The organism is Paenibacillus sambharensis (assembly GCF_003233845.1).
Taxonomy (GTDB): Bacteria; Bacillota; Bacilli; order Paenibacillales; family Paenibacillaceae; genus Paenibacillus_I; species Paenibacillus_I sambharensis.
The window spans coordinates 115,343-171,421 of the sequence record NZ_QKRB01000051.1 but is presented as its reverse complement, the minus strand read 5'-3'; the positions used below and the strand labels follow the sequence as shown (position 1 = coordinate 171,421).

Here is a 56,079-nt window from a genome sequence, read left to right as displayed (position 1 = left end):
AGCAGCCGAGCGGCGCCGGGCAGCAGCGCGGTCGCCCGCTACACCATGCAGATAAACGCCAAGCGCTGCCGCAGACGCTGCATCCTTGCCAGCAGCCAGATAAGTGCCAATCATACCGGAGAGCACATCACCCATACCGCCTGTGGCCATGCCCGGATTGCCGGTTGAATTAATGTAGATCCGGCCGTCTGGACAAGCGATGACGGTTCGCGCTCCCTTGAGGACTACGGTGATGCCGTGCTGGCGCGCATAATCCCCGGCCGACTTGATCCGGTCTTGCTGAACCTGAGAAGTGCCTGTTCCGGCAAGCCGTCCCATTTCGCCCGGATGAGGCGTGATAACGATTGGACCGGAACGCTCGGGCCAAGTCACGCTGTCACCGGCAGCAAACCAGTTCAGCGCATCGGCATCAAGCAGAACGGGCAGCTCCTCTGGCAGCTCCCGCCACAGACGTTCCAGCCACGAAGCCCCATCACCGCCAGGGGCAGCTCCAAGTCCCGGTCCTATAACCAAGGCGTTCCGGTCTGCTGCAAGGCTGGCGAGCGCCTCGGGTTCCACATGACTCCAATCCCCGCTGTCACTGTCATCAAGCGGCATGAGCATCAGCTCGGGGCGAACTCCTGTCAGGGGACCGGCTAAGCTGCCGGGCACAGCCCATGTGACTAGTCCAGCACCGGCCCTGAGCGCGGCAGTAGCGCTCAGCAGACCGGCGCCGCTCATGGCCCTGCTGCCTGCCGCAATGAGAACATGGCCATAAGTGCCTTTATGGGTATCCTCTTGCCTGGACAGATGGGGATCAACGCCCAGGCACTGGCGCAGCATATCTTCATTTAAGTAACGAACGTTGATATCCCCCTGCTGAGCCAGGACGGCGGGGATTCCAATGGGGACGGCTTGGCTCTCGCCAGCATATCCGGCTCCAGGGAACTGCACCAGGCCCCGCTTGAGGAAGGCGAACGAAACGGTTGCTGCAGCGCGAATACAGGGATCGTAGACTTGTCCGGTATCCGCATCAAGTCCGCTTGGTATGTCGGCTGCAACGATTGGCAGCCCGCTTGCATTCGCTGCACGGATTAGCGCAGCATAGGGCTCCCGGGGAGCGCCGCCTGTCCCTGTGCCAAGCAGGGCATCCACGATGCAGCAGGCCCCTGACCAATCCGGCTCACTGCCTTCAGAGAAAATCCGCTCGGCGATGCCGAGGCGGCAAATAATAGTACGCTGCAGGGCGGCATCACCAACCATGCGATCCGGTGATTCGGCATACCAGACCTCAATCTGCCACCCGAGCTCATTCAGATGCCGGGCAGCTACCAGACCATCGCCCCCGTTGTTTCCTTTTCCGGCCAGGATGACTATGCGTTTAGAGGTATCTATGCCATGACGGGCTGCATAGGAGGCCACCGTGTCTGCCAGGGCCTTCCCCGCATTTTCCATCAGGACAACAGAGGGTATTCCCAAAGTTCCAATCGCCTCGGCGTCAAGTCTGCGCATCTCAGCTGCGGTAACAATATACATTCCGATCAGCTCCTTTGATTTGGTGAATGAACTGGCAAGAGCAAAAGCAGCAATATTTATGCCACACCCGTGCATGGAACGGCAACAAGTAAACGTATACAATGGAAGAAATGCCGTGTTAGGGTCAACTTCCTCAGAAACGCTTCTACATATTTTGTAACACGATGGGAAAATTGACTCGGTATGCACTTATTTTACCGAAACTGCGGTACAGCTGAAACGCCGCCGCGGACAAAAAAAGGAGAGATTTGCTGTGACGATTGTGAAATTTCCCGACCATTTCATCTGGGGTGCTGCTACTGCCGCTTTTCAGGTAGAGGGCGCTTATAAGGAAGACGGCAGGGGGATGTCCATCTGGGACACGTTCTCCAGAACCCCTGGCAAGGTTTTCGAAGGAGATAACGGGGATGTCGCATGCGACATGTATCATCTGTATCCGGAAGATATCAAACGGATGGCCGATATGGGCATCCGTTCCTACCGCTTCTCAGTGGCATGGCCGCGCATTATTCCCGACGGCTCCGGAGCGGTTAATGAGAAGGGGCTGGCCTTCTATCATAACCTGGTGGATGAGCTGCATAAGCACGGCATTGAGCCGATGCTCACCTTGTACCACTGGGATCTGCCGCAGGCGCTGCAGGACCGCGGGGGCTGGCTGAATCGGGAGACGATTGACCATTTTGTCCGCTATGCGGAAACGGTGTTCAACTCGCTTCGCGGCAAGGTCCGGTTCTGGGCAACCTTTAATGAGCCATGGTGTATCTCGTTCCTGTCGCACTACATCGGCGCACATGCGCCGGGTATGACGGAGCTGCAGGCTGGTGTCGATGTGGCTCATCATGTCCTTGTTGCGCATGGCAGAACAGTTCAATTGTTCCGGAAGCTCGGCATTGAAGGACAGATTGGAATCGCACCGAATACGGAATGGCAGGAGCCATACAGCGATAAGGAAGAAGATATTGAAGCGGCATACAGGCGTTCCGGTTATCTGAATGAATGGTTCCTTCGCCCGGTTATGACCGGCAAGTACCCGGAGAAGCTGGTGGAGTGGTTCCGCGGCAAGGGAGCGGAGCTTAAGATCGAGGAAGGAGATATGGAGCTGATCGGCTCCAAGATTGATTTTCTCGGCATTAACTACTATACGGGCGGCGTAGGCCGTTATAATCCGGACAGCGGTGACTTGTTCGATTATGAAGAGGTTCCGATGGGCTGGGACAAAACGGATATCGGCTGGAATATCTACCCGCAGGGCCTCTACAATGTCCTGACTTATATCAAGAGAGAATTTGGCGATATCGCGATTTACATCACGGAGAACGGTGCCTGCTATAACGATGGACCGTCTGCGGATGGTAAAGTTCATGACACCGGCAGGGTGGAGTATCTGCGGAAGCATGTGCTGCAGGTTCACCGTGCGATCGAATCGGGTGTTAATGTCAAGGGCTACTACTGCTGGTCATTGATGGACAACTTCGAGTGGGCTTATGGCTATTCAATGCGCTTCGGGCTTATCTATGTCGACTATGAGACCCAGGAACGGATTCCTAAGGATAGCTACCGGTGGTATCGCAAGCTCGCCCAGCTGAACTGGCTGGAAGTTTAGCCGATGACGCTGCGAATTGGTATTGCAGGGACAGGCTGGTTTGCGAAGATGCATGCGGACCTGCTTGAGACGAAGGAGGACGTGCAGGTTGCCGGCTTCAGTGGAACCACGTTGGCAAAAGCGGAGGCGGCTGCGCGGCCCTACCGCCATGCGACAGGCTACAGCAGCCTGACAGCGATGCTGGACGGCTGCAAACCGGATGCCGTCTACATCTGTGTTCCCCCGTTCGCCCATGGCGAGCTTGAGAGCGAGCTTGTCGCCCGGCGCATTCCATTCCTGGTGGAGAAGCCGCTTGGCACAGGGGCCGAGGAACCGCGCAGGATTGAAGCAGCTGTAAGAGAAGCCGGCCTGCTGACCTCTGTCGGTTATCATTTTCGGTATATGGACGCCGCTTCCAGGGCCCGTGATCTTCTTAAGGAACGGACGCCGGGCATGGCGCTGGGATATTGGAATGGCGGGATGCCGGGGGTGGGATGGTGGCGCAGGCAGGAAGGTTCCGGCGGGCAGTTTGTCGAGCAGACCACGCATATTGTCGATCTTCTCCGCTATCTGCTTGGTGAGGTTACGGAGGTGTATGCGGCTTATGCTCAGGCTGCCATGCACCAGCTTCACGAAGGTGTAACCGTGCCTGATGTCGGTACCGTGACAATGAAGCTGGCCTCCGGGCTGGTTGCGACCGTCTCCAACACCTGCATGCTGCCGATTGATCATATGACCGGCCTGCATATTTATACCAGCAGCGGTGTAATGGAGCTCAGTCATCATTCGCTCAGGGATCTGGAGGCAGGCCGGACGACGGAATACCGCAATCTCTCCAACCCTTACGAGCGGGAAACTGAAGCCTTCCTGCACGCGGTAAGGACAGGAGACAGGTCGATGATCCTCTCTGATTATTCCGATGCGCTGCTCACGCAGGAAGTGACGGCTGCAGCTAATGAATCAGCTCGTACAGGCCAGCCCGTGGCTCTTCATTTATAATAAATAGGAGGCTACCCGAAGCGGCATTTGGTTTGCGCAACAGCCGCCTGGCATGACAAAAGGCTGTTCCCGACGTCTTTAAGACGGAAGGAACAGCCTTTTGCTCGTTTGCTCTAGTCAGCAGATGCTTCACAGCTCTCGTTATAATGAGCTTCTGCGGCCAAAGATAAGCGAGATAACAAACAGGATCAAGAAGATAAAGAAGAGTACTTTAGCAACAGAAGCTGCTGCGTCCACAATCCCGCCAAAACCAAAGATCGCTGCCACTATGGCAATGACAAAGAATATCGCTGCCCATTTTAGCATGGTCAACACCTTCCTCATATTAGGTTTGGGGCTGTCGTTCCTGCCCCGCTTGCTGCTTGATTAACCGCCATGCGGCAGGCTGAAACAACGGTCTGGGACATGACTAGGAAAGAACCGCGCCATTCAGCAAGTATGATTCACGGTTGAGTGGGAGGGGTAACTACGAATACAAGCAGCTTGACTCATATCCGGTCTCAGCCGTCAGGAGGACAGCCGGAAACACACACAAGGGAGGCATTTTGAACATGGAGAGTATAGGATGGATGGAAATCGCGATGCTGATCATTGCCGTATCGGTTGCCGTATTGGTTGTATTCCTGGTTAAGGCGCTTCGGAAAGCAACAGATTCGCTGGACACTGCTAATGCGACGCTTACAGAAGCAAGGGATGCCATTAATATGTGGAAGGACGATGTTCAGCATCTTGTCGTCAGCGTCAAGGATCTGACCAACCAAGTCAACCGTCAGGTAGAAGCGGTCGATCCGCTGATGGCATCTGTACGTGATATGGGTGAAGCACTTCATGAAGTGACAACCACGGCGAAGGAAGCTTCCGTGACGTGGATGGATAAGGTTAAGGAGCGGGCTGTCCATGCCGGAAGTATGACGAAGAGCTCTTGGATGGACTGGGTAGAGATGGGCGTCAAGGGATTCCATGTAATCCGCAGCGCGTCGAAGGTGCTCCGTACTGCCCCGCAAACGGCTGACGCCTTGAAGCAGCAGGATGTTAAGCGTGATATTGATAATGTTAAGAGGGAGATTCAGAAGACTGAAAGGTTGCAAGGCCGCAGCAAAGCGGTTACGATATAAGGTAGGTTACCAAATAAGGTAAAGGAAGTACATCGGTCTGGTGACAGCTTAAGCGCTGTTGTCAGACCGATTAAGGATTAAACCCAAGGCTGAAGGCTTAGGAAATCAAGGAGATGGACCATGCGGATTTTGATCGTCGACGACAACCCGATGAATGTGACAGTCGTACAGGAAATGCTTAAGAGGGCAGGTTATCGGGATGTACATTCCGCTCCTTCCGGCATGGAATTGTTTCGTCTGCTCGGTTTGAGCGAAGAGGGCCATGAAGCTGACTGGCTGCCTTCGGGAGATCCGGGATATGATCTGATACTGCTGGATATGATGATGCCGCGTGTGGATGGGATCGCTGCCTGCCGGGCGATCAAGCAGGTTGAACGGCTGAGAGATATTCCCATCATCATGGTTACGGCAATCGGGGATTCCAAGAAGCTGGCGGAGGCGCTGGATGCGGGTGCGATAGATTATGTGACCAAGCCGATTAACAAGATTGAGCTGCTGGCTCGTATTCGTGTTGCGCTGCGCTTGAAGGAAGAGAAGGATTGGCATAATGAGAGGGACCGGAGACTGCGAGAAGAGCTTCAGCTTGCACGTGAAGTGCAGACGGCTGCCCTTCCCCTGCCGATTATTTCAGATGATATTGAGATTGGTGCATTATATTGTCCCTCGGAGGAACTGGCCGGGGATTTATATGCATGGTACCGCATCGATGAACATCGGTATGGTGTGGCTGTAATCGATGCGATGGGTCATGGAATATCTTCATCGCTAGTATGTATGTTTATCGCTTCCATCCTTAAGGATGCGATGGTACATATTGTGGACCCCAAGCATGTCATTGAGGAGCTGAACCGCAGAGCGCTTCAGCTGCAGTTTGCCGACCAGCTGATCCATTATTATTACACTGGCATCTATCTGCTCGTGGATCTGAAGGAAGGCAAGGTTGAGTATGTGAATGCTGGACACCCGCCGGGATTGCTGATCAGGCACGATGGGGCTACAGAGCGTCTGGAAGGCGGTTCCCCCGCAATCGGGTTGTTTGATGATATGGAAGTGACCAAGCATTCGGTGACCATAAGGGAAGGTGACAGGCTGCTTCTTGTGACAGACGGGCTGATCGATGCGGTGGATGCCCCAGCCTTCGAACAGCTGAATGGCTTGTTCGTGCAGCTGCAGGAGCTGGGCGGGCAGCTTCCCCCTCAGGAGTGGCGCAAACCGCTGATGGAGGATGGTGCGGCGCTTGAGAGGCCGGACGATCGTTGTCTGGTCTGGGTCGATATCAAGTCCAAGCCTAATGGGCCTGGGAATTAGGTTAAACAGAATGGACGGCAAAGGCAAGCCCCTAAGCTTAACAGCTCAGGGGCTTGCCTTGTTGTTATGTCGTCTTGCGGGAACGGGACAGCGGAAGCTTGCCAGAATCGCTATCTAAACGTTTATCCAAGTCTAGTGAGGCTGAATCCGTTATTCCCTGGGAATAAGCGTTATGTGAGTATTTAATGGAAGGCAGGCGGTGCTTGCGGCTGGGCAATCCATCCTCATGTATAGCGGCCGAAGAATGAGCCGTCCCGCTGCGGGCTGCTGCATTGGGATAGTCAGCGCTTGTGGCATATTTCAGTTCCAGCTCCCGTTGACGAAGCTCGTGTGTCTCAAAAGCGGTGTCCCGCCGGCTTCTCCCTGTCTTCCCGGCTGCTGCTGCCTGCAGCTTCTTACGGCGGCCGAGCAGGATGTCGCCTGTCCAGCCCTTGCGCCACAGCCAGAGATAGATCAGCAGCATACAGGCAAGAACAGCACCGCATAGGATGACGAAGCTCCATTGGCCGCTGGTCCATGGCAGCTTGTCAACGTTCATCCCCCAGAGGGCGCCCACGATGGTAGCGGGCATGAACAGAACGGTAAAGATGGTTAAGGTCTTCATAATGTCATTGCCCCGGAAGGAGGAGATGGCATCATCCATGGATATTAGGGTGTCGATTTCGCCAGCATAATGGCTGATAACACCGCCCAGCCGCTCAAGCCGGTAGTGAAGCCGGAGATAGCCCGGCGTTTCGGGCAGGGCGTTCAGAAAGGCTTCCTTAAGCGCACCCTGCAGCTCCTTCACAGCGATATAGTGGTGACTCCAGTGCAGCAGCTCATAGCGCCTTGCGAATATAGTTTCCATAAGATCCGAGCGGTTGTAGGAGCGCATGGATTCTTCCAGATGTCCGAGCCGCTTCTCGAATTCATCCAGACCACTGTGGAAGGAGTCCAGCGTGGATGCGAGCATGACTGAGAAGGCTTCGGGAGCACTTTGGCTGCGTTCAAGCTTGTCCTCCCACGGCTGCTGCTGCAAGCGGATTGAGAATCGCAAATCGGTCTGCAGCGTGATGATCCTGGCTGCGCTCAGCCAGAAGTGAAGGGGCATCACATCCTCATCATTATCGGACAGCTGGATCATCAGCGTACCGTGCAGGACGGGGTGGCCCTCTTCGTTTTCTGTGACGGTTATATGATTATCTGTCCGCACAATGGCTGCATCCAGCCAGTCGGAGCAGAAGGGAAACTTGCGCTTGATATCAAGCAGGGCGCTGGAATCCGGCAGTTGATTTCCGGCTTCCCCGCCTTGTGCGGTGATGGTACGGGAAGCGGAGCGATCATCCGGGCGCCCGCCTCTGCTCCCTGCAGCAGCGTCCGTCCGGGAGTGCGTAAGCATATGCCATTCCCAGCCTTCCCGGTAACGAAGCATACGATGAATCATGGATGACCTCCTACAGACCGGTAGCATGTATTGCTCCCATCATACTCTGAAAGACCGCTTTAACACAACTCAGGGAGTAGAGAGGAGCTTGAACCGGACTTCTGTAAACCAAATAGACACGCCCCATACCGGTGACCGGCGGGCGTGTCTATCAGTAAGGGACATAAACCTTATGATACCGTGTGGAACGATTGCATCGATCACATGTCATATGCATCGCTTGCTTCTTGGGTCAGAAGCTGCTTCAGCTTTTCAATAGCCCGCTTCTGAATGCGTGAAATGCTCATTTGCGATACGCCCAGCTGATCGGCAATAGCCCGCTGAGGCAAGCCTTCCTCAAACACAAGCTCCAGCACCTGCTGCTCCTCGGGCTTTAGCTTGCTCATAGCAGCCTGCAGGTCCAGCTTCTTGTCCACCGTGTCATAATCATCAGCAGGAGAGCCGATTAATTCGCCAAGTGTGGTTGTGCTCTCCTCTTCGGAGATTGGCGTATCCAGGGATACATAGTGGTATAGATCTCGTCCAGCCAGGATTTCCAGTGTTTCTTCATAGGGAAGGTCAAGGTGGACTGATATTTCTTCAACATTCGGAGAACGCTCCAGCTTGATTGTAAGCTCATCAATGGCCTGCTGAACGACGATGCCTTTTTCTTTAATGCGGCGGGGTACCTGAACATACCACGATTTGTCCCGCAAGTAATTTTTCATATGGCCGATAATACTCTTCATGGCATAGGGTTCAAACTGAACGCCGACAGATGCGTCATATTGGGCAAAGAGCCTAAGAAGCGCCATCTGTCCGACTTGATACAGATCCTCATATAGATCCGGACGGTTTCTTGATATTTTGCCCGCTGCCATGCGTACCATCGGTTCATAATGCTCGATGAGTTGTGTCGCCGTTTCGTTAGTCGGATTGTTCTGATATTCCAGAATAAGCGATGACGTTTCTAGCGGCGGTTGATTAGCAGGCTGTGTACTCATACCGTATCTTCACTCCTGACCAGGCGCTTGGTCAAGACAACCTCGGTACCTGCGTCACTATGCACCTCCACTTGATCCATTAACGCCTGCATGAGATACAAGCCCAGGCCTCCAGCCGTGAGCTGGTCAATGGACTTGCCGTGCATTGGGGATTTCTGTCTTGCTACCGCAAGGGCATCAAAGCTTTCGCCTTCATCCTTGACTACAATGGACAGCGCATCTTGTTTCTTGATAAAACGCACTTCCATCCGCGGCTGCTCCTCCGGAGCCTGGGAGGTAGTGCCGGTTGGATGATTGCCGTATGCATGCAGAACTGCATTATTGCACGCTTCGGAAACTGCAACCTTCATATCTTCAATTTCTTCATAGGAGAATCCCATCTTGGCTGCGATGCCGTACAATGTGACCCTTACAAGGTCCACATATTCGGCGGAGGCGGGCAACTGGAGTTTTATCAATTCATCGGTTGCTTTCATCTCGTTCATCCTCGATCCTTTCTCGCCTTTATTGTTCCTGATTTTGTTTGGTAATAAAAGGGGTAATGCCCGTCATGTCAAACAGCTTGCGGATGGTAGGCGGGATCGCTTCGACGGTAAACGGTGCCTGGTTGGCATGCCGCGCCTTCAGAACGGAAACCAGGATGCCAATACCCGTGCTGTCTATATATTTAAGGTCGCGCAAGTTCAAGGACAGCTCACGGTCCTTTAATTCTACGAGCGGAGCCATGGCTGCACGCATTTGTGTGGCCACCTCGAGATCAAGCTCTCCACTCACATACACAATGCACCGGCCTTCTTGCGTTTCGGTGCGCAATTGAAATTTTTCGGGCTGCTTCATCTTTTCCTCTCCTGACCTAAAATCTTCAATGTCTTGTCCTTGCTGATATAAATATTCTACCTCACCATATCTCTAATTAACCAGTGCCATCTTGATTGAAACATAGGGGCAAGAGAAGCAGCAAAAGGGCTGCCGGCTGCAGCTGCATATTGTTTGACCCTAAGTGGGGGCGGGTATTAGTGCCTAACGGCGCCTGTTATGGATAAGCAGGGCAGTTAAGGGAGGCGGATCATATGGTACAGAACCGAAATACTAGTATCGAAGAAAGGCATACGGAGAAAAGGTCTGATTCCAGCATGGTTGCATCAACCTTCATCAAGTATGCCGCATACATTATTATCTTCTTTGGATTTCTATATTTCCTTGTACGCTATGTGTTCCCGATGCTTTCGTAATCAGCGTACAGCCTGATTGACCTGGATCGAATCGGGGCATACCAATTTGTAAAGGGAGGCGATTTGGGATGACTAAGACTATCGGTATTTTTGCGAAGCAGGAGCAGGTTATTGGGGCATTGGAGGACCTTGAGCGGGCCGGTTTCAAGCCTGAGGAAATCAAGGTGCTGGCCAAAGATCATGAAGGATCGAGACTGGTTGAATCGGAAACAGATGTCCACGTCGACGAATTGAATGATTTAACGGATGCACGCGGCGGCAGGGGCGATTCTATAGGGGGCATAATCCCGGCAGGGGCTGCTCCGGCTGCAGCTGCTGGCGGTGGCGGCGGCTATACCGGCGGAACCGGTTATGCCAGCTATAACGGGGTGGCATACCCGGCAGGAGTTCTCGCATTCGGATCATTCGCAGGTGATGATGGCGGAATGAAGAGTGCGCTAAAGGATCTTGGGCTGAATGGCAAAGAAGCGGAAGTATGCCGGGATGCAATACGTGATGGAGGCTTCGCGGTTGTAGCTGAGACGGACAACAGCTATGGCGGAGATGCGGAAGCCTTACTCCGCAACCATGGCGCACAAGAAATATTGTAACAAGAGCTGCGGCTGGTTGATAGCAGCCGGTTAAGTTCGAGGAAGGGCTGTCCCATAAGTCATACGACTTAGGGACGGCCTTCTTACATTTTGAAGAAAACGTTCCTTAGCAAAGTAGGCTCAACCGAAAGGGCCGGCACCGCGCGCTGGGAGCTTCGCACGGTGCAGAATTTAACGAACCTCACCATCGCTATTCGCCTTCAAAAAGCCGGTGCTCTTTTGTAACGAAACGAAGCATCGTTAATGCACGAATAATCCAGTTAACTTGCAGAGAACCGCCTAATTAAGGCTTCACAGGATCGTTACAGCCCAAGCAAGCTTCGAATATGAAGGTTTAACGTGTTGAAAGGGGCACGCAAATAAGGGACTTTCCCGCTTATCCGTGTATCCACGGAGGCTCTGGAAAGTCCCTCTTGTCATATCGAATCATCTCTAATCAGTCCTGTATGGGATCGGGTACAAGTCCTGCTTCACGGAGCTCCTGGTTGGTCTCAACCTGCTCCATATCCTTGCCCAGCCGCTTCGCGTCCTGTTCATCCTGGACCATCGTGCCGTTCTCCGCCTCTTCAACAGGCTTGTGAGGACGGCCGGCTTGTCCGGAGGAAGGCTCGCTTCGCTCGCCTTGAGGGCGAATTTCGTACAGCTCCATACCGGTTCTCTCCCTCTTATTACAGACTGGTTGTTACCTGAGATGAAGAAGAAGTGGTTGAAGAGGTTTGCTTGGAAACCTGATCGGTGGCGTCCTCAGCCTTGTCCACAGCTTTGTGGGCCCGGTCTTCCGCCATGTCCGTCATGTCCTTCTCACGCGAGCTCATTGTATCTACCGTTTCCCTTACCTTGTCGGCAGCCATCGATACCGAGTCATGCGCCTTGCTGGCCATGTCGCTGGAGGATTCCTTCGTGGCCTTAGCCATTTCCTGGAACTTGCCAGCCAGCATTTGGGCCTGCTCTGTTACCACTTTGCATGCATCCTTGGCTGCAGAAGCCCATTCAGTTGCTTGTGTCTTAACGGTATCACAAGTGTCACCGGCTTTCATCTTGAGTTCACTGCGCAGCTCGCGACCCGGCTTTGGTGCCAGCAGCAATGCTGCAGCCGCTCCTACGATACCGCCGATCAGTGCGCCCTTCCACATACCGCTTGATTGCTGCATTTCGTTTGTCGCCATGTCCGGTCAACTCCTTCTGTATAAGTTAGTCTTAGTTGATAAAACAGGCAGCTGTTTACTCCTGCTTTATCCCTGCGGTGACGCCGCCCGGTCTTCCTGTGTTTGGCAGCGGCTGTCATCCGTGTATGTCTCTTCTTAACCTTCTGCCGCTCGCTTGAAACCGGGAAAATCCCCCAGCTATCGGGCGTTGGCACGCTGAATGGGTAACGTTAAGCAGGATTCGAAGCGAGCAGCAGAGTGATCTCCTTGGACATGTTAGAAGGCGGTTACAGCTGGCGCATTTCCTCTCTGTACGACGTAGGCGGCTGGCCGTAAATCCGGCGAAACTGCTTGGAAAAATAAAGCGGATCCTGGAAGCCGACTGAGGCTGCAATCTGCTCGACTGTCAGCTCCTGGCGCTCGCGAAGCAGCCTTCTGGCTTTATCGATACGGAGTCGCAGCAGGAAGGTGACCGGCGACATGCCGGTATGCCGTTTGAACGCTCTGGACAAGTAGGCGCGGTTAAAGCCGATCGTCTCCGCCATCCGCTCGATGGATACCGGCTCGGCATATTGGGTGGATAAGTAGCGGATGACCTGCTGAACGAGCGCGCTGCCTTCCTCGCCGGCATAGCCCGGCTGGTCATCCGGCAGCCGGAGTGCATCGCCAAGCTCAGCCAGTATGAGCTGAAGCAGCCCGCCAGCCTGAAGATGGGCATAAGGCCCGCGTGAGCGGAAGGCGTGGCGGATGCGTCTAATATAGGAAGCGATGCGCCGGTTATCCTGTGAATCAACAACCAGCCGCCCGTTGGTCAAACCGACGGAGCTGACAAGCTCAGAACATCTTGAGCCGGCAAAAGCAACCCAGCGGTAGCGCCAGGGATCGGCTTCATCTGCAGCGTACTGGACAAGCTGTTCGGGTTCAATGAGGAAGGAATGGCCGGCATGAAGGGGATATTCGGTTCCTTGAACTGTAAATGTCCCTCTGCCGGACAGAATATGGTGAAGGAGGTAGAAGTCATACACCTTAGGGCCGATGCTGTGGCCGGGCTTGGTCTGGCTTTCCCCGGTGAAGAGAACGTTGAAGTCCCCATACTCAATGGAAACGGGGTTCGAAACGACCATATAACTATCCTGCGGGATCATGGTATGCCACCTTTCCTCATCCGTGATAATTAACTAAATCTTATCATAATCTGATGCGGGCTTCGATAACTAACATTTGAAGAAGTCACATAACTCCATGTATGCTTCATATAGTGCCATTTCCTTCGCGGGATCAGTGGTCTATACTTGGAACTAAGAAAACAAAACAACTTTACAATCCTAAGGGCAAAGGAATGTGATGACGACTATGGCGGATTTGCAGCAATTGAAGCAGCGTTTCCTGGAGATTTACGGCGGCAGCGGTGAAGGCATTCATGTCTTTCATGCACCCGGACGGGTCAATCTGATTGGCGAGCATACCGACTATAATGGAGGCTATGTATTCCCTGCGGCGCTTACTTTCGGCACGACTCTTCTGATCCGTGAGCGTGAGGACAGCAAGCTGGGGCTCGCAACTACGAATTTTGAATCGCACAAGGTGCTTGATATGAACCCGATTGTCTATGATGAAGCAGACGATTGGATGAACTACCCGAAGGGGATCGTTCATGAGCTGCAGCAGGAGGGCAGGACCTTCGCGCATGGATTCGACCTGCTGTATCACGGTGAGATTCCGAACGGGGCTGGTTTATCTTCATCTGCCTCAATAGAGGTGGTAACGGCTTATGCGCTGCTCACCCTTGGCGGATACGAGACGGATACGGTTAAGATCGCCCTTCTGTCCCAGAAGTCGGAGAATGAATTCAACGGCGTGAAATGCGGGATTATGGACCAGTTCGCTGTCGCGAACGGCAAGAAGGACCATGCCATCCTGCTGATGTGCGACACGCTGGATTACGAGCATGTTCCGTTCAAGGGCGGGGAGTACAAGCTGGTGATCGGCAATACGAACAAACGCAGGGGACTGGTAGACTCCAAATATAACGAGCGCCGCAGCCAGTGCGAGCAGGCGGTTAAGGACCTGCAGAAGAAATTCCCGAACATGACCCTGCTGGGCCAGATCAGCCTCAGCGAATATAACGAGAACGAGCATCTCATCGAGGATGAGACCGTGCGCAAGCGGGCGCGCCACGTAGTAGAAGAGATTGACCGCGTGCTCCGTTCAATAGAAGTGCTTAAGAGCAATGACCTGCCTGCATTCGGCGCCTTAATGAACGGCTCGCATGATTCGCTCCGCGACCTGTATGAAGTAACGGGCCATGAGCTGGATTCGATGGTTGCTGCAGCACGTGAGGTTGAAGGTGTGCTTGGCTCCCGGATGACAGGCGCCGGCTTCGGCGGCTGTACCGTATCGCTGGTTCATCAAGACAGTGTAGAGAAGTTCAAGAACGAGGTTGGACGCAAGTATACGGAAGCAACCGGTCTTACCGCAGACTTCTATGTCTGCAGCATTGGCAATGGCGTAGAGAAGCTGGCTTAGAATAAGAACATGCGGGAGCTTCCCGTATTTAAGGGAGAGATTATACAATGGCGGTTTTGGTAACGGGCGGAGCCGGTTATATCGGTTCCCACGCGGTGGCAGCGCTCCTGGAGCGCGGAGAAGAGATTGTAGTTGTCGACAACCTGCAGCAGGGTCACAAGGCAGCCGTTCTTGGCGGAAAGCTCTATGAAGGAGACCTGCGGGATGCGGCATTCCTGGATACAGTGTTTAAGGAAAATGAGATTGATGCTGTAATTCACTTTGCAGCCAATTCGCTGGTCGGCGAGAGCATGAAGGACCCTGGCAAGTACTATCACAACAATGTATACGGCACCCTGTGTCTGCTGGAGAAGATGAATGAGTACGGCGTGAAGCGGATTGTCTTCTCGTCGACGGCGGCTACTTACGGCGAGCCGGAGAACGTGCCAATCAGCGAGCAGGACCGGACGGTTCCAACCAATACGTACGGCGAAACGAAGCTGGCTATGGAGAAAATGATCCGCTGGTTCGATTCCGCACACGGCATCAAATATGTGTCGCTGCGCTACTTCAACGCCGCAGGGGCACATGCCAGCGGCAAGATCGGCGAGGACCATCATCCTGAAACCCACCTGATCCCGCTCGTACTGCAAACAGCGCTTGGACAGAGAGCGCATATCTCAATCTTCGGCGATGACTACCCGACGCAGGACGGCACCTGCATACGCGACTACATTCACGTCAGCGACTTGGCGGATGCGCATATTCTCGCGGTGCTTAAGCTGCGCAGCGGCGGCGAGAGCGCGGTGTATAACCTGGGCAACGGGCAAGGCTTCTCTGTAAAGGAAGTAATCGACATCGCGCGTCAGGTGACCGGCAAGGACATTCCGGCCGTTATGGAGCCGCGCCGGGCAGGCGATCCGGCTGTGCTGGTCGCTTCCTCTCAGCGTGCCAGACAGGAGCTTGGGTGGAAGCCTTCCCGCGACAAGCTGGAGGATATTATCCGCAGCGCATGGGAATGGCACAGTAATCATCCGCAAGGCTACAACGACAAGTAAGCGGGCGACTCTGCCGAAGGGGCAGGAATTCATGGCTGTCCCTTCGCATCACCGCTTTCCAAGAGGGGAGCAAGACGAGATGACACAATTAACGAACAAGCAGGCCGTAACCTCAGCAGAAGCGCAGCAGCTGATTGAGCAGCTGGTCCGTTTCGCGCTTCACAATGGCATGATTGAGCCGCTTGACGAGCCGTTCTCGCGTAATGCGCTGCTTGACCTGTTTGGGTTTAAAGAGCCATATGAGGGTCAAAGTGCGGGCGATCTGCCCGAGAGCCCCGTCCAGCTGCTGGAGGGACTTCTGGATTACGGCTATGCAATCGGCCTTATTCCTGATAATACGCTGACTTACCGCGATCTCCTTGATGCCAAGATTATGGGCATGCTGATGGCTCGTCCCGCTGAGACGGCTTCCGCCTTTTACCGCCTGGCTGATACCCAGGGCATTGACAAGGCGACAGACCGCTTCTATAAGCTGAATATCGACTCGAATTACATCCGGATGGACCGGATTTCGAAGAACCAGTACTGGAGACAGCAGACGGAGTACGGCGACCTGGAAATTACGGTTAACCTGTCCAAACCGGAGAAGGACCCGAAGGAAATCGCCCTGCTGAAGACACTTCCGCCCAGCCGGTATCCGAAGTGCCTGCTGTGCGTCGATAATGTTGGCTACGCGGGCCGGGCGGATCACCCGGCGAGACAGAACCTGCGGGTCATCCCGCTGACGCTGCAGAATGAGCAGTGGTTCTTTCAGTACTCCCCTTACGTTTACTATAATGAACATAGTATCGTATTTAAGGGCGAGCATGTCCCGATGCAGATCAGCGGGACAACCTTTGCGAGACTGCTGGACTTCGTGGATGCTTTCCCGCACTACTTCATAGGCTCGAACGCGGACCTGCCGATCGTTGGCGGTTCCATCCTGAATCATGATCACTTCCAGGCGGGCAGACACGTATTTCCAATGGAGGTGGCTCCGGCGTTCGCCGTCTACAAGGATGAGCAGGAACCTGAGCTTTCGTTCAGCCTTGTGAACTGGCCGCTGTCGGTTATCCGGGTTCAAGGCCCGGATAAGAAGAGTGTGCTGGCAGCCGGGGAGCGCATTCTGGCCGCTTGGCGCAGCTATAGCGATCAAGAGGCGGAAATTGCAGCCGTGACCGAGCAGCCGGATGGCAGCGTAGTGCCTCATAACACGATCACCCCGATTGCCCGCAAGAAGCATGACGGGCAGTATGAACTGGATCTTGTACTGCGGAATAATCGGACAAGTGAGGAGCATCCGGATGGAATCTTCCATCCGCACAGCCATCTCCACCATATTAAGAAGGAGAACATCGGCCTGATCGAGGTTATGGGGCTTGCCGTTCTGCCTGGCAGACTTAAGTCAGAGATGGAGCAAATCACTGCTTACCTTACAGGTGAGCGGGCTTACCAGCCTTCCGAGCTTGCGGACCCGGCCCATCCACTGTACCAGCATGCAGCTTGGATTAATGCCATGACCACTAAATATGGGACTAAGGTCGCGGCCGATGATGCGGTGCAGCTGATCAAGTCTGAAGTGGGAGAGAAGTTTGCCGAGGTACTGGCTGATGCGGGAGTATTTAAGCAAACCAATGCCGGAAGGGCAGCTTTTGGACGGTTTGTAGGCAGCCTGGGGTATGTGTTAAAATAACAGTAATTTCGATTTTGTTCGACAATTACACGAGAGAAGGCTGAACCATTAGCCTTCTTTTTTATTTTTCCGAATTATTTGGAAGGATTTTTAAATTAATAATCGAACAATACTATATACAAATGTTTAGAAAGGATGATCACATTGGCAACGCCAATTATGGCATTGGATGATTTTTTGAAGCTGTCTGCCGACGAGCAGGTCGAGCAGCTGAAACGGTACAAGGTGGATTACAATCTGAAGGACATTCGCGAGGCATGGGGATTTAAGCACTCCGCCCAGTATTACATGCTTCTTAAGAAGCTGCGGATATATGATCGTGTCGTAAACAAATCGGACAAGTTCTACCCCGATCAGCTGCTTGGCGACCGGGGCGCTGACCAGCGCAGTGTGGTGGCTCTGCCTGTATCCGAGCCGGCCAAACCGCGTGAGGACCATTTTGCCTACGAGCTCAATATTACCCTGCAGGGCGATGAGGTGGCAGGCAAGCTCGAGCGTATCGCCCAGTTCCTCAAGGGCGAGCAGAAGCGGGTATCCGTTAAGCTGCTGCTCGAGGTGCAGGAGCAGCGTGAAGAAGAATCCGGCGAGAAGGAAGCGGCAGCCGGATCAGCATCCGAAGAAGAGCAGGCTCAGTAGTCCGCTAGGCCCCTATCCAAATGATGCTTCTGTGCGAAGTAAGCATCAGCTTAGGGGTCTTGCCCTTGGGCTGACGCCCTGCAGGCTCGTCAGTCTAAGTAAGCGGCATTGAATCACAGGAAACAAAAACGTCCGGCCGGGAACAGGGGTTCCCGGCCGGACGTTGTCATTTTCTGCTGAGGGTGGGCAGAAAATGAGACAATTCCTCTTGGTTGTCCTCTTGCTTGCTCTGCTCCTGCTTAAGACGGGCTGCTCGAGCGGAGCTTGCCAAGCTCGGATACAAGCGCTTCAACCTCGCTGATGCTGAATTTGTCTTTGCTGGCTACAACCTCGTACAGATCCTTGATGTCTTCGTAGTGGTCCAGGCTGAAGTTGGAGGCCTGCATGGCCGCCCCCGAAGCCATCCTCAGCTTGTTCTTGATAACTTCGATCATATATTTTACATTTTCTTGCGATGGCTGGCTCAAATCCGGCATTGCTGATCACCCTTCCCTTATTCCGATACCTGCCCTGCTTTCGAGCGTATTGTACCATGAATGCACTCGCGTGACAAAAAATTGAACAGGGATGGTGTTATCCGATACAATAGAGCTACGAAGCTTTAAACAAGGTGATGTCTGCTGCCAAGTGTTGGCTGTAAGGCGGTGTGGGGAGAGGATTGCAGCCGTGAAGCATAAACCGCAGAACCCGGAAGGCTGTGCCCAGTCTGTCCGGTCAGTAGTTAATACAGACGGATTGGCTGGGTTCTTCCGTGCCGTTGCTGCAGAGCATCCGGATCCGCTGGCAATATGCATGGTTTGTATCGGTACGGACCGCTCAACGGGAGATGCTTACGGCCCGCTGGTAGGTACTTACTTGACAGAGTATGGATGGCCATCGGTTATCGGTACCCTGAAGGAACCCTGCGATGCTGTCAGGCTGCAGTCGGCGGGGCATTCCCTGCCGGAGGGCAAGCTGGTAATTGCTATAGACGCTTGTCTCGGCAAACCGGATTCAGTCGGCTCTTATGTGGTTGGTGCCGGCCCGCTGCGGCCTGCGGAGGCGGTCGGCAGACCATTCGTCGAGATTGGAGACTACAGTGTAGCCGGAGTGGTGAACCGGATGGGGATCAAGCCTTACTGGATCCTGCAGGGCACCTCCCTGCACCTTGTCATGGAGATGGCCAGACAGACGGCGGCTGTTATCCGGCAAGCCTGGACGCCTGAATATACTGGAAAGGGATGAACGGAATGAACGAACCGATTACAATTGCCAACCGTGAGGCCAGCTGGTCCGGCGGTAAGACAGCATACTGGATACAGGGAGAGAAGAAGTCCTCTGATGAGCCTGTTGTCCTTCTTCTGCATGGTTATTGCGGCAGCTCCGCTTACTGGAAGGATGTGCTGCCGCTGCTAGAACCATCGGTTAAGGTAATTGCACCGGATTTCCGGGGGCATGGCTCCTCGTCAGCGCCGGAGGAAGAGGTGTATACGATGGAAGCACTGGCAGATGATATATCGGGTCTGCTGGCTGAAGCTGGAGAGAAGCAGGCCGTCATAATCGGTCATTCGCTCGGCGGCTATGCGGCATTGGCCTTTGCCGAGCGGCATCCGGATATGCTGCATGCACTGGGGCTGGTTCATTCAACGCCTCTGCCCGATACGGCAGAAGGAAGAGAAAAGCGGGATAAAGCAGCAGAGACGATCCGTACAGAAGGTGTGGAAGCATTCGTAGAGAGCCTGGTCCCGAAGCTGTTTGCCCCTTCTCATCTGGCTGGGATGGCTGATCGTGTCGAGCAGGCCAAAGCGATTGGCAAAGGTACAGACCGTCATGCGGCGGCGGCATGCGCGCTAGGCATGAAGGAGCGCCCTGACCGTACGGAAGTGCTGCGCGGGCTGGATAAGCCAGTCCTTCTGCTTGCCGGAGATGAGGATCAAGTGATCGGCAGAGAGAAGACCTTCGTAGCTGAGGGTTCAAATATCGAGCAGGTGCTGCTGCAGGGCAGCGGCCACATGAGCATGGCTGAACAGCCGGTTCAACTGGCCGCGAAGCTAAATGCATTCATCAGCCGGGCGATCGGCCGTTGACAGGTCATATTAGGCCGAAGGAGGCAGCGGGATGTTTCAGAGAGATTATTTTATGCGCATGATCGAGCAGGTCGGTGAAGCCGTTGGCCAGGTCATGGGCCTGCGTCAGCGCAAGGAGCATCTAGAAGCAATGAAAGTCATTGATGACCTCTTTGAACGGCATCTCCGTCTTCAGCCGCGGCTTATTCATGCCCTGTCGGATAAGGATATAACGGATTTGCTCACGACCAACGGCGTTGTGGATAGCGCTGCGCTTGAGGCCATAGCGCTGCTGCTGAGACAATTGGGCGAAATCCATGATGAACAGGGGCAGGAGACAGAGGGTTATGCGCGATATGTCAAATCACTCGCGCTGAATCTCCGGCTGCTGCTCTATGGAGCAGACCCGGTAGTCTCGGAGCCGCGCCGGGAGGCGGAACTGCTGCTGGACAGGCTCAAGGCTTATGAACTGCCTGCAGCCGTTAAGAAGCTGCTCGCATCCTGGCATGAAGCGGAAGGGCGTTACGCAGAAGCGGAGAATATTATGCACGAGCTTCTGGAGGACAGGGAACTTGAGGCCGGTGATGCCTCGAATTTCTATAGAAGGCTTATGCTGAAGGAAGACGCAGAGCTGTCAGCCGGCGGACTTCCGCGCGATGAGCTCGAACAAGGAATCGAACAACTGGAGAAATGGAGCGTGCGGGGCCTTAATGGATAACTGGCGGGAACAGATAATGGGTTGGATGAAGGAAGCGGCTGTTATTCAGGCAACGCTGAGCCAGCTTCGCGTGAAGAGCACGGGTGCGCCATCCAAGGTGATGATGAGGCCGGTTGTCGTAAAGGGTGAGACGGTCTATCAGCTGGAGCACCACAAGGACAACAAGGCCATTCATGAGAACTTGAAGCTGGAGGATGCCGCTGTCAGGGTCACGGATTTAATGGAACATACCTATCGGCAGGCTCTGATTAAGACGGAGGAAGCAGACGTGCAGCTGCTGTTCAGCAAGAAAGGGAAGGCGACCATGCTTCGCAAGCCGCCTACTGCTGCGGGTAAAGGGAGCCTGTCGCATAACAGGGAGAAGAACCGCATCATTGCCGAAGGAGAAGCGGCGCCGTTCCTGGTCGAGCTCGGGATCATGACGAAGGATGGCAGAGTTCATGCTCAGAAACAGGACAAGTTCAGACAGATCAACCGGTTTCTTGAGATGGTTGCGGATGTGCTGGATGCCCTGCCGAAGAACAAGGAACTGACTGTCGTTGATTTTGGCTGCGGTAAATCTTATTTAACCTTTGCCCTGTATCATCTGCTCGTAATCCAGGAGAAGCTTCCTGTCCGCATTATCGGCCTGGACTTGAAGAAGGATGTCATCGCCTTTTGCTCAGATCTGGCGGCTAAGCTTGGCTATGACAAGCTGCAGTTTCTGCATGGGGATATCGCCGAATACAGCGGTCTGGACCAAGCGGACATGGTCGTCACGCTGCATGCCTGCGACACGGCGACTGATGCCGCTCTTGCGAAGGCAGTCCGCTGGGACGCGTCTGTCATTCTCTCGGTGCCCTGCTGCCAGCATGAACTGTTCGGGCAGGTTGACAACAGCATGCTGTCGCCGCTTCTGTATCACGGCATTCTGAAGGAACGCTTTGCCTCGCTTGCAACTGACGCAGTACGGAGCCACCTGCTCCAGGTCATTGGCTACAAGGTTCAGCTGCTGGAGTTCATTGATATGGAGCATACGCCCAAGAATATATTGATCCGGGCGACCAAAGCGGGGTCTGGCATGCAGCAGACAGAAAAGTGGAAGGAATATCTGCAGTTTCGCGATGGGTTAAGCCTTTCTCCCTACCTGGAAAAAGAGCTTGGAGACCGTCTCCCTCCATCGAATTAGGTCAATAGATATACAAACCGGTCATGGGGAGGAAAATTATACCGATATTCAATTGTCTACTAAATCCTGTTTATGCTAAGATAGGATAGAATAACTATAATCGAACTAGATCGGGTGAACCATTTGAACGGTATCATGTGGTTGGACTTCTGCCTGTTTGTGCTTCTGCTGGGATTGTTCTTCTTCGTTTTTGTAAGCAGTGCCATAACCCGTATCCACAAGGTGTATCTGCTCTTTCACTCGCAGATTATGCTGTGGCCGCTGTGCAAATTCGGGGTTTCAACAACGACCGATCCGGTTCTTCAGATGCTCTATATCAAACTTGCCTACATCAGTCTTTCCCTGCTCGGCTTGGGATGGCTGGTGTTTGCCCTGTTTCTGACTGGACAATCCTACAAGCTGGACCGCAGGCTGCGGCTAGTTCTTGGGACGGCCACTTCCCTGACCGTTCTGGCAGCAGTCTTTAATCCGGACGGTCTGTTCGTGTCACCCAGACAGGGCAATTATGTGGAGCATGACGTGGGACCGCTGTTCTGGCTGCTGGTCGGCATGCTGCTCGTATATGGCGCTGTCTCCCTGAAGCTGATGGTCAGTACACTGCGGGCTAAAGCCGCTCCTGCGCATAGGAAGCAGATTCGTATGGCGCTTAGCGGCATGCTGGTCTTCTCGCTGTTCGCAGTGGCCGATTTAATGTTCAATGTTATCTTGGTCGAGAATTACCCGCTTGTTCCGGGTCTAACCTCGGTGGGTATGACGGCTGCGGCTGTCTATCTGGTTATCGCCATACATAAGTACCGAATATTTGATCTGGTCCGGATTGCTCAGCTAAACGTGCTGGACAGCATGTCTATGGGAGTAGCGGTTCTGGATGAGCATGAGATTGTATTGGAAGCCAACAAGGCGCTCCGGCGCTATTTTCACATCCGCACGGGAGACCGGTTCAAGGTCGAGAGTATCCTTGCCTCACAAGAGGATGTAAGTACGGCGGAGCTCTTCCTTGCCAATATCCGTTCCGCCTCTTTGCACCCTGTTCAGCAGGAAATTGCCTGCCGGTCTGCGGAGGGACTGCGTTACTTCTCCATGCGCTGCGAGCCGGTTCTGGACCGGTGGATGGTGATTGGGCGGGTGCTTACATTCCAGGATGTTACGGAATACAGGGAGCTTATGATGGCATCTGCCGAGCAGAACAAGGTACTGGTGGAACGCAACAACGAGCTCACTGTTATCCAGCAGGAGCTGTTTGCAGCTAACCAGAAGCTGGAGCATCTGGCGGTCACGGACGGGCTGACGGGCTGCTACAACCGCCGGTATCTGATGCAGCAGCTGGAGCATGAGATGATTGCCAATGCCCGTTACCGGATTCCCTTTGCCATCTTCTTGTTTGATATCGATCTGTTTAAATCCATTAACGACACTTATGGACATCTTGTAGGAGATGAAGTGATCAAGAGTACGGCAGAGGCTGTAAAAAAATCACTCCGGCGAACCGATATCTTAGCCAGATACGGTGGTGAGGAATTTACGGTTTACCTGCCGCACACAACGATGGAGCAGGCGGTTATGCTGGCCGAGCGCGTGAAGGCCGCTGTGGCGTCCAACCTGATTCATACCGGACCGGGGAGTGAGCCTGTAACCATCACGATCAGTATGGGCGTGCTGGCTGCGCATCATGAGCAGCCTGTCCGTATAGAAGATCCGAAACAGTATTTGAAGGAAATGTTCCATAAAGTGGATATGGCTTTGTACGAGGCCAAGAAGAGGGGCCGCAACCGGATTGTTTCGGTGGAGCCTGCCTCATAACAAGCGGTTGGGAGTGCATCTATGGACAAGAAAGGAAGGATTGCCGGAATACTCTATGCGCTGGCCAGCAGTCTCGTTGCGCCTGCTCTGATCCTCTGGATGGATGATCGATTTGATACGGCTCCCAAGGGGCTGATGGCTGCCGCCGTGCTTCTGTCCGTATCCGTTCCTGCAGGTTGGTATCTTGGTTTACGATATGATAGACTGGAACGGCAGTCTTGCTTGGATGAATTAACAGGGGTCTTCAACAGGAGATTCATTATCCGAACGGTACCAGTTCTCCTCCGGCAGGCAGCTGATAAGCGTAAACGTATATCGGTATCTGTCATCGATTTGAACGGCTTCAAGACTATTAATGATACATATGGCCACGCTGCGGGCGATCAGCTGCTGTGCAGGGTGTCAGAGGTGCTGGCAGGCATTGCAGCCAAGGGCGAGATCGTAGCTCGCTGGGGCGGAGACGAATTCATTGTGGTTTGTCCCTACGGGAGCGGCAGTCCGGCAGCGACTCTGCACCGTGGCATCGAGGAAAGCTTGCACAAGCTGTCCCTCCAGTCTGGCTTCAAGGTAACGGCAGCCATTGGCACGTCGGTATTTCCTGAGGACGGGGAGTCGCTCCATGAACTAATAGCAGCAGCCGACGGACGTATGTATCGATGCAAGCGGGAACGGGACGGGCTGATGCATGAGGCGCAGCTCATACGACAAGCATAACTTGCGGCTTTCAAGACAGCAAAGGCGGGGAATACATGAGAAGAGTTCATATTAGTGCAGTCTCGCCTGGCGATAAGCTGGCAAGACCCATTTTGAGAGAAAACGGCAACGTGCTTCTTGGCAGCGGTGTCGAGCTCAGCAGCAGATTCATACAGCGGCTTGAGACGATGGGCATTGATATTGTATATATTGAAGACAAGCATACCGAGGATATCATACCTGAGGAAGTCATCCGCGATGAAACGAGAAAGAATGCGGTTGATTCCATATATAAGACAGTGAACACCCTGATGGAGCAGCCGACGACGCGGGGAAGAGCGGTCGCACCCGAGATGGGCCGCACGTTCCGTAATGTGTTTGGCCAGATTATTCAGGACCTGCTCAGCCGAAAGGACGTCATGATTAACTTGACGAGCATTCACGTAACGGATGCATACCTGTTCAATCATTCGGTCAATGTGGCGATCCTGGCGGGCATTATGGGAATAGCCAAGGGTTATAACCGCAATCAGATTGAAGAGCTGGGAATTGGCGCTCTCCTGTTTGATATCGGCATGACGAAGGTGCCGCAGGAGCTCTTGTCGAAGAACACGCCGCTGACGCTCGAAGAGCGGGCTGTTGTGGAGCGGCATACAGTGGACGGGTTCGATATGCTCCGTACCCATCATGATATCTCGCTTCTGTCTGCCCACTGTGCTCTGCAGCACCATGAGCGCTACGACGGGACGGGATACCCAAGAGGGCTGAAAGGGGAAGAAATCCACGAATATGCACAGATTGTTGCCATAGCCGATGTCTATGATGCCCTGACCTCGCCGAGGACGTACCGGAACCGGTACACACCTTCGGAAGCGATCGAATATTTGTTTGCTGCGGGCAATTCGTATTTTAATCTGGAGTTGATCCGGTTGTTCTGCCGTCATATCTCCATTTATCCGGTGGCAACGACGGTGCTGCTCAACACCGGACAGGTTGGGGTTGTATCGGCCAACAATCCGCTGGCCGTTCATCGTCCGACCGTGCGGATTCTCCGTGAAGCGGATGGAACGCCGGCCGCGTCGCCGTATGAGATTGACTTGAAGGACGATCTGCAGATGATGATCGTGAAGGAGCTTTAGAAGATGAGTCAGCTAACCCTGTAATGGGAGCTGAAGCGAACGGAAGATAGAAGAGCGGCTGCTGCGAGCGGGAGCAGAGGCAGCATGCTTCAATGGGAGACTGATTGCAGGTCAATAAGACCAGGCAGCGGTCTCCTTTGTTATGTCCGGGCAATGGGGGTAAAATAGTAAGAGATCTGGTAAAGATGGAAAAATTAAATGACTGATGATCGTGATAGCGGTTAGGCGATGAATAAGGGGCAGGTGACAAAGCCGGGCAAGAAGGAAGGGAGGAAGCTGAAGATGACGGACGGTCTGCAGCAGCGCAGGATACATGCCAATCCAACAGAGTCGGCAGATGAGCGGCAGGATAGCCGCCTGCCCGGAGCAATCGCTGAACGGAAGGCAAGCCCGCTGCAGGAGATTGTGCCGGCGGTTCTGGCCGCCATTGTGCTGATTACAGCCGCCTGGAGAAGCGGGATGTATTTCGATACGGCTTACTATCGCTGGGAGCTTGCTGTTATTGTGGCTTCTCTGCTGCTGGGCCTCCCCCGTCTTACTAGATGTCTGCCGGACCGAATGCTGCCCGGGTTAAGAACTGGCCAGCACACCACGGGGCTGACAGATGCGCACATAAGCTGGCTGCTAGTCGTGCTTCCGCTGATGGCGGCGGGGCTGTACGGAATTTCGCTTGCCGCAGGGTCTGTCTCGGTGCTCGGCTCCATTCACGGGCTAGTCCGCTGGTGCAGCTTGGGGGCATTCGCGATGCTCCTGCTTGCTGTACAACCCGAGTCGCGGAATCAGTCGCTGCTGGCTGTGCTGCAGGGGACAGCAGCCTGGATAGCAGCTGGCTCGCTAGCCGGCTGGATCGGGCTTGTTCATTACCCTGGAATGGTGCTGCTCAGTGACAACGCAGAGATGTCGGCACTTGGAGCAAGGCTTGCCGGCTTCTTCGAATATCCTAACATGTTGGGGGCAGTCGCGGGATCGCTGCTGCTTATCCAGCTGCTCCTGCTGGCGTCGTCAGGAAGCGCGCGGGAGACTATACTGCCCGGAACGCTTGCCGTCTGGCTGGTCATGGTGCTGCTCCTAACCGAGTCAAGAGGGGCGTGGATTGCAGTCCTGCTCTGCTGGCTGGCAGGACTAGTATGGGCGGGGAAAGGGAGGCGGCTTCAGTGGCTGATGTATTCAGGCTGGACGGCACTGGGCGGGGCTGCCGGCGCACGTCTGCTGGTTCCTGCAGCCGTGCGCCATACGAAGGCAAGCGGCGAGACGGGGGAATTCCAGGGCGGGTTGATCCTGACGGGAGATATATTGTCTGACTTGCTGCTGCTGTTCTGCCTGACAGTGTTATTCTGCGGTGGCTGCTTGCTGCTTGCTTCCATACTGAACAGGCAGCGGGGCAGTTTGTCGAGCGAGAGACGTCCACCGGTATGGACGACGCTCCTCGGCAGCGGCGTCCTGGGCGCCGCTGCCTGGTTGCTGCTGCCGGAAAGCTTGACCGGCAGGCTGGAGGGACATGGCGCCACGGCAAGCGCAAGGGGGATGCTGTACAGGGATGGCCTGGAGCTCGCTCAGGGTGCGCCTTGGCTGGGATACGGCGGAGATGCCTGGCAGGCGCTGTTTCAAGCCCACCAGGACTTTCCCTATGTTGGAGCAGAGGTGCACAGCGGCTATATCAGTCTGCTGCTTGATATCGGCGCTGCCGGACTTCTGGCGGTGGCTGCATATATCGTGATGCTTCTGCTGCCCGTCTGGCGGCATAACCGCCAGGGGCTTGCACCGCTGCTGGTGCTGGTGCTTCATGCGGCAGTCGATTTTGATATGTCCTACGGCTTCTACTGGCTCCTGCTGCTCACAATGGGGCTCTGCCTGGGCACAGCTGTCCCGGCAGAAACGGGCGCAGCGCGAGCCGGTGTGCAGGCTGCGCATGCCGTGCCGCCGGCGGCTTCCGTACGCCGGCGGGGCAGCGCAGCTGCAACAGGGCGGCTGCGCGCCCGCCCTGCCTGGAGCGTGGCGGCGCTGTGCATCGCCGCCACGCTTGCAGCCGCCGCCATAACGGCCTGGCGGCTGGACACAGCCCGCGCGGCGCGAGACGCCGCCGCCGCGGCTGAGGGCGCAGCGCGCGCTGATGCGCTGCGCGCTGCGCTTGCGGCGAATCCCGCGTGGACGCGGATTCGCCTGGAGCTGGCGCCGCTCGCCCCTGCGGGCGAGCGAGCGGCGCTGCTGGCGGGCGGACTGCGCTATGAGCCGCAGTCTGCTCCGCTGCTGTGGGAGCTCGGCCGCACACACGCCGAGCTCGGAGAAGCAGCGCAAGCCGCCGCTTATATGCGGCTTGCGCTGCAGCGCGACCGCTTCGACAAGGCGAAGCAGACGGAGGCGGTCGCGCTGCTGGCGGGCTTGGCGGACAGGCTGCAGGCCGCCGGCCGCTGGGACAGCGCACGCCGCACGGCTGAGGCGGCGCTGCGCAGCTATGCCGGCTACGAGGCGCTCGTCCGGCAGCTTCGGGAATCGCGGTCACGGGTGAACGACCGTGATTTTGCGATGACAGAGGAAGCGTCTGAAGCGGCCCGCCGCTGCCGGCAGCTGCTTCACCGGCTGCCGGCAGGCGAAGCTTCCGAGCCCGGAGCCAACCGCAAGTAACGTATTATCGGCATCTGCTTGTCCCAGGTCTTGGCCTGCCCTGCAATCTGGTCGAACGGCCGGGGTACTCCTGTCCGTGTCTCTTCTTTTCGCAGATGCATAATCTGGAAGAGATAACGAGAGGAGTGTGACAGCAGTGGCAGTGAAACGTGTTAAACCAAAACGGTTAACAAGCAAAGGCGGCAGGGTGGTCAGACGCAGAGCCGTAGCAAGCACAGTAGTCCCCGTTATAGGGCCGACATTCAGACGTCTTACTGTTTCCTGGGTGCAGCAGAACGGGGTGCCGTTTGACACAACCGGCTTCTTTGCCCGTCTGTACCAAGGCAGCCGGATTGTCCAGACTGCGGCCTTTGACCGTTTCGGCGTCGTTCGCTTCAGCCGTGTACCGACCTTGACGGACGTGCCTTATACAATCCGTGTTATTGATGAGAACGGCGTTCAGTACCGCCAGCGCACGATCCCGGCTGGCGTTCAGACTTATGCGATAATCGGCTAACCGTTTTCTGAATGCGCAGCAGACATTATATGCTCAACAAGCTGTACTCGTTCCGCCCCAGCAGGCGGGAACAAGTACAGCTTTTTTTGGTATGGTGTCCAGCCTAACCATTCCAGCTCACAGAACAGGCCCTGTCTCAGCCGCCGAAGGAAGCCCGGAAGGCCTGCTCCAGCCTGGCGGCATCCACTTCCCAGAGCTCGGCAATCTCAGGGCACACCTGCTCCGCCCACCAGTCAGCCAGCTCCTTGCGGTTGCTCTGGCGTTCGGAGATCCAGATGAGATTTCCAATCACCTTCTTATAGTACAGCTTCTCTGCAGCCTCCAGCTTATCCGGCGCGATCCAGATTTTGAGCCTTTTGGCGGTGCGGTACAGCTCCATGCTGCATGTCCGGCGGATTTTACGGGCCGTCGGATAACCGGCGTTATGCTTGCCTTGCGGATTGTTCATGTTCGTCAGCCCTCCTCTACCCCATATGTATGCGCCAGGGCAGAGGGAGGGCACAGTTTAGATAACGGTCAAATAGGCTACCATCGGACTGCTCTGATGCTCGCTGGTATGCGTGAGGCATAGAATGGGGTAAGAGCCCTTCTTGTCGGCAGTGAACGTAACGGTCGTCGTTTGTCCCTTCAGCACCTCGCCGCGAATGCCCAGCCCTTCGATGATGAACGGATGACTCTCGCCTTTAAGGCCGGTTATTTCCAGCCTGACCTGCTCGCCTTGATGAACAACCAGTGTTCCGGGATCCCAGCGGTAAACATCGACTTCCTTGCCGTGCGGGTCTGTACTCTTGACCTCTTCTGTTACCAGATGGAATACCTTTTCGCCAGCCGGGACAGAGTTGGCGGCTTCCGACTGGTCCCAGCGCAGGTAAGCGGCGGCAAGCACAACGGCGATCGCGAGCACGGCGGCCAGACGGATTTGTTTGCGGCTGACAACCAATATTTTGGACATGAACAACACCTCGGTTTCATAGAATCTACAGCAGGCTTGGACAGAGCCATCTACAGCAATTTATGCGGAGGCCTCCCGTCATATGCCTGCGGCCTGATGTTAACGGCGGGAGGGCGGGTCCTTTTTATTGAACAATGAATTGAATCGGGGGTATGAGAGTCATGGATTGGCTGTCAGATTTGATCGGGCTGCTGCTGCAGTGGATACAGAGCCTTGGTTATTTGGGCATTCTCATTGGGCTGGCCGTGGAAGTCATTCCAAGTGAGATTGTGCTGGGCTATGGCGGCTTCCTTGTTTCCCGGCAGGAGCTTACATTCATGGGGGCGGTTGTCATCGGAACGCTAGGGGCCGTGCTGCAGCAGTGGATTCTGTATGGCATTGGCCGGTTCGGCGGTAGGCCGTTCCTTGACCGGTTCGGCAAATATATCAAGATCAAGCCGAAGCACATGGATATTGCCGAGCAGTGGTTTCAGAAATATGGCGCGGGCATCGTCTTTACCGCCAGATTCGTGCCGGTCATGCGGCAGGTAATCTCCATTCCAGCCGGGATCACGAGAATGAACCTGTGGCTGTTTACCCTGCTGACACTGCTGGCCTCCATTCCATGGACAATCCTGTTCGTCTATCTTGGCATGAAGCTTGGCGCGGAGTGGGAAACCATTCATGAAAAGGCCGCTCCATACATCCAGCCGGCTGTACTGCTCGGTCTTGGCACGCTGATCGTCTATTTTATCTGGAAGCAGGTAGAAGGGCGCAGCCGGTCTTTATAATCGTTTATATATCTTCTATAGCTTCGGGCAGGATCGCCAAACCATGCCGGCACGGTCAACCGCCCGCCGTTTCGGACGGTTTGAGGGCCTGCCTTATCTTTGCTACAATATGGGTAGCAATTGCATTCGATAATAGAAAGCAGGGATGATTCGTGGCAAAAATGATAGCGGACAAGCTGAATAAGGGTATCAGCCCGCAGCGGTTCATGGATGATATGATGAAGAACAAGGATACCTTCCATTCACTCTATAACGAGTTTGAGTGGCCGAATGAGGATGACAAGGAATTTTTCGAATCGCTGAACAACCGGGACGACCTGCGCTGTCTGATCTTGATGGCGGATTGGTGCGGCGATGTCGTGAAGAATATTCCGGTTGTATTCAGAGCGCTCGAGATCAGCGGCATTCCGACGGAGGTGCTGATCAAGGAAGAGCATCCCGATACGATGCAGCAGTTCCTGACCATGGGCGGTGAAGCGGTGCCGATCGTGATTTTTGCCGATACCGGCGGTGCCGTTCTGGGACAATGGGGGCCTCGCCCGCGCCATGTTCAGGAAGTCATGACAGCGTTCAAGCAGGCGAACCCTGACCGTGAGGCGGCGGATTACCAGGACAAGCTTGCGGCAGCCCGCGAGGAAATGGGACGGAGGTACGGGGAAGGCACCGGCTACCAGGCGGTTATCATTCAAGAGCTGCGTGACCTGATCGCCCGGTTATAAGGCCATGAAACTTCATATTGAAACCTTTACGCTGGGCCCCTTGCAGACGAACGCCTACCTGCTTAAAGATGACGCTTCCGGCCGTGCGCTGGTCATTGACCCGGGGATGAACCCCGGATCGCTGCTGCGCTATATCGAGTCGAGAGAGCTGAAGATCGAAGCAATTCTTTTGACGCATGCGCATTTTGACCATATGGGCGGGGTCGAGGAGGTCCGCCAGGCAGCAGCCTGCCCAGTATACCTCCATGATCTGGAAGCTGACTGGCTGACAGATCCGCGCAAGAACGGTTCGGCCAGATGGCCGGATGTCACGGTGCCTCTGACAGCGGAGCCGGCGGAATATTCCCTGGCGGACGGCCAGGTTATCGAGCTGATCGGACATTCCTTCAAGGTGATGCATACGCCGGGCCATTCGCCGGGAAGCGTCAGCTTCCTGTGCGGCAGCGACCTGTTCTCCGGTGATGTGCTGTTCCGCCAGTCGGTGGGACGGACAGACCTGCCCGGCGGACGGGAGGCGGACTTGTTCCATTCTATTCAGAACAGGCTCTACACGCTGGACTTCGACGTCCGGGTTTATCCGGGTCATGGACCGAAGACAACGATCGGCTTTGAGATGGCAAACAATCCGTATGTGCGGCCGCTGCAGCGCTGACGGCTATAAGCAGTTATATAATGTGTAAAAAGCTTGATACGGCTGACATGCTTGGCCGTTTCTTTTTTATTAGATGATTGAGGATGGTGCATGTACGTGACGGAACCGAAAGCGGCCACACAGGCAGAGGAACAGGCCGGTACGGGCAAGGGAGGGCTTACTGCAGCCCAGCAGGCGGAAGAACGCCAGCGGATCGAGAAGCAGGTAAGCAGCGAGCTTGGCATCCCGGCATCGAAGGTGAAGGCGGCTGTCGGCCTGCTGGATGAAGGCAATACAATTCCGTTCATTGCCCGTTACCGCAAGGAGATGACAGGCGAGCTGGATGAGAACGACCTGCGGGCCATTGAAGAACGCCTGCAGTACCTGCGCAATCTGGAGGATCGCAAGCGCGAAGTCATCCGGCTCATTGATGAGCAGGGCAAGCTTACGGATGAGCTCAGCGGGGCAATTATCCAGGCCGCGAAGCTCCAGGAGGTTGAGGATCTGTACCGGCCCTACCGGCAGAAGCGCAAGACACGCGCAAGCGTTGCGAAGGAGAAGGGGCTTGAGCCGCTGGCACAGTGGATCACTGCCCAGCCGAAGCAGGGGGACCCGCTTCAAGAGGCGGCTCGTTATGTGAACGAGGCCAAGGGCGTTGCCACAGCAGAGGAAGCGCTGCAGGGAGCAATGGATATCATTGCCGAGAATATAGCCGATGATCCGAAGATTCGCGCATGGGTGCGCCGTTTCACGCATGATCAGGGACTGCTTCATACCAATGTGAAGAATCCTGAGCAGGAGTCCGTGTACGAGATGTATTACAGCTACCAGGAGCCTGTGCGCAAGCTGCCTCCGCATCGTATTCTGGCTATCAACCGGGCGGAGAGGGAGGATGTGCTTCGTGTAACGCTTGAGGTTCCCGCCGACAGAATCCATGAGTATATCGGCCGCCAGGTGCTCCGGGGCAGCCAGCCGACCCCGTCACGGTCTGTGATGCTGACCGTCATTGAAGATGCGTACAAGCGGCTGATTGCGCCTTCCATTGAACGTGAGGTGCGCGGGGAGCTTACCGATAAGGCGGAGGAGCATGCGATAACGATCTTCTCCGCTAATCTGCGCAACCTTCTGCTTCAGCCTCCGGTGAAGGGGCAGGTGGTGCTGGGCGTGGACCCTGCCTTCCGGACCGGCTGCAAGCTTGCGGTCGTGGATGATACCGGCAAGCTGCTGGAAGTAGCCGTTACGTACCCGACTGCTCCGCATAACAAGGTGGAGGAAGCAGGCCGGATTATCAACGGGCTGATTGACAAGTACAACGTGCAGCTGATTGTTATCGGCAACGGAACGGCTTCCCGTGAGACCGAGCAGTTCATTGCCGACCTGATCGCGGGCAGATCGAAGGCTGGCAAAGCGGGAAACGATGCGCTCAAATATATAATTGTCAGCGAGGCAGGGGCGAGTGTCTATTCTGCGTCCAAGCTCGCAGCCGAAGAATTCCCTTCGCTGGATGTAGCGGAGCGGAGTGCGGTATCGATTGCACGGCGCCTTCAGGACCCGCTCGCCGAGCTGGTGAAGATTGAGCCAAAGGCGATTGGTGTGGGGCAGTACCAGCATGACGTCAGCCAGAAGCGGCTGGAAGAAAGTCTGGGCGGCGTGGTCGAATCGGCGGTTAACCATGTCGGCGTAGATGTGAATACAGCATCGCCTTCGCTGCTCTCTTATGTAGCGGGCGTGAATGCAACAATAGCTCGCAATATTGTGAAGTTCCGCGAGGAGAACGGTAAATTCACCGACCGGAAGCAGCTGCAGAAGGTTCCTCGTCTTGGTGCGAAGTCGTTCGAGCAGTGCATCGGCTTCCTCCGGATCAGCGGCGGACGCAACCCGCTTGACCGGACGCCGATTCACCCCGAGTCCTATACGGTGGTCGACAAGCTGTTCAAGGAGCTGCGCTTGGAGCTGGCGATGCTTGGGACAGCCGAGCTTAACAGCCGGCTGGAGCAGGTGGACCCGGAGGCAGTGGCGCCTCAGCTTGGCGTAGGGGTACCGACACTGCGCGATATACTGGACAGCCTGCGCCGTCCGGGGCGGGATCCTCGTGAGGAGCTGCCGCCGCCGATTTTCCATACGGACGTTCTCAAGCTGGAGGATTTGAAGCCGGGTATGGAGCTGCAAGGAACGGTCCGCAACGTGATTGATTTCGGTGCCTTCGTGGATATCGGGGTCAAGAATGACGGGCTCGTCCATATTTCCCAGCTGAGTGACCGTTTCGTCAAGCATCCGATGGACGTTGTATCTGTAGGCGATAACGTCACCGTCTGGGTTATGAGCGTGGATTTGAAGCGGGGGCGTGTCAGCCTTACCATGCGCAAGCCCGATTAACCGGCAGGCTGTTTAAGAGGAAGATGGGCTGTGAGGCTTGTCTGGAAAAGTCCACCTTTCCTCTTGATAGCCATGTACGTTTCACGGTACAATTTTGTGATAAAGGTTCAGCCTACAGGATGACAGAGGAGGGAGAGTAGATGAGGACAGACAGATGTGCCAACCCGTCTCCCAGTCAAAAATGGTTCGGGCTTTCGCTGCAAGCGCTGGTCGTCTTGTCCAGGCAGGAAGGGATAAGCCCAAGCTGTGATATTGCCCGCAGGCTGCAATCCGAGGCGACTCTGCTGCGCAAGATTATGGCTAAGCTTGCCAAGGAGAACATCCTGGAGACAAGAGAAGGCAGGGATGGCGGATACAAGCTGAAGAAACGCGCCGAAGACCTGACGCTGGCTGAGGTATACAGGGCGCTCGAGATGGAAGAGGCGGTATGCAGCGGCATGCGTTTAACGGCAGGCGATCATCCCTTAGGCGAGAAGCTGGAATCTGCCTTTAACGATATCAAGGATGAGCTGGACCGTAAGGTACTGGAAGTGCTCGGCAATTACACGATCGCAGATTTGGCAGCTAAGATGGAATAGACGATGACGGCTGGCTGTCCAGCACTGCCGGCAAGAGAGATTTGGGCGGAAGAGCGGCATAAGAGAGTTTGACAAAATTGGTCTGCCCGCCTTATACTGTGCATAGAATATTACAGTTATAAAGACAGCAGCCTGAACGACAGGCGATATTTTTTTAGATTTAACTGAGCAAATTATCACACATTAAAGAATGATTTGGAGGAGTTAACCATGTCCGTAGAACAATTGAAGCAGGTTGAAGCATTTTCGGAGGTTATCCGGGAGCGCCGTTCAGTTCGCAGCTATGATCCTTCCTACCGCATGACACGTGAGGAAATTAGGGAGCTGCTGGATGATGCCATTCTGGCACCATCCTCATCGAACCTTCAGCCGTGGCGTTTTCTGGTCATCGAACAGCAGGACTTGAAGGAGAAGCTTCTGCCGATCGCCCACAACCAGCAGCAGGTAGTAGATGCGGCTGCGGTTATTGCCGTGCTGGGAGATGTTGAAGCTTATAAGAATGCCGATAAGATTTACAGCCGCGCTGTTGAAGCAGGCTATATGCCGGAGGATGTGAAGAACAACTTCGTGCCGCGCCTTGAGCAGATGTATGGCGGTCTGCCGAAGGAAGCCGCAAGAGGCATAGCCTTGATTGACGGCGGCCTGATTTCCATGCAGCTGATGCTTGCTGCCAAAGCAAGAGGGCTCGATACGGTACCAATGGGCGGTTATAATGCAGAGCAGTTTGTGAAGGAGTTTGCAGTGCCGGAAACCTATGTGCCGGTCATGCTGATTGCCGTTGGCAAAGCAGCTGCTCCAGGACGCCCTACCAGCAGACTGTCGGTTGATGAAGTAACGACCTGGAATACATTCTAATCATACAGCAGAAAGCCAACAGGCTGCCCGGGTATCGCCGCATGACGGTACCCGGGCAGCCTGTTGGGCGTTGCCGTGTCCAAGAATTCGTATAGGGAAGATTGCCTGCATTTCTTATGGCATGGAAATATGCTGCTCTTCATCCGGCTGCGGCTTGGTGCGGTAGAAGAACCAGCAGTCGTTCAGCAGCCGGATTTGCCGCTGATCCTTCTTTTGAAATGCGCGCATCAATTGATTGCAAAGCCATTGCGGCATATTGATCGTCCTCCTCCGGTATCTTGATGTATTATAAGCATATGGAAGTAGGCGATTGGCCGTGCAGGTCCCGTGCAACCTTGCATGCGCGGAAGCGGTTAGCCAACTATGTATGCTTACAGTAATCAGCAAAATCTGGTTCTTTTTGCATGAAATCACTCTATGCCACATTGTTAACCGTTCAGAGGTCAGTTAAAACTCCATTTCTTCCTCATACCACTGCTCGAGCTGGGCCTGCAGAGCCCGTATTTCCGTAAGCAGCGAGATAAGCGGGTAGGAGTGCTCCTTGATACCTGCAAACTGCCGTTCGAGCTCGTTCATGTAATCAAGACCGCCGGTTACCGGAAGTGACTTGTTATGCAGTTCAAGCTCGGCGCATTCTGCAACAGCGTAAGGCAGGACGGGCACATTGGCGGCTGTCAGCTTGTCCAGCTCCTTGTGAAGCCGCAGGTTCAGCGCGCTCAGCTGGTAAGCATGGGAGGCCGGCATCTCGACGAACGACAGACCGGAATCCGATTGCATAATGATGTATCTCATGGTAGGCATATTGGCTTAAGAGCTCCCCTCGTTATGTATGAAATTCGGACGTGAAACCTACTTGACAGTTTAGCTTATGAGCCCTTATAAATTCAAGTATCGACAGTATAATCATCAGGAGGAACAGATCGTTGAATGAATTGGTTTATAGAAGGGAATATCTAAGATGATGACGGACGAGCACTTGCAGGCATGGGTGGAGAAAATATCGCTCGACAGCTTTGGCATGCCGTTTCGCCATCGGGCCACTTTCAACCGGCGGCTGAAGGCAACCGGAGGGCGGTATTTCATGAAGTCGCATAACATCGAGATCAGTCCGCATCAGCTGGAGAATTACGGGACGGAAGAGACCGAGAAGATTATCAAGCATGAGCTCTGCCATTATCATCTCCATCTGCTCGGCAGAGGATACCGCCACAGGGATTCCGATTTCAAGCTGCTGCTCGCCAAGGTAGGGGGAAGCCGCTTCTGCAAGTCACTTCCCGAGCGGCTGCAGCGCAAGCCGGCGCCCTACAAATATATGCTGAAATGCACCAGCTGCGGCATGGAATATATGCGCAGAAGGCGCATGAACCCGAGCAAATACAGATGCGGGAAATGTGCCGGGAAATTAATTTTAAAAGGGCTTGACTCCAAAAACGAAACGTGATAAATTATTACTTGTCACTTCGACGAAACATAAATTTTTAACGTTCCCTGATAGCTCAGTTGGTAGAGCACTCGACTGTTAATCGAGTTGTCACAGGTTCGAGTCCTGTTCGGGGAGCCATTCATGGAGAGATACCCAAGTGGCTCAAGGGGACCCTCTGCTAAGGGGTTAGACTGCGCAAGTGGTGCGAGGGTTCGAATCCCTCTCTCTCCGCCATAGTTTAGTAAGGCACGAGAAGGGCCGATTGAAACGGTCTTTTTTATTTGCCTGATTCATCCGGGTTTCGACAGGAAACGACAGGATGGGCGGACATCAGAAAAAAAGTTATTGCAATCATTAAACGGATCTGGTACAATAGTTTCTGTTGTCACGCTAAACTGCTTGAGTTAAGCAAGACTTGTGGCCCGTTGGTCAAGGGGTTAAGACACCTCCCTTTCACGGAGGTAACAGGGGTTCGAATCCCCTACGGGTCACCACCTTATTATTAAGCAAGAGCCATTAGCTCAGTTGGTAGAGCACCTGACTTTTAATCAGGGTGTCGAAGGTTCGAGTCCTTCATGGCTCACCACTGTTTCACTCCTCAGAAACAGCGGCATATGTTAATAGTAAGCGAATATTATACGTGCGGTAGTGGTGGAATGGCAGACACGCTATCTTGAGGGGGTAGTGGGCGTATGCCCGTGGAGGTTCGAGTCCTCTCTACCGCACCATACATAACTAACCAGTCCTATGCGATGCGCATAGGACTTTTTTTGACATATAGGAAAGTATAAATTTTTGGGGTCATCGGTGATGACTCTATTGTTGTGTTTTGCTAGGCTAAGTGTAGGGAGAACAATATTCTTAAATAAATCCTGTTTGCTTAAAATGGGCATTGAGATAATCTAACAGAACTCAGCGACCTTATCTCAGTGCATACGGGTCGCCTCAGCGGGTAACGGAACTCAGCGCTGCTATTCAGTCCATTTCAAGGGGATCTTTAATGATAAAGGGAAATTAAAGCCTCTGAGTTCCGTTACCATTTAAAAATGACTCTAATTCAATGGATAGCGCTTCTCAGTTCCGTAAAGACCTGCCTGCATGAAGCTGGTATGTATGATATCTCTTATTTCGTCCCTCCGTCACCATATGCAGCCCCTCCACCAAACTGTGCAGCAATTGACAAGCGTAACGATCGGTTCACTTAAATTAAATAATAATGCCGCCTCGATACATAAAAGTATCCAAGCGGCATGTGCTTCATATCCGTTAGCTTGAGAATAGTCTATAGGATCTGAATCTTATCATCTGCAGAGCCTAAGGCTGCCAGTTCACATTAACAGTGGCGACACCGTTCGCCGGTGAAGTGAAGGTGTGATTGTCGCCGCCTTCCCAGACGACGGCCTTGCCGTTTTTCTTGATGAATTTGAACTGAAGAGGCGTGCCTGCCGGGACGCTGACATCATAATACCAGGTTGGGTACTTGGTCACCACTTGGTTGAACAACGGACCGACTGCCTTGGCAGCTTCCCAGTTGCCCAGCTCAGCGACATTCCCAACAAGGTAAAGATTCTCGCCAAGGTTCGTGGTCGCATTGTTCACGATGAAGCGGACAGTGACCTGGCTGTTGGTCAGAATATTGAAGTTATTGTAGCTGTTGCTGTCAGCTGAGGCAGCGTTCCGTACTTTAACAGCGTACTTGCCAGCCGCGATAGCTGGAACGATCGCCTTAATCTGTGTATCTTCCCAAGCTACAATATTGCTGCCGGTCACAGCCGTGGTGCCGAAATACACAGTACCCTTGGTTGCACCGAAGCCGCGTCCGTCAATCGTAACCGTGCTACCGGCTTTACCGAGATCCGGACCAACATTGCCGATTACCGGGGTCGTCTGGTTCGCTGTGTACTGCCACACGCCTACGCCACCTGCCGGGAGGTTGAATGCCGATACACTGCCGCTGCTGCCTACCGTAATATCGCTGCCGTTCAGTGTACCGCCCAGAACATCGGTATAGGTGCCGCCAGGAAGCGATGTTGTCAGCCCGGAGATGGAAGCGGCAGCGGTGGCACTGCGGTTAATGGCTACCAGAGCAACACTGCTGCCGAATTTGCGCTCATACACGTAAGTATCATTGTTAATCCAGCGCTGCTCTGTCGTTCCGTAAGCAATGGCCGGATTCGATTTGCGCAGCGTCGCTAGTTTCTTGATCACATTAAACGCCGTTGTCGATCTCGAGAACGAATTCATCATGGCTCGGTTGCCCGGATCGCCATTGCCGGCCAGATACTGCTCAGTGCCGTAATAGATCGCCGGTACGCCACGGGATGTCAGGGTGAAAGCCAGTGCCTGCTCCAAACGGCGGTTGTTGCTGCCTAGGCTGAAACGGTCCATATCATGGTTGTCGATGAATGTCACCTGATCATTAACCTGTGTGTAGTCAGCGGCCGTGCTGGCTAACATGGCATCCAGGCCATACATATTGTCAGTATTGTCTCTGAATACCTGCCGCACCTTCTGACCGAAACGGAAATCAAGCAGGCTCATGCCGGATTCGTTGGCGAAAGCAACATTGTTTGGATCATTCTCTCCTGCGCCAAGGTACCACTCTCCGAAGGTGAAGACCGGCTTGTAGTTGTAGATGTAGGACATCCAGCTCTTCTGCCAGCCGAAAGGCATATGCTTGACTGCGTCTACGCGGATGCCGTCAATGCCCATATCCAGCCACAGCTTGATGGCATCCTTGAAATAGGTGTCAATGGTGTTGTTGTTATGGTTTATGTCGGCAAGGTCAAACAGGTTGCGGTAGATGCCGTCCTCCAGAGTGGAGAAATCGGTACCGCCATTGTGGAGGAAGAGGCCTGCCGTATCATTCGTATAGCCGCCCAGCAGGCTGCCGTTATCATACAAGCGGCCATTCTCTGCGAAGCTTGGCTGTTTATCATCAGCGGGGGACGTGTGATTAGGCGCGAAGTCGATAATAATCTTGATGCCTTTGGCATGAGCTGCGTCGACCAGGTTTTGGAAGTCCGTCATGCTGCCGAAGGCAGGGTTGGTCTTCTTGAAATCACGTGCCCAGTAGCCGTGGTAGGAGGTACTGTTGACGCCGGCATAATTAATAACGGCATAAATGTTCTCGACCGGCTGCGAGATCCACAGTGCAGTGATGCCAAGGTCTGTAAAGTAATTGTCGTTAATCTTGTTCATAATTCCCTGCCAGTCGCCACCGCAGTAGAGCTTAAGGCTTGTACAGCCGGGAGAATAAGCCGCTCCTGTCGGATTGTTCGCCGGATTGCCGTCTACGAAGCGGTCGGTGGCAATCTGGTAGATGACATCGGTCGAGTAACCGATTTTGTTGCTGACGGACGTATCAGGAGCGGCGCTGACAGTAGTCGCCAGCGGGATGGCAGGTGTAAGAAGACCAGTAACTAGGCTGGCGCTCAAGACGAACGAAGCCAGAAATTTTTTGGAGGACACGGTCAAGTTATAGACCACCTTTCAAAATTTGGATTTCACAGAGGTGAACAGTGACAAGTATGATGATGTTCATGCTGCTTATTTTACTTCGCAAGCGTTTGCAATTAAGCGCTTAAGCGCTTTCGCGAATTCCTCCTTTCACAGGGCCAAACGCAAAATAACCCCGGATATCTCTTGGATAGAGATTCCGGGGTTGTTTTCAAGCTGCTTTCGCAGCCGGAAAATGCAGTTGCCCTCAGATTGTGGTTTAGACGATCTGTAATTGCTCTCCTGCTGCTGTTTTGCCCCCTGTTACGGTGGACATGGGTTACTTGCTATTGCGCTTTCATTTTAGAATCGGCTGGTCGATATTGTCAACCAATTTTTTCCCGGAATGGGTATCCGCCGCTTTGAGAATGGCCCAGCCATAGGCTTCGAGCGGTATATGCAGCACTTCATCTGATGCTTCCAGGAGCTCTTGTTCCCCTGTCTGGTGCTGCCATCTCTGGCTGTCTGTTACGGGTACCTGCACGATTACCGCCTGATCCTGATTGTTCAGAACAATCAGATAGCGCTCCTCATCCGCCTGTCTTTCGTAGGCGAGAATGTGGTCGTGATCCGCAATGCTTATGAAACGGATCGAACCGTCCCGCAGGGCGGGAGACAAACGGCGCAGACGAATCATGTCACGGAAAAAGCTGAACAGCTCCTGGTTCTGCTGTGCAGGGTCCCATATCATACACTTGCGGTTGTCCGGGTCATGGTTGCCGTCCATCCCGATTTCATCCCCGTAGTAGATGCATGGGGTACCGGGATATGTCAGCTGGAATAAAGTAGCCAGCTTAACCCGTTCGACAGAGCCTTCGCACAGCGACAGCAAGCGGTCTGTGTCATGGCTGCCAAGCAGGTTGAATGCGACCTCGTTGACTGGCTTGGGATAGTTCGCGAGCTGGGTTGTAATCGCATCGGCAAACTGCCCGGCATCTGTCTTCTTGTGAGCGAAGAACTGCAGCAGAATGTTCGTGAACGGATAATTCATAACGGCATCGAATTGATCACCAAGCAGCCAGGGCAGAGAGTCGTGCATAATTTCGCCGACGATATACGCCTCTGGATTAGCTTCCTTGACGACCTTGCGGAATTCACGCCAGAACTGATGGTCCACCTCGTTCGCTACATCGAGCCTCCAGCCGTCGATGCCGATTTCCGTCAGCCAGTAGCTGGCCACCTTGAGCAGGTATGCTTTTACTTCAGGGTGCTCTGTGTTCAGCTTGGGCATGATTGGCTCAAAGCCGAACGTGTCGTAGGTTGTGCCATCCTCCTTCACGGCAAGCGGCCATTCCCGGACATGGAACCAGCCTGCATAAGGGGAGGCTTCTCCCTTCTCCTGCACATCCACGAAAGGCGGAAACGTATGGCCGCAGTGATTGAACACGGCATCAAGCATAACCCGAATTCCCTTGCTGTGACAGGCATCTACTAGTTCTTTCAGCTTGTCGTTGGTGCCAAGATAAGGGTCGACACGCAGATAATCCTTGGTATCATACCGGTGGTTTGTGGTCGCTTCGAACAGCGGATTGAAGTAGATCGCGTTGATTCCCAAGTCATGCAGATAATCAAGGTGGTCGATAACGCCCTGCAGATCACCGCCAAAGAAGTTCTTGGGTGTAGGTGTTCCGCCCCAGGGCTCTACCGCAGGAGGATTGATGGACGGGTCCCCACAGGCGAACCGGTCAGGAAAGATTTGATAGAAGATGGCTTCTTTGGCCCAGACAGGCGGCTTGAATACGTCTGCCGGATTGATAAAGGGGAAATCAAACAGCCCTTCGTAAGAAACCGATGGTGCTTCCGTCTGAAAGCCCTTTTCCAGCAGATAAACGCTCTCTGTTCCAGCATGCAGGCCAAAAAAGTAGACCAGCCTGCGGTAGGGCGGCTGCACAGCTGCTTCCCAGTAATCGAACAGGCGGTCAGAGCCCCACTTGACCATGGGCTTGACAGAATTGGTTTTGTCCCAGCCGTATTTGTCGCCGTAGAAGAGATCGACCCGATCGACATCATCCCTGCGGGTTCGAAGGCGGATGTGCAGGGTTCGATCATCCAGTGCATAAGACCAGTTGAGCTTGGGACGGTGATAAATGGCTTCCAGTTGCATACTAATTCATCTCCTTGGCAGGTCAATAAAACGCAAAAAGGGCCCAACCTCACTTGAAAACGAGGTTGAACCCGAGAGTTTCATTGCCTTTGAATTTCCCACAGCATAGCACAGGTGGCTGGAAATGTTCAATACCCGCCAGATGAAGTGAAATGAAGTAAGATGGAGTAATTTGGCATAATTCTTAGAATAAGGCGCTTTCACTGCCGAAAACAGGAAAATTACTTGTTTGCAAACGTTTTTATGCTCGGTTAAGATAATTTTGTCAGAACATTCAATGATTATATAGCTTTCAATTTGAAGGCAATGCTACCTGGAAGGGTACAACCTCGGACACGGGACGTGACGGGGCTGTATCCTTTTTTTTGTGCGCTGCCTGCAAGAGGGCGAGGCTGGGAGAATCGCTTGCATCTTAAGTGTATACCCGGCTGTATCAGCTGAATGTCTACTACATGGGAGAACAGGAAGGGGCGTTTACGCAATGCGGAAAAAGACACGGCTGGACAGAAAGACAAGAGGTTTGGTATTGGTGCTGCTCTGCATCGTAATGGCGGCTGCGATGACGGCATGCAGCGGCACAAGCAACGGACCGGAAGTGAGCAACAAGAATAGTAACGGAGTTGCCGGGGGGAATGAACAAGGAGCGGAAGAAGAGGAGCTGGTGCCGGAAGAAGGCGCCAAACTTGTCGTCTGGGAATCGAAGGAGCAGGTCGACTACATGAAGAAAATCGGCAAGGCTTTCGAGGAGAAGTACGGCGTGCCCGTTGCAGTTGAGGAGCTTGCGGGCGGGGAGCAGGGAGCAAGGCTGGCAACTGACGGACCCTCCAAGCTTGCCGCAGATATTCTGACGCTGCCGCATGACCAGATCGGCCAGGCGGTGAAGGCGGGCCTTCTGCTGCCTAATGATGCTTTCGAGGAAGAAACCCGCGCAGCTATGGTGGAGGCAGCCATTCAGGCGTCGACTTATGACGGTGTGCTCTATGGTTATCCCAAATCGGTTGAAACTTATGCGATGTTTTACAATAAAGATCTGCTGCCCGAGGCGCCGGAAACATGGGAAGAGGTCGCGGCCTTCGCCAAGACTTATAATGCGCCCGGTCAGAACAAGTATGCGATTATGTGGGAATTCGTGGGCTACTACACCTACCCGTTCATTGGCAGCTTTGACGGCTATATATTCGGGAAAGACAATACTGACCCGAGTGATATGGGATTAAACGGCGAAGGTACGGTGGAAGGCTTCGAGTTCCTGCAGTCGCTCCGGCCGATCCTTCCGATGGATGCAGCTGATGTCACGTACGATGTCAAGACACAGCTGTTCCAGGAAGGCAAGCTGGCTATGAACATAGATGGACCTTGGTCGGTTGGAGCTTTCAAGGACGATGTCAATTTTGGTGTTGCGGTCCTGCCCAAAGCGCCGAACGGGAACCCAACCACTTCATTCTCGGGAGTAAAATCTTATTATGTGAACTCTTATACGAACTATCCGGTCGCAGCGAGGCTGTTCGCCCATTTTGCCAGCAGCAAGGAGAACCAGCTGAAGAACTACGAGCAAACGGGGGCCATACCAGCTCATAAGGAAGCGGGCGAGGATCCGATGATCAAGAACGATCCGATTATCAGCGGCTTCTTCGAGCAGTTCAAGCATTCGGTGCCGATGCCGGCGCTTTCGGAGATAAATGCGGTCTGGGATCCGCTTAGAGCTGCATTCATGACGATTTGGGATAATCCTTCTGCGGATGTGAAGCAGACGCTGGACCAGACAGTGGCTACAATCAAGGCCGGTATGCAGTCGAAATAAACGATAGGTGGTATTCTGAATGACAAAAAAGACATGTGCCTCGATCCTATCTGCACTCATTATGGGACTCGGGCAGCTGTATAACCGGCAGTGGCTCAAAGGCCTGCTGTTTATGGTTATATGGGGAGCCGGCTTATATTTTATTATCTTTCATCTGACGGAGAGCCTGTACGGCCTGGTGACGCTTGGCGAACAGCCGAGCGGTATGGTCAAAGTCGGCAGGCTGACCAAGATGGTGGAGGGCGACCATTCCATCTTCATGATGATCGACGGTCTGATCGCCTTGCTCGCGCTGCTGTTCTTCCTGTTCATCTATGTGCTCACCGTGCGTGACGCCTATCTGGTGGGCCGGTCGCGCGACAACGGAGAGGAGCCGCACGGCTTCTCACAGTCACTGAAGGAGCTCAGCCGCAAGCATTTTGCGTACATCGTGCTGGCGCTGCCTTTTCTGGCCATTACATTCCTGACAATTCTGCCGCTGATTTTCTCCGTTTTGCTTGCCTTTACAAACTATGCAGACCCTATTCTGCCGCCGGCGAACCTGGTGGATTGGGTCGGGTTTGATAACTTCGCGAAGATGGTCAGCCTGCAGGTTTGGAGCAAGACGTTTGCGGGCATTCTGCAGTGGACGCTGATCTGGGCGGTAATTGCTACAGCAACAACTTATATCGGGGGCGTGCTGGTGGCGGTTCTCATACATCAGCCGGGTGTCCGCTTTAAGCGCTTCTGGCGTACGGTGCTGATCGTGCCCTTCGCTATACCGAATATGGTGTCCCTGCTTGTGATGCGCAATATGTTCAACAACCAGTTCGGTCCGGTGAACGGCTACCTGCGGGCATTCGGGCTGGATGGACTGCCCTGGCTGACTGATCCGTTCTGGGCGAAAGTAACGGTTATCCTGGTGAATATGTGGCTTGGTATTCCGGTGATGATGATACTGGCCTTCGGCGTGCTGACGACGATCCCAAGAGACTTGTATGAAGCGGCGGAGGTCGATGGCGCGGGACCGGTGCAGAAGTTTAGAAGTATCACGCTGCCAATGGTCTTATTTGCCACAGCACCAATTCTTATTATGCAGTTTGCCGGAAATATCAATAACTTTAACGTCATCTACCTGCTTACGAGCGGTGATCCGGTTAACCCGGATTATCAGTACGCGGGACATACCGATCTGCTCGTCACCTGGCTGTATAAGCTGGCGCTTAACCAGTCTCAGTACAGCTTCGCTTCGGTCATCGGAATCGTGATCTTCATGATCGTGGCCTCCTTCTCCATCTGGAGCTACCGGCGGACGAGGTCGTACAAAGAGGAGGATATGATCGCATGAACCGGAGACCCTCGACGATTATGAAGCTGTCGGCCACCTACCTGGTCCTGGTTATTCTCACCTGCATCAGTCTGTTCCCGGCCATATGGATTGTATTGTCATCTTTTAAGTCGGGCAACAGCTTGTTCAGTGAAACCTTGATTCCGCGCCAGTTTACATTGGTGCACTACGCGGATTTGTTCTCTAAGACGCAGTATCCGGTCTGGTTCATGAATACCTTGAAGGTGGCCGCGCTCTCGACGCTGTTCGGTACATTCCTGCTGCTGCTCACCTCGTATGCGATTTCCCGCTACCGCTTTGCGGGCAGGAAGACATCTTTGACCACGCTGCTGGTCCTGCAGATGTTTCCGGGCTTTATGGCGATGATCGCGATCTATGTACTGCTCAATACGATGGGGCTTCTCAATTCGCACTGGGCACTCGTGCTCGTGTACAGCAGCGGCGCAGTGATTGCAAATGTATTCGTGGCCAAGGGGTTCTTCGATACGATTCCCCGCAGTCTGGAGGAAGCGGCAAAGATTGATGGCGCAAGCCATATGCGGATATTCGTCTCCGTCATGATCCCGCTGTCGAAACCTATGCTGACCTATGCAAGTTTAATGATCTTCAACGGCGCGTTCGTCGATTTCATCTTTGCCGACTTGGTGCTTCGCACCGAGGAGCAGCGCACTCTGGCTGTGGGACTGTACCGAATGGTGAGTCAGCGGAACTCGACCGAGTTCACCCTGTTTGCGGCGGGCGCGGTGCTCGTGGCCCTGCCGGTTACAATGCTGTTCATTTTCCTGCAGCGCTTCCTCGTCGATGGATTAACGGCTGGGGCAAGCAAGGGGTAGGAAGGATATAAGGGATTAGCGCATATATAATAGAAGAAAAGAATTCAGGCTGAGTGAATGGCAGATTATTGTGCCGCACTCAGCCTTTGTTTATGTTCATTCACCGCTTGATAGCATGAGGGGGAATTCATATTCTTTGATACGGGGCTTCTCCGACTGCATCAAGTGTAGGCTTTGGGGCTCGCCCTGCCGTTCCTGGAGATTCGATCCGTATGTTTATTTTGCATAATATTATGAAATGTTTCTCCTTCTCTATTAAAAGGGCAGCACTTAACCCGATATATAACTCATGTCGTTAGATGGCGGATAATGTCGAATTAAGGGGTGTGCTGTATGAGTATTCGGGTTAAAACGTTTTTGGCATTTGGAATTTTGGTCTTGTTGGTGGCGGGAAGTTATGGTTACCAGATTACTTCCTCCATTTCGCAGGAGAAGCGGCTGCAGGAAATCAATGAGAGAACGCTGCAGTCTTCTGTGCTCGCGCAAGGCTTGAAGCAAGTCATGACGGAGATGCAGATGCAGGGTGTTCTGATGTGGGCGCAATTCGTCGACGCCGAAACCGCTTTAGCTGAGATGAAAAGATTGGACGGTATGTTCGTGGAGATGCTTGGAAAGTACGAATCGCTGAACCCGAACGCGTCTGCGGAAGTGCAGGGGATTCGGGACAACTATACGGCTTACACCACGATGACGGAGCAATCGGACGTCGGAGTAATTGTTGGGAAAATCAACCAGTCTCTTGAGGACCTCCGCACGAGCAACCTGGAGAAAATCGAGGGCTCGCTTCAGCAAACCATGGATGAGACGAAAGCGACTAACGGGCTACTTGGGTTGTTCCAGCTCGGTATACTGCTTGCCTGTATTGGGGCAGCTATACTGCTGGCTCAGTCCATCATTACACCGGTCAAGAGACTGATTGCTGCATCGACAACTATCGCAGAAGGTGACCTTAGCAATCCGGTAAATGTAAAAGCGAAGGGTGAGATCGGCAGGCTGGGCGCGAATTTTGAGAAGATGCGCGCTAATCTTGCTGCCTTCATAAAGGCCTCCCAGGTGACAACTGACCATGTAGCGGATTCGTCGCAGCTGCTGTCCCGTAATGCCAATGGAGCCGCCGAATCGATCTCACAATCCGGTGATATCATCCAGTTGATTGCCGACGGCTCGGCAACCCAGATGCGCAGCCTGGAGGAAACTTCGATCGCAATGGAAGAGATGACAGTTGGCGTTATGCGTATTTCTGAAACGACTAGTGTGGTAGCCGAGCTGTCGGCAAGCACGGAGGAGCAGGCTCAGCAGGGCAATCAGCTGCTCAGCGAAGCTGTCCGCCAGATGGATACGATCAATGATTCCGTGACCCAGTTCGCCGATACTGTGGGCAAGCTGGACGAACATTCCAAGACGATCAACCAGATCGTGGAAGTAATCAAGTCGATTTCCTCGCAGACTAATCTGCTGTCGCTCAATGCGGGCATTGAGGCAGCAAGAGCAGGTGATCATGGCAAAGGCTTCGCCGTAGTAGCTAATGAAATCCGGAAGCTTGCCGAACAGACTAGTGTATCTTCCGAGCATATCTATGAAATTATTCAGATGATCCAGAAGGATACCCAGCAGGCCGTATCCGCATTGGAACAGAGCCAGACTGAAGTAGAGCGCGGACGCAGGTCGATCCAGACGGCAGGCGAAGCATTTGGACGTATTACAAGTGCTACTTCCGACATCTCCATGCAAACCCAGGACATCTCGGCCGCTGCTGAAGAGACCTCTGCCGGTTTCCAGCAAATGAGCGCTTCGGTCAATGAACTGAATGCAATTGCCAAGCGTGCCAACGAGCAGAGCACAATTATGGCTTCGGGCTATGAAGCCCAGCGTGACGCGGTCGTACAAATTGCAAGCTCCACGGAAACGCTGAACCGGTCGGCTGAAGAGCTGCAGGAACAGATTAAGAAATTCAAAGTATAGCAGCAGCGACTGCTTGCACTCAGCAACTAATAAGAACCGCCCGGTGCCGGATAAGGCCGCGGGCGGTTCTTATTGCTGTATGCCCGGCCGTTGAGGAAACTGCGATTCACCAAACGGGGCAAATCTGCTATGATAGTAGTTTCTATTATATATAGCTACTCAAGAGCATGCACGGGCGAGCAGAGACCGGCATTGAAAGGAATCTCCAGCATATGAACGAAACTTATACCTTGCCCCAGAAAATAAAGCAGATGCTCATCATTCTGATCCCGCTGCTTATTACGCAGCTAGCCATGTTCGCCATGAGCTTCCTCGACACGGCCATGTCCGGGCAGGTCAGCCCGAATGATCTGGCGGGGATTGCCATCGGAGCAAGCCTCTGGTCGCCTGTTCAGATGGGGATAACAGGCATTCTGATGGCTGTGACGCCGATAGCAGCCCAGCTGATCGGGGCAAATCGGAAGAAGGAAGTAATGCCGACCGTCGTCCAGAGCATTTTCCTCGCGCTGTTCATGTCCGTATTAGTCATTGCGGCTGGAATGATTGCGCTGGCACCTGTACTGAACGCTATGCCGCTCGAATCGGAAGTGAGGATGATCGCCTGGCAGTATCTGACCATGATTGCGCTCGGAATCCCGCCGCTATTCGTGTATAATGTGCTCCGCTGCTTCATTGACGCGCTCGGCCAGACGAGAGTTACGATGATAATAACCCTGCTGTCTCTTCCTATTAATGGCATATTTAATTATCTGTTCATCTTCGGCAAGCTTGGCTTCCCGGCTATGGGCGGTGTCGGGGCTGGTATTGCGACCTCAATTACGTACTGGATTCTGCTTGGGCTGGCTGTCAGCTTCATCCGCCGCAGCGACCAGATGACGGTCTACAGACTGACAGCGGGCAAGCTTAGGGTGCGGGTCAGGGACTGGAAGGAGCTGCTCCGGATCGGGGTGCCGATTGGCATGGCAATTTTTATAGAGAGCAGTATATTTGCGGTTGTCACCTTGTTCATGAGTGCCTACGACACGGTTACGATTGCCGCGCATCAGGCGGCCATTAACTTTGCTTCGTTCCTGTATATGATACCGATGAGCATTTCCTACTCGCTGGCGATTCTAGTCGGCTTCGAGGTGGGAGCCGGACGGACGCGGGATGCCAGACAGTACAGTTTTCTCGGGATCGGCATGGGGCTTGGCATGGCCCTGATCTTCTCCGTGCTGCTTCTCAGCTACAATACCGAGCTCGCTGCTATTTATACACGGGATGCAGCTGTGTTGGAGATGACAGCACACTTCCTGATCTATGCGATCTTCTTTCAGCTGTCTGATGCGGTAGCGGCTCCGATTCAAGGGGCACTGCGGGGCTACAAGGATGTCAATGTGACCTTCCTGCTTGCCCTTATCTCGTATTGGCTGATTGGACTCCCTCTTGGCATCGCGCTCGCGCGGTTGACGGATCTGGGCGCCTTCGGGTATTGGGTGGGCCTGATCACAGGTCTTGCCGCAGGGGCGGTTGGATTGTTCGGCCGGCTGTTGTATCTTCAGTCCAAGCCCGCAAGGCTTGTCTCTGAAGCTGATAAGACCGTTTACCCTGCACCTTGATATGTGATATACCCGTGCCCCGGCATGCGGCTTCCTAAGCCGTCTGGCGGGGCTTATTTTATTTTCTCCTTACATCGTGAAATATTTCACTACTTATCCTGCCTCCAAATGGTACGATATTCATATTTATTACGGAAATTACCCGCCGCGCGTTCGCGGCTATCTTAGCAGGAGTTGGAGGAGAGAGCATGGGTAAAGCAACTGGGTTTCTGGAATATCAGAGAGAGACTGCTTGCGAGCTGGAACCACTCGAGCGTATAGCCCACTGGAGGGAGTTTACGGCTGTCCTTAGCGCGGATAAGCTGACAGAGCAGGGGGCCCGCTGTATGGACTGCGGCACGCCTTACTGTCACACGGGGAGTATTCTGTCCGGCATGGCTTCAGGCTGCCCGGTTAATAATCTGATTCCAGAGCTGAATGATCTTGTATACCGGGGCAGCTGGGAAGCAGCCGTGAAGCGGCTCCATAAGACAAATAACTTCCCTGAGTTTACCGGACGCGTCTGTCCGGCACCATGTGAGGGCTCATGTACAGTAGGCCTGATCGGTTCTCCTGTAACGGTGCGCAGCATTGAGAAGGCTATCGTTGAGCGCGGGTTCGCTGAGGGGTGGATCGTTCCTGAGCCTCCGGAGAAGCGGACCGGGTACCGAGTGGCCGTTGTCGGATCAGGGCCAGCGGGACTGGCATGTGCAGCCCAGCTGAACAAGGCAGGCCACCTCGTTACGGTCTATGAGCGGGCAGACCGCATTGGCGGGCTTCTGATGTACGGCATTCCCAATATGAAGCTGGATAAGCAGGTCGTACAGCGCAGAGTTGATCTGCTCTCTGCAGAGGGCGTATCGTTCCGGACAGGGGTTGAAATCGGCAAGGACATCGCTGCTGAACAGCTTCGCGAGGATTATGATGCAGTTGTATTATGTGCCGGAGCCACCAAGACCCGCGAGCTGCCAATTGAAGGCCGTGAGCTTGCCGGTGTACACCAGGCGATGGACTTCCTCACACAAAATACGAAGAGCCTGCTGGATTCCGGGCATGCTGACGGCGCGTATCTGTCGGCCAGGGGGAAGGATGTCGTTGTTATTGGAGGCGGTGATACAGGTACTGACTGTGTGGCCACTGCCATTCGCCACGGCTGCAGGAGCGTGGTTCAGCTGGAGATTATGCCGCAGCCACCGCTGACAAGGCAGCCGGGCAACCCTTGGCCGGAATACCCAAGAGTATTGAAGGTGGATTACGGTCAGGAAGAAGCGGCGGGGCTGTATGGATCAGATCCGCGCAGGTATCTAGTCTCGACCAAGCGGTTTGCCGGTAATAGCGCAGGAGAAGTGCAGGAGGTCCATACCGTTCAGATTGAGTGGCAGAGCGATGCTGCCGGGAAGCTGGTGCCAGTAGAAGTGCCGGGCAGCAGCGAAGTACTGCCGGCCCAGCTGGTGCTGCTGGCAATGGGCTTTACAGGTCCAGAGGCAGAACTGCCGGATCAGCTGGGTCTTGAGCGTGATGAACGGGCGAATGTAAGGGCAGAATACGGGAAACATGCCACGAACGTGGAAGGTGTCTTCGCTGCTGGGGATATGCGCCGCGGCCAGAGTCTTGTCGCTTGGGCGATTAACGAAGGCCGCCAGGCAGCGCGAGAGGTCGACCGGTATCTGACCGGCTCATCAAGGCTGCCATAGCCGGAGCCGGCGGTTTTTAACCCTTTGCCCTGCCCCAGCAGTAGACCTCAAGCTCGCGGATGCGCTGCATAATCTCATCCAGGTCAGCCTCAGGAGCTTTGGGCGGGCGAACAACAGCATTCTGCCGGGCCTGATACAGCTGTTTCTGGAGCAGGTTGATTAACGCTTCGAAGGCTTCATAATCTTTGATAATCTGATCGAGATAATTATCTACCTCGGCGGCATCATAGCCTCTAAATACAGTGGGGAAATCCTTCTCATGGATTTCGAGGGCATTCAGTTTAATTCCAAACTCTTTTGGCGTCTTTATTTTTATATCACCGTTCATGTTAGATAACCTCCTTTTTTATAATGAATAACGAATATATGGATCGTCTGGTTTCACATTGCAGGAAATTGGACTATCCAGCAGCAGCAAGCTCCCGAGTCCATCGCAGCAGCGAGGATACGGGAGCTTGTTGTGCGGTTCATGGCAGTACCGATCCAGCTTGCGTTTAGGCTGGGGAAAATCCCTCTTCGTTTAAATACTCAAGTGCTTCCTCATGGGTTTCAAAGGCAGACTCCAGGCTGAGCCCGGCATACACATACCAGAGGTCATCTTCGAATTTAAGCGTGAGCTTCTGCCCGTCTGGGCTTGTCCACTCTGATTCCTTGGCAGGTTTGCCGCGCTTGCGCGAGGCTGCTGGTGCTGCAGGCTCGTCCCGCTCGGAGAGAGAGCGGATCGATTTCTCCACTAGTGTACGGATTTCTTCCTCATTCATGTCACGGATGCTGCAAAATCCCTTGTCATCTGTCTCGTACCCTGTAAGCATCCCGGCATAGACATAGCCGTTGCCGTTCGGGTGAAGGTGGTAGACGACATTCTTCTTGTCATACAGGCTCTCTTCATACTGGTAGTTGACACGTCCCAGAGAGACATCCTTCCTCTCCAGCTCCTGGAACGAGTCCATGATGGCAAGCTTCTGTTCAAATGTTAGCATAGGTGCCTCCAAGTAGTCTGCTTAATGTTTACAGTTCTTTGACGAACAGCAGGTGCGGGATATCTTCTTCTATAAATACGTCAGATACGGCTGTGTAGCCGAGTTTCTCATAAAATGCCTTCGCCTGCACCTGCCCATGCAGCTTGGCCTTCTTGAGGCCCTTCTCACGGGCAATAGCTTCAAGCTCAGATACAAGCAGCCTGCCGAGGCCATGCTTGCGGTGTGTGGGAAGCAGACAGATGCGCTCCAGCTTGGCTACGCCATCCACATTCCGGACCCGCGATGTACCGACAGGTTCACCTTCATAGTATACCAATATGTGATCAGCCTGCGATTCATGCTCGTCAATTTCAACTTCCGCGGCAACTCCTTGTTCCTCCACAAACACTTTCTTACGGATCCGGTAGGCATGCTCCAGGTCCTCGGGCAGCGTAATTCGTTTTACTTCCACTTCCATCTTCCTTTCTGCTTGCTGGCAGTTAACGTTTATGTACGCCCTTTAAGCTTGGGCTTCCGTGTTAAACTCTACATCAGTATATACGATAACTGGATTTGAATCATCTGGAGCGGTTAGAATGAATGAAGCGGCTAACCAGGGGTTAATGATTGTTAGGTACGCAGGGAGGATGAGGAAATGAACGGACAGCGCAGAGAACAGCTGCAGGCCGGCAGCCTGGTTGATATCGTGCTGAAGGCTGACCAGAGGACAGGCAAGCTGACACGCGGAACGGTGAAGGATATCCTGACACGATCTGCGACTCATCCGCACGGGATCAAGGTGCGGCTGACAGATGGCCAGGTAGGCAGAGTCAAGTCGATCCTGCCTTCTTCACCCGAGCAGGATTAGAGAAGAGAAGCTCAAGACGCGGACGCGGGAGGTACTGCATGAAGGAAGGCAGAGCCTAACAGCGGTTTATTGATGGCTATAGTTGGAGGCCAGACCATGCCAGCCGGAGCAATATGCCGCTGACGAAGACAAGGCCCTGACCATGAACAAGGGCCTGCGGTCAGTCAGGTTGACGTTGAGAATCATTATCATATAAAGTGGAGGTAGACTATTGAACTAACTGACGGCATGAGTGGGAGGATGAGAAGCAATGGACTACAGGGTGGAGAAGGACACGATTGGCGAAATTCAGGTGCCCGCTGATAAACTGTGGGCTGCGCAAACGCAGAGAAGCCTGGAGAATTTTCGTATCGGGACGGAGAAGATGCCGACCGCATTCATCCGTACCTTCGCGATGCTGAAGAAGAGCGCGGCGCAGGCCAACATGAAGCTGGGACTTCTGGATGAGGTGAAAGCGGAGGCCATCATTAGCGCAGCGGATGAAATCATCGAAGGACGGCTTGATGACCACTTCCCGCTGTCAGTCTGGCAGACGGGGAGCGGAACACAGACAAATATGAATGTGAACGAGGTGATCGCCAGCCGGGCGAACCAGAAGCTGGCCGAGAATGACAGCAGTGTCCGCGTCCATCCTAACGATGATGTAAACCGTTCACAAAGCTCCAACGATACCTTCCCGACCGTGATGCATGTCGCCGGTCTCATTGCTCTGGAGGAAGAACTGCTGCCCGAATTGTCGGCGCTTAAGGAAACCTTCCGCAGCAAGAGCGAGCAGTTTAAAGATATTATCAAGATCGGCCGCACTCATCTGCAGGATGCGACACCGCTGACACTGGGGCAGGAAATCAGCGGCTGGAGGCGTATGCTGGACAAAACTGATACTATGATCCGGATGAGCTCGGATTTTATGCGAGAGCTGGCAATTGGCGGGACGGCTGTCGGTACAGGCATTAACGCCCACCCCAAATTCGGCGAGCTTACCGCTGAGGCGCTCAGCAAACTGACGGGCAGGACGTTCAAGACTGCGGTCAATAAGTTTCATGCGCTTACTAGTCATGACGAAATCGTGTTTGTCCATGGTTCTCTCAAAGCGCTCGCGGCCGATCTGATGAAGATTGCCAATGATATCCGCTGGCTCGCCAGCGGTCCAAGAAGCGGAATCGGAGAATTGGCGATACCGGCCAATGAGCCCGGCAGCTCCATTATGCCCGGCAAGGTGAATCCTACACAGAGTGAAGCAATGACCATGGTCGCATGCCAGGTTATGGGCAACGATGCTGCTATCGGCTTCGCGGCCAGCCAGGGGAATTTTGAGCTGAACGTCTTCAAGCCGGTCATTCTATACAATTTTTTACAGTCGGTCCGTCTGCTTGCTGATGCCATGCGTTCCTTCAACCGGAACTGTGCCGCCGGGCTTGAGCCTAACCGGGAGGTCATAGCGGCTCATCTGGAACGTTCACTTATGCTGGTGACGGCACTAAATCCCCATATCGGATACGAGAACGCGGCAATGATCGCGAAGCTCGCTCATAAGGAGGGCTTGACGCTTAAGGAAGCGGCGCTCCGAAGCGGGCTGCTGACAGCGGAGGAGTTCGACCGGATTGTGAAGCCTGAGCGTATGATAGCGCCAGGGGAAGGCTGACAATAAGCAAATTGGCAGGGCTAAATAGCACACTTCAACACCGGCAATCTCGAATTTTGTCACATTGCTATTGAGGTGCCGTTTGATTTCTTTCATAACCGAATAGTGCAGCAATTTGCAGGAATGGATGCGGCTGCCGGAGATACTCCGGCAGCCGCCTGCTTGTTCACCAGGAGGCAGGGGCTGACACACCCCAATATGCAGTGTTTTGTTATAGCGCTTGCAGGTCCCGAAACGCTTGCTGCGAGTGGATTTGATAGGATTTTGCCCCCGAAATGCGAGTTTTCAGAAACATTAAACTTTGAAATATAGGATTGACAATCACAATATATTGATATAAATTTTAATCTATCAACTACATATTGTTTTAATACGGTGCTTTCTCGGTTAATGAAAACCAAGAAAGCCCCTTGCCTCTTCATAGACAGGATATAGAGACCCAGCGTATGATTGGTAGAGTCCAGAGCTGTCCTGAGGGAACTAGCCCAAGTGCTTGTCCTGCATGACAGAGTGGTACACCGCCGGTCCAGCTTGCTGCCGGGTGATTTTGTGCTGCCTTGCGTGAGGGGATACGGAAGGAGATCGAGACGACAGATGCTTATCGCGTATGATTCGAAGACAGGTAATGTAAGAAGATTTGTCGAAAAACTGAATATGCCGTCGATTCAAATTGACGAAGCGATGCATGTGGACGAGCCCTTCGTGCTCGTTACTTATACGACTGGCTTTGGGCAGGTTCCGGAGCGGGTTCTGTCATTCCTTCAGCACAATCACCGCAGGCTGATGGGTGTTTCGGCCAGCGGCAACCGCAATTGGGGTCAAGGCTTCGCTAAGAGCGCAGACCGGATCTCCGAGCTGTATAATGTCCCGGTGATCAGTAAATTCGAGCTTGCGGGCACAACACAAGATGTACATCGATTCGTTCAGGAGGTGAGCGCAGTTGCGGCATATTGAATTAAACAACCTGCTCATGAAGCGCGGGGAAGACGGGTTCTTCCAGTTGGAGAAGGACAGAGAAGCAGTACAGGCGTTCATGGAGGATGTGGAGCGCAAGAGCATCCAGTTT

Annotated in this window: 54 protein-coding genes and 5 tRNA genes (2 of these 59 only partly in view); 40 read left to right on the top strand and 19 right to left on the bottom strand. The window is 53.9% G+C overall.

What is annotated here, in order from left to right; translation table 11 throughout:
- Nucleotides 1-1,515: the 5' portion of an NAD(P)H-hydrate dehydratase gene (locus DNH61_RS17180; protein WP_111147906.1), read on the bottom strand. The gene continues 36 nt to the left of window position 1, outside the view; 1,515 of the gene's 1,551 nt are visible here — the first part of the coding sequence; its start codon is at nucleotides 1,513-1,515; the stop codon falls past the left edge of the window.
- Nucleotides 1,516-1,768: 253 nt separating this feature from the next.
- Between DNH61_RS17180 and DNH61_RS17175 the strand changes: the two genes are divergently transcribed.
- Nucleotides 1,769-3,118 (top strand): GH1 family beta-glucosidase, encoded by a 1,350-nt coding sequence (locus DNH61_RS17175; protein WP_111147905.1) that lies wholly within the window; start codon nucleotides 1,769-1,771, stop codon nucleotides 3,116-3,118.
- Nucleotides 3,119-3,121: 3 nt separating this feature from the next.
- Nucleotides 3,122-4,096: a Gfo/Idh/MocA family protein gene (locus DNH61_RS17170; RefSeq protein WP_111147904.1), complete on the top strand. Its 975-nt coding sequence runs from the start codon at nucleotides 3,122-3,124 to the stop codon at nucleotides 4,094-4,096.
- Nucleotides 4,097-4,237: 141 nt separating this feature from the next.
- On the opposite strand, the gene DNH61_RS17165 is transcribed toward DNH61_RS17170, so the two are convergent.
- Nucleotides 4,238-4,402 carry a DUF1328 domain-containing protein gene (locus tag DNH61_RS17165; RefSeq protein ID WP_111147903.1) on the bottom strand — a complete coding sequence of 55 codons (165 nt, stop codon included), beginning with the start codon at nucleotides 4,400-4,402 and terminating at the stop codon, nucleotides 4,238-4,240.
- 245 nt (nucleotides 4,403-4,647) lie between these two features.
- Here DNH61_RS17165 and DNH61_RS17160 point away from each other — a divergent pair, with 245 nt between their 5' ends.
- Together DNH61_RS17160 and DNH61_RS17155 are read left to right on the top strand one after the other, a co-directional pair.
- On the top strand, nucleotides 4,648-5,211 hold the full coding sequence (locus tag DNH61_RS17160) for a DUF948 domain-containing protein (RefSeq protein ID WP_111147902.1): 564 nt from the start codon (nucleotides 4,648-4,650) through the stop codon (nucleotides 5,209-5,211).
- Nucleotides 5,212-5,331: 120 nt separating this feature from the next.
- The gene (locus DNH61_RS17155; RefSeq protein ID WP_111147901.1) at nucleotides 5,332-6,519 is read left to right on the top strand and encodes a PP2C family protein-serine/threonine phosphatase; all 1,188 of its coding nucleotides are present in this window, start codon (nucleotides 5,332-5,334) and stop codon (nucleotides 6,517-6,519) included.
- A 64-nt stretch (nucleotides 6,520-6,583) separates the two neighbouring features.
- Here DNH61_RS17155 and DNH61_RS17150 read toward each other — a convergent pair whose 3' ends face one another.
- From DNH61_RS17150 to DNH61_RS17135, 4 genes are all read right to left on the bottom strand, one after another.
- Nucleotides 6,584-7,942, bottom strand: coding sequence for a magnesium transporter CorA family protein (locus DNH61_RS17150; RefSeq protein ID WP_181438753.1), 1,359 nt, complete (start codon nucleotides 7,940-7,942; stop codon nucleotides 6,584-6,586).
- Between the two features lie 200 nt (nucleotides 7,943-8,142).
- A complete protein-coding gene (locus DNH61_RS17145) occupies nucleotides 8,143-8,925 on the bottom strand; it encodes a sigma-70 family RNA polymerase sigma factor (protein ID WP_111147899.1) in 783 nt (260 codons plus the stop codon).
- Nucleotides 8,922-9,401 (bottom strand): anti-sigma B factor RsbW, encoded by a 480-nt coding sequence (rsbW, locus tag DNH61_RS17140; protein ID WP_111147986.1) that lies wholly within the window; start codon nucleotides 9,399-9,401, stop codon nucleotides 8,922-8,924. The genes DNH61_RS17145 and rsbW overlap by 4 nt, the downstream gene beginning before the upstream one ends.
- A gap of 28 nt (nucleotides 9,402-9,429) precedes the next feature.
- Complete coding sequence (locus tag DNH61_RS17135; protein WP_111147898.1) at nucleotides 9,430-9,762, bottom strand: STAS domain-containing protein; 333 nt, start codon at nucleotides 9,760-9,762, stop codon at nucleotides 9,430-9,432.
- 463 nt (nucleotides 9,763-10,225) lie between these two features.
- Between DNH61_RS17135 and DNH61_RS17130 the strand changes: the two genes are divergently transcribed.
- Entirely contained in the window at nucleotides 10,226-10,747 is a 522-nt protein-coding gene (locus tag DNH61_RS17130) for a general stress protein (protein ID WP_111147897.1), read from the top strand.
- A 436-nt stretch (nucleotides 10,748-11,183) separates the two neighbouring features.
- Here the strand turns inward: DNH61_RS17130 and DNH61_RS17125 are convergent, their stop codons facing one another.
- The 3 genes from DNH61_RS17125 to DNH61_RS17115 form a co-directional block, all read right to left on the bottom strand.
- Nucleotides 11,184-11,396: a hypothetical protein gene (locus DNH61_RS17125; protein ID WP_111147896.1), complete on the bottom strand. Its 213-nt coding sequence runs from the start codon at nucleotides 11,394-11,396 to the stop codon at nucleotides 11,184-11,186.
- 19 nt (nucleotides 11,397-11,415) lie between these two features.
- Complete coding sequence (locus tag DNH61_RS17120) at nucleotides 11,416-11,913, bottom strand: YtxH domain-containing protein (RefSeq protein ID WP_111147895.1); 498 nt, start codon at nucleotides 11,911-11,913, stop codon at nucleotides 11,416-11,418.
- 266 nt (nucleotides 11,914-12,179) lie between these two features.
- Nucleotides 12,180-13,037: an AraC family transcriptional regulator gene (locus tag DNH61_RS17115; RefSeq protein ID WP_111147894.1), complete on the bottom strand. Its 858-nt coding sequence runs from the start codon at nucleotides 13,035-13,037 to the stop codon at nucleotides 12,180-12,182.
- Nucleotides 13,038-13,245: 208 nt separating this feature from the next.
- Here DNH61_RS17115 and DNH61_RS17110 point away from each other — a divergent pair, with 208 nt between their 5' ends.
- From DNH61_RS17110 to DNH61_RS17095, 4 genes are all read left to right on the top strand, one after another.
- Nucleotides 13,246-14,418 (top strand): galactokinase, encoded by a 1,173-nt coding sequence (locus tag DNH61_RS17110; RefSeq protein WP_111147893.1) that lies wholly within the window; start codon nucleotides 13,246-13,248, stop codon nucleotides 14,416-14,418.
- A gap of 47 nt (nucleotides 14,419-14,465) precedes the next feature.
- Nucleotides 14,466-15,455, top strand: coding sequence for a UDP-glucose 4-epimerase GalE (galE, locus tag DNH61_RS17105; RefSeq protein WP_111147892.1), 990 nt, complete (start codon nucleotides 14,466-14,468; stop codon nucleotides 15,453-15,455).
- A gap of 79 nt (nucleotides 15,456-15,534) precedes the next feature.
- On the top strand, nucleotides 15,535-17,127 hold the full coding sequence (locus DNH61_RS17100; RefSeq protein ID WP_111147891.1) for a UDP-glucose--hexose-1-phosphate uridylyltransferase: 1,593 nt from the start codon (nucleotides 15,535-15,537) through the stop codon (nucleotides 17,125-17,127).
- Between the two features lie 144 nt (nucleotides 17,128-17,271).
- Nucleotides 17,272-17,763, top strand: a complete 492-nt coding sequence (locus DNH61_RS17095) for a hypothetical protein (RefSeq protein ID WP_111147890.1) — start codon at nucleotides 17,272-17,274, stop codon at nucleotides 17,761-17,763.
- 239 nt (nucleotides 17,764-18,002) lie between these two features.
- On the opposite strand, the gene DNH61_RS17090 is transcribed toward DNH61_RS17095, so the two are convergent.
- The gene (locus tag DNH61_RS17090; protein WP_111147889.1) at nucleotides 18,003-18,239 is read right to left on the bottom strand and encodes a DUF1128 domain-containing protein; all 237 of its coding nucleotides are present in this window, start codon (nucleotides 18,237-18,239) and stop codon (nucleotides 18,003-18,005) included.
- Nucleotides 18,240-18,429: 190 nt separating this feature from the next.
- On the opposite strand from DNH61_RS17090, the gene yyaC reads away from it, so the two are divergent.
- From yyaC to DNH61_RS17045, 9 genes are all read left to right on the top strand, one after another.
- Complete coding sequence (yyaC, locus tag DNH61_RS17085; protein WP_245948220.1) at nucleotides 18,430-18,987, top strand: spore protease YyaC; 558 nt, start codon at nucleotides 18,430-18,432, stop codon at nucleotides 18,985-18,987.
- Between the two features lie 5 nt (nucleotides 18,988-18,992).
- Complete coding sequence (locus DNH61_RS17080; protein ID WP_111147887.1) at nucleotides 18,993-19,829, top strand: alpha/beta fold hydrolase; 837 nt, start codon at nucleotides 18,993-18,995, stop codon at nucleotides 19,827-19,829.
- A gap of 31 nt (nucleotides 19,830-19,860) precedes the next feature.
- Nucleotides 19,861-20,526, top strand: a complete 666-nt coding sequence (locus tag DNH61_RS17075; protein ID WP_111147886.1) for a DUF6483 family protein — start codon at nucleotides 19,861-19,863, stop codon at nucleotides 20,524-20,526.
- Between the two features lie 16 nt (nucleotides 20,527-20,542).
- Nucleotides 20,543-21,694: a class I SAM-dependent methyltransferase gene (locus tag DNH61_RS17070; RefSeq protein ID WP_245948219.1), complete on the top strand. Its 1,152-nt coding sequence runs from the start codon at nucleotides 20,543-20,545 to the stop codon at nucleotides 21,692-21,694.
- A gap of 123 nt (nucleotides 21,695-21,817) precedes the next feature.
- The gene (locus DNH61_RS17065; RefSeq protein ID WP_245948218.1) at nucleotides 21,818-23,494 is read left to right on the top strand and encodes a diguanylate cyclase; all 1,677 of its coding nucleotides are present in this window, start codon (nucleotides 21,818-21,820) and stop codon (nucleotides 23,492-23,494) included.
- A gap of 21 nt (nucleotides 23,495-23,515) precedes the next feature.
- Complete coding sequence (locus tag DNH61_RS17060; RefSeq protein ID WP_111147884.1) at nucleotides 23,516-24,208, top strand: GGDEF domain-containing protein; 693 nt, start codon at nucleotides 23,516-23,518, stop codon at nucleotides 24,206-24,208.
- A 35-nt stretch (nucleotides 24,209-24,243) separates the two neighbouring features.
- Nucleotides 24,244-25,326 carry an HD-GYP domain-containing protein gene (locus DNH61_RS17055; protein WP_111147883.1) on the top strand — a complete coding sequence of 361 codons (1,083 nt, stop codon included), beginning with the start codon at nucleotides 24,244-24,246 and terminating at the stop codon, nucleotides 25,324-25,326.
- Between the two features lie 228 nt (nucleotides 25,327-25,554).
- The gene (locus DNH61_RS17050; RefSeq protein ID WP_111147882.1) at nucleotides 25,555-27,948 is read left to right on the top strand and encodes an O-antigen ligase family protein; all 2,394 of its coding nucleotides are present in this window, start codon (nucleotides 25,555-25,557) and stop codon (nucleotides 27,946-27,948) included.
- 136 nt (nucleotides 27,949-28,084) lie between these two features.
- Nucleotides 28,085-28,444: a hypothetical protein gene (locus DNH61_RS17045; RefSeq protein ID WP_111147881.1), complete on the top strand. Its 360-nt coding sequence runs from the start codon at nucleotides 28,085-28,087 to the stop codon at nucleotides 28,442-28,444.
- Between the two features lie 136 nt (nucleotides 28,445-28,580).
- On the opposite strand, the gene DNH61_RS17040 is transcribed toward DNH61_RS17045, so the two are convergent.
- Entirely contained in the window at nucleotides 28,581-28,892 is a 312-nt protein-coding gene (locus DNH61_RS17040; RefSeq protein ID WP_111147880.1) for a dehydrogenase, read from the bottom strand.
- Nucleotides 28,893-28,949: 57 nt separating this feature from the next.
- Nucleotides 28,950-29,396 (bottom strand): cupredoxin domain-containing protein, encoded by a 447-nt coding sequence (locus DNH61_RS17035; protein WP_111147879.1) that lies wholly within the window; start codon nucleotides 29,394-29,396, stop codon nucleotides 28,950-28,952.
- 161 nt (nucleotides 29,397-29,557) lie between these two features.
- Here DNH61_RS17035 and uptA point away from each other — a divergent pair, with 161 nt between their 5' ends.
- The 6 genes from uptA (at nucleotide 29,558) to DNH61_RS17005 (ending at nucleotide 35,325) form a co-directional block, all read left to right on the top strand.
- Nucleotides 29,558-30,166: an undecaprenyl phosphate transporter UptA gene (uptA, locus tag DNH61_RS17030; RefSeq protein WP_111147878.1), complete on the top strand. Its 609-nt coding sequence runs from the start codon at nucleotides 29,558-29,560 to the stop codon at nucleotides 30,164-30,166.
- 161 nt (nucleotides 30,167-30,327) lie between these two features.
- The gene (locus DNH61_RS17025; RefSeq protein ID WP_181438760.1) at nucleotides 30,328-30,885 is read left to right on the top strand and encodes a thioredoxin family protein; all 558 of its coding nucleotides are present in this window, start codon (nucleotides 30,328-30,330) and stop codon (nucleotides 30,883-30,885) included.
- Nucleotides 30,886-30,889: 4 nt separating this feature from the next.
- The gene (locus DNH61_RS17020) at nucleotides 30,890-31,537 is read left to right on the top strand and encodes an MBL fold metallo-hydrolase (RefSeq protein WP_111147876.1); all 648 of its coding nucleotides are present in this window, start codon (nucleotides 30,890-30,892) and stop codon (nucleotides 31,535-31,537) included.
- A 96-nt stretch (nucleotides 31,538-31,633) separates the two neighbouring features.
- Complete coding sequence (locus DNH61_RS17015; RefSeq protein ID WP_281272416.1) at nucleotides 31,634-33,892, top strand: Tex family protein; 2,259 nt, start codon at nucleotides 31,634-31,636, stop codon at nucleotides 33,890-33,892.
- 140 nt (nucleotides 33,893-34,032) lie between these two features.
- On the top strand, nucleotides 34,033-34,470 hold the full coding sequence (locus DNH61_RS17010) for an Rrf2 family transcriptional regulator (RefSeq protein ID WP_111147874.1): 438 nt from the start codon (nucleotides 34,033-34,035) through the stop codon (nucleotides 34,468-34,470).
- A gap of 210 nt (nucleotides 34,471-34,680) precedes the next feature.
- Complete coding sequence (locus DNH61_RS17005; RefSeq protein WP_111147873.1) at nucleotides 34,681-35,325, top strand: nitroreductase family protein; 645 nt, start codon at nucleotides 34,681-34,683, stop codon at nucleotides 35,323-35,325.
- A gap of 114 nt (nucleotides 35,326-35,439) precedes the next feature.
- Here the strand turns inward: DNH61_RS17005 and cmpA are convergent, their stop codons facing one another.
- Both cmpA and DNH61_RS16995 read right to left on the bottom strand, forming a co-directional pair.
- Nucleotides 35,440-35,580 (bottom strand): cortex morphogenetic protein CmpA, encoded by a 141-nt coding sequence (cmpA, locus tag DNH61_RS17000; RefSeq protein ID WP_111147872.1) that lies wholly within the window; start codon nucleotides 35,578-35,580, stop codon nucleotides 35,440-35,442.
- A gap of 192 nt (nucleotides 35,581-35,772) precedes the next feature.
- Nucleotides 35,773-36,126: a hydrolase/acyltransferase gene (locus DNH61_RS16995; RefSeq protein WP_111147871.1), complete on the bottom strand. Its 354-nt coding sequence runs from the start codon at nucleotides 36,124-36,126 to the stop codon at nucleotides 35,773-35,775.
- A 160-nt stretch (nucleotides 36,127-36,286) separates the two neighbouring features.
- On the opposite strand from DNH61_RS16995, the gene DNH61_RS16990 reads away from it, so the two are divergent.
- The 6 genes from DNH61_RS16990 to DNH61_RS16965 all read left to right on the top strand — a co-directional run bounded on the left by DNH61_RS16990 (nucleotide 36,287) and on the right by DNH61_RS16965 (nucleotide 37,476).
- Nucleotides 36,287-36,766: a SprT family protein gene (locus tag DNH61_RS16990; protein WP_111147984.1), complete on the top strand. Its 480-nt coding sequence runs from the start codon at nucleotides 36,287-36,289 to the stop codon at nucleotides 36,764-36,766.
- A 44-nt stretch (nucleotides 36,767-36,810) separates the two neighbouring features.
- A tRNA-Asn gene (locus DNH61_RS16985) sits at nucleotides 36,811-36,886 on the top strand.
- Nucleotides 36,887-36,891: 5 nt separating this feature from the next.
- A tRNA-Ser gene (locus DNH61_RS16980) sits at nucleotides 36,892-36,982 on the top strand.
- A gap of 185 nt (nucleotides 36,983-37,167) precedes the next feature.
- Nucleotides 37,168-37,242: transfer RNA gene (locus DNH61_RS16975), tRNA-Glu, on the top strand.
- A 16-nt stretch (nucleotides 37,243-37,258) separates the two neighbouring features.
- Nucleotides 37,259-37,334: transfer RNA gene (locus DNH61_RS16970), tRNA-Lys, on the top strand.
- 56 nt (nucleotides 37,335-37,390) lie between these two features.
- A tRNA-Leu gene (locus DNH61_RS16965) sits at nucleotides 37,391-37,476 on the top strand.
- Nucleotides 37,477-38,062: 586 nt separating this feature from the next.
- On the opposite strand, the gene DNH61_RS16960 is transcribed toward DNH61_RS16965, so the two are convergent.
- Complete coding sequence (locus tag DNH61_RS16960; RefSeq protein WP_425452270.1) at nucleotides 38,063-40,219, bottom strand: alpha-amylase family glycosyl hydrolase; 2,157 nt, start codon at nucleotides 40,217-40,219, stop codon at nucleotides 38,063-38,065.
- Between the two features lie 325 nt (nucleotides 40,220-40,544).
- Nucleotides 40,545-42,350 carry an alpha-glycosidase gene (locus DNH61_RS16955; RefSeq protein ID WP_111147869.1) on the bottom strand — a complete coding sequence of 602 codons (1,806 nt, stop codon included), beginning with the start codon at nucleotides 42,348-42,350 and terminating at the stop codon, nucleotides 40,545-40,547.
- Between the two features lie 481 nt (nucleotides 42,351-42,831).
- Here DNH61_RS16955 and DNH61_RS16950 point away from each other — a divergent pair, with 481 nt between their 5' ends.
- From DNH61_RS16950 to DNH61_RS16925, 6 genes are all read left to right on the top strand, one after another.
- Nucleotides 42,832-44,151: a sugar ABC transporter substrate-binding protein gene (locus DNH61_RS16950; RefSeq protein WP_181438752.1), complete on the top strand. Its 1,320-nt coding sequence runs from the start codon at nucleotides 42,832-42,834 to the stop codon at nucleotides 44,149-44,151.
- A 19-nt stretch (nucleotides 44,152-44,170) separates the two neighbouring features.
- Complete coding sequence (locus DNH61_RS16945; protein WP_111147868.1) at nucleotides 44,171-45,478, top strand: sugar ABC transporter permease; 1,308 nt, start codon at nucleotides 44,171-44,173, stop codon at nucleotides 45,476-45,478.
- Nucleotides 45,475-46,311 carry a sugar ABC transporter permease gene (locus tag DNH61_RS16940; protein WP_111147867.1) on the top strand — a complete coding sequence of 279 codons (837 nt, stop codon included), beginning with the start codon at nucleotides 45,475-45,477 and terminating at the stop codon, nucleotides 46,309-46,311. Before DNH61_RS16945 ends, DNH61_RS16940 begins: the two co-directional genes overlap by 4 nt.
- A gap of 333 nt (nucleotides 46,312-46,644) precedes the next feature.
- Nucleotides 46,645-48,273: a methyl-accepting chemotaxis protein gene (locus DNH61_RS16935; RefSeq protein WP_111147866.1), complete on the top strand. Its 1,629-nt coding sequence runs from the start codon at nucleotides 46,645-46,647 to the stop codon at nucleotides 48,271-48,273.
- A 212-nt stretch (nucleotides 48,274-48,485) separates the two neighbouring features.
- Nucleotides 48,486-49,871: an MATE family efflux transporter gene (locus DNH61_RS16930; RefSeq protein ID WP_111147982.1), complete on the top strand. Its 1,386-nt coding sequence runs from the start codon at nucleotides 48,486-48,488 to the stop codon at nucleotides 49,869-49,871.
- Between the two features lie 188 nt (nucleotides 49,872-50,059).
- Nucleotides 50,060-51,544, top strand: coding sequence for a glutamate synthase subunit beta (locus DNH61_RS16925; protein WP_111147865.1), 1,485 nt, complete (start codon nucleotides 50,060-50,062; stop codon nucleotides 51,542-51,544).
- A gap of 16 nt (nucleotides 51,545-51,560) precedes the next feature.
- On the opposite strand, the gene DNH61_RS27035 is transcribed toward DNH61_RS16925, so the two are convergent.
- From DNH61_RS27035 to DNH61_RS16910, 3 genes are all read right to left on the bottom strand, one after another.
- Nucleotides 51,561-51,872: a DivIVA domain-containing protein gene (locus tag DNH61_RS27035; protein WP_111147864.1), complete on the bottom strand. Its 312-nt coding sequence runs from the start codon at nucleotides 51,870-51,872 to the stop codon at nucleotides 51,561-51,563.
- Nucleotides 51,873-52,038: 166 nt separating this feature from the next.
- A complete protein-coding gene (locus DNH61_RS16915) occupies nucleotides 52,039-52,524 on the bottom strand; it encodes a hypothetical protein (protein ID WP_111147863.1) in 486 nt (161 codons plus the stop codon).
- A 28-nt stretch (nucleotides 52,525-52,552) separates the two neighbouring features.
- Entirely contained in the window at nucleotides 52,553-52,981 is a 429-nt protein-coding gene (locus DNH61_RS16910; RefSeq protein WP_342771453.1) for a GNAT family N-acetyltransferase, read from the bottom strand.
- A 177-nt stretch (nucleotides 52,982-53,158) separates the two neighbouring features.
- On the opposite strand from DNH61_RS16910, the gene DNH61_RS16905 reads away from it, so the two are divergent.
- The 4 genes from DNH61_RS16905 to nrdE all read left to right on the top strand — a co-directional run.
- Entirely contained in the window at nucleotides 53,159-53,371 is a 213-nt protein-coding gene (locus DNH61_RS16905; protein ID WP_111147862.1) for a YwbE family protein, read from the top strand.
- Nucleotides 53,372-53,621: 250 nt separating this feature from the next.
- Complete coding sequence (gene fumC, locus DNH61_RS16900; RefSeq protein ID WP_111147861.1) at nucleotides 53,622-55,013, top strand: class II fumarate hydratase; 1,392 nt, start codon at nucleotides 53,622-53,624, stop codon at nucleotides 55,011-55,013.
- Between the two features lie 594 nt (nucleotides 55,014-55,607).
- On the top strand, nucleotides 55,608-55,967 hold the full coding sequence (gene nrdI, locus DNH61_RS16895) for a class Ib ribonucleoside-diphosphate reductase assembly flavoprotein NrdI (protein ID WP_111147860.1): 360 nt from the start codon (nucleotides 55,608-55,610) through the stop codon (nucleotides 55,965-55,967).
- A protein-coding gene (gene nrdE / locus DNH61_RS16890; RefSeq protein WP_111147859.1) for a class 1b ribonucleoside-diphosphate reductase subunit alpha crosses the window boundary here: on the top strand, nucleotides 55,954-56,079 show its start. The gene runs 1,959 nt beyond the window's last position; 126 of the gene's 2,085 nt are visible here — the first part of the coding sequence; it begins with the start codon at nucleotides 55,954-55,956; its stop codon lies off the right edge, out of view. Before nrdI ends, nrdE begins: the two co-directional genes overlap by 14 nt.

Coding starts and splice junctions, on each gene's coding strand:
- DNH61_RS17170 (WP_111147904.1), top strand. CDS start 3,122: ATGACGCTGCGAATTGGTATTGCAGGGACAGGCTGGTTTGCGAAGATG.
- DNH61_RS17165 (WP_111147903.1), bottom strand. CDS start 4,402: ATGCTAAAATGGGCAGCGATATTCTTTGTCATTGCCATAGTGGCAGCG.
- DNH61_RS17160 (WP_111147902.1), top strand. CDS start 4,648: ATGGAGAGTATAGGATGGATGGAAATCGCGATGCTGATCATTGCCGTA.
- DNH61_RS17155 (WP_111147901.1), top strand. CDS start 5,332: ATGCGGATTTTGATCGTCGACGACAACCCGATGAATGTGACAGTCGTA.
- DNH61_RS17150 (WP_181438753.1), bottom strand. CDS start 7,942: ATGATTCATCGTATGCTTCGTTACCGGGAAGGCTGGGAATGGCATATG.
- DNH61_RS17145 (WP_111147899.1), bottom strand. CDS start 8,925: ATGAGTACACAGCCTGCTAATCAACCGCCGCTAGAAACGTCATCGCTT.
- rsbW (WP_111147986.1), bottom strand. CDS start 9,401: ATGAAAGCAACCGATGAATTGATAAAACTCCAGTTGCCCGCCTCCGCC.
- DNH61_RS17135 (WP_111147898.1), bottom strand. CDS start 9,762: ATGAAGCAGCCCGAAAAATTTCAATTGCGCACCGAAACGCAAGAAGGC.
- DNH61_RS17130 (WP_111147897.1), top strand. CDS start 10,226: ATGACTAAGACTATCGGTATTTTTGCGAAGCAGGAGCAGGTTATTGGG.
- DNH61_RS17125 (WP_111147896.1), bottom strand. CDS start 11,396: ATGGAGCTGTACGAAATTCGCCCTCAAGGCGAGCGAAGCGAGCCTTCC.
- DNH61_RS17120 (WP_111147895.1), bottom strand. CDS start 11,913: ATGGCGACAAACGAAATGCAGCAATCAAGCGGTATGTGGAAGGGCGCA.
- DNH61_RS17115 (WP_111147894.1), bottom strand. CDS start 13,037: ATGATCCCGCAGGATAGTTATATGGTCGTTTCGAACCCCGTTTCCATT.
- DNH61_RS17110 (WP_111147893.1), top strand. CDS start 13,246: ATGGCGGATTTGCAGCAATTGAAGCAGCGTTTCCTGGAGATTTACGGC.
- galE (WP_111147892.1), top strand. CDS start 14,466: ATGGCGGTTTTGGTAACGGGCGGAGCCGGTTATATCGGTTCCCACGCG.
- DNH61_RS17100 (WP_111147891.1), top strand. CDS start 15,535: ATGACACAATTAACGAACAAGCAGGCCGTAACCTCAGCAGAAGCGCAG.
- DNH61_RS17090 (WP_111147889.1), bottom strand. CDS start 18,239: ATGCCGGATTTGAGCCAGCCATCGCAAGAAAATGTAAAATATATGATC.
- DNH61_RS17080 (WP_111147887.1), top strand. CDS start 18,993: ATGAACGAACCGATTACAATTGCCAACCGTGAGGCCAGCTGGTCCGGC.
- DNH61_RS17075 (WP_111147886.1), top strand. CDS start 19,861: ATGTTTCAGAGAGATTATTTTATGCGCATGATCGAGCAGGTCGGTGAA.
- DNH61_RS17070 (WP_245948219.1), top strand. CDS start 20,543: ATGGGTTGGATGAAGGAAGCGGCTGTTATTCAGGCAACGCTGAGCCAG.
- DNH61_RS17060 (WP_111147884.1), top strand. CDS start 23,516: ATGGACAAGAAAGGAAGGATTGCCGGAATACTCTATGCGCTGGCCAGC.
- DNH61_RS17055 (WP_111147883.1), top strand. CDS start 24,244: ATGAGAAGAGTTCATATTAGTGCAGTCTCGCCTGGCGATAAGCTGGCA.
- DNH61_RS17050 (WP_111147882.1), top strand. CDS start 25,555: ATGAATAAGGGGCAGGTGACAAAGCCGGGCAAGAAGGAAGGGAGGAAG.
- DNH61_RS17040 (WP_111147880.1), bottom strand. CDS start 28,892: ATGAACAATCCGCAAGGCAAGCATAACGCCGGTTATCCGACGGCCCGT.
- DNH61_RS17035 (WP_111147879.1), bottom strand. CDS start 29,396: ATGTCCAAAATATTGGTTGTCAGCCGCAAACAAATCCGTCTGGCCGCC.
- uptA (WP_111147878.1), top strand. CDS start 29,558: ATGGATTGGCTGTCAGATTTGATCGGGCTGCTGCTGCAGTGGATACAG.
- DNH61_RS17025 (WP_181438760.1), top strand. CDS start 30,328: ATGATAGCGGACAAGCTGAATAAGGGTATCAGCCCGCAGCGGTTCATG.
- DNH61_RS17020 (WP_111147876.1), top strand. CDS start 30,890: ATGAAACTTCATATTGAAACCTTTACGCTGGGCCCCTTGCAGACGAAC.
- DNH61_RS17010 (WP_111147874.1), top strand. CDS start 34,033: ATGAGGACAGACAGATGTGCCAACCCGTCTCCCAGTCAAAAATGGTTC.
- DNH61_RS17005 (WP_111147873.1), top strand. CDS start 34,681: ATGTCCGTAGAACAATTGAAGCAGGTTGAAGCATTTTCGGAGGTTATC.
- cmpA (WP_111147872.1), bottom strand. CDS start 35,580: ATGCCGCAATGGCTTTGCAATCAATTGATGCGCGCATTTCAAAAGAAG.
- DNH61_RS16995 (WP_111147871.1), bottom strand. CDS start 36,126: ATGCCTACCATGAGATACATCATTATGCAATCGGATTCCGGTCTGTCG.
- DNH61_RS16990 (WP_111147984.1), top strand. CDS start 36,287: ATGACGGACGAGCACTTGCAGGCATGGGTGGAGAAAATATCGCTCGAC.
- DNH61_RS16955 (WP_111147869.1), bottom strand. CDS start 42,350: ATGCAACTGGAAGCCATTTATCACCGTCCCAAGCTCAACTGGTCTTAT.
- DNH61_RS16950 (WP_181438752.1), top strand. CDS start 42,832: ATGCGGAAAAAGACACGGCTGGACAGAAAGACAAGAGGTTTGGTATTG.
- DNH61_RS16945 (WP_111147868.1), top strand. CDS start 44,171: ATGACAAAAAAGACATGTGCCTCGATCCTATCTGCACTCATTATGGGA.
- DNH61_RS16940 (WP_111147867.1), top strand. CDS start 45,475: ATGAACCGGAGACCCTCGACGATTATGAAGCTGTCGGCCACCTACCTG.
- DNH61_RS16935 (WP_111147866.1), top strand. CDS start 46,645: ATGAGTATTCGGGTTAAAACGTTTTTGGCATTTGGAATTTTGGTCTTG.
- DNH61_RS16930 (WP_111147982.1), top strand. CDS start 48,486: ATGAACGAAACTTATACCTTGCCCCAGAAAATAAAGCAGATGCTCATC.
- DNH61_RS16925 (WP_111147865.1), top strand. CDS start 50,060: ATGGGTAAAGCAACTGGGTTTCTGGAATATCAGAGAGAGACTGCTTGC.
- DNH61_RS27035 (WP_111147864.1), bottom strand. CDS start 51,872: ATGAACGGTGATATAAAAATAAAGACGCCAAAAGAGTTTGGAATTAAA.
- DNH61_RS16915 (WP_111147863.1), bottom strand. CDS start 52,524: ATGCTAACATTTGAACAGAAGCTTGCCATCATGGACTCGTTCCAGGAG.
- DNH61_RS16910 (WP_342771453.1), bottom strand. CDS start 52,981: ATGGAAGTGGAAGTAAAACGAATTACGCTGCCCGAGGACCTGGAGCAT.
- DNH61_RS16905 (WP_111147862.1), top strand. CDS start 53,159: ATGAACGGACAGCGCAGAGAACAGCTGCAGGCCGGCAGCCTGGTTGAT.
- fumC (WP_111147861.1), top strand. CDS start 53,622: ATGGACTACAGGGTGGAGAAGGACACGATTGGCGAAATTCAGGTGCCC.
- nrdI (WP_111147860.1), top strand. CDS start 55,608: ATGCTTATCGCGTATGATTCGAAGACAGGTAATGTAAGAAGATTTGTC.